This window comes from Allobosea sp. GW821-FHT12C12, assembly GCF_058807355.1.
Genome location: NZ_JBXAQP010000005.1, coordinates 106,904 through 162,506, shown reverse-complemented (window position 1 = coordinate 162,506; position 55,603 = coordinate 106,904). Strand labels below are relative to the sequence as shown.

General features: G+C 68.6%; 55 protein-coding genes (2 of these 55 cut by a window edge). 33 read left to right on the top strand and 22 right to left on the bottom strand.

Features of this window, described 5'->3' with window-relative positions; all coding sequences use genetic code 11:
- From AC1RRW_RS09290 to AC1RRW_RS09270, 5 genes are all read right to left on the bottom strand, one after another.
- On the bottom strand, positions 1–1,234 hold the 5' portion of the coding sequence (locus tag AC1RRW_RS09290) for an OmpA family protein (RefSeq protein ID WP_492900425.1). 1,121 nt of this gene lie to the left of the window's left edge; the window shows 1,234 of its 2,355 coding nt (coding positions 1–1,234); the start codon lies at positions 1,232–1,234; its stop codon lies off the left edge, out of view.
- Positions 1,235–1,422: 188 nt separating this feature from the next.
- Positions 1,423–2,775, bottom strand: coding sequence for a porin (locus AC1RRW_RS09285; protein WP_492900424.1), 1,353 nt, complete (start codon positions 2,773–2,775; stop codon positions 1,423–1,425).
- A gap of 383 nt (positions 2,776–3,158) precedes the next feature.
- A complete protein-coding gene (locus tag AC1RRW_RS09280) occupies positions 3,159–7,487 on the bottom strand; it encodes a translocation/assembly module TamB domain-containing protein (protein WP_492900423.1) in 4,329 nt (1,442 codons plus the stop codon).
- Positions 7,487–9,481: an autotransporter assembly complex protein TamA gene (locus AC1RRW_RS09275; protein WP_492900421.1), complete on the bottom strand. Its 1,995-nt coding sequence runs from the start codon at positions 9,479–9,481 to the stop codon at positions 7,487–7,489. Before AC1RRW_RS09275 ends, AC1RRW_RS09280 begins: the two co-directional genes overlap by 1 nt.
- Before the next feature lie 134 nt (positions 9,482–9,615).
- Positions 9,616–10,368 carry a fumarylacetoacetate hydrolase family protein gene (locus tag AC1RRW_RS09270; RefSeq protein ID WP_492900420.1) on the bottom strand — a complete coding sequence of 251 codons (753 nt, stop codon included), beginning with the start codon at positions 10,366–10,368 and terminating at the stop codon, positions 9,616–9,618.
- Positions 10,369–10,539: 171 nt separating this feature from the next.
- Between AC1RRW_RS09270 and AC1RRW_RS09265 the strand changes: the two genes are divergently transcribed.
- Entirely contained in the window at positions 10,540–10,893 is a 354-nt protein-coding gene (locus AC1RRW_RS09265) for a VOC family protein (protein ID WP_492900419.1), read from the top strand.
- Between the two features lie 3 nt (positions 10,894–10,896).
- On the opposite strand, the gene AC1RRW_RS09260 is transcribed toward AC1RRW_RS09265, so the two are convergent.
- The 7 genes from AC1RRW_RS09260 to AC1RRW_RS09230 form a co-directional block, all read right to left on the bottom strand.
- Entirely contained in the window at positions 10,897–11,814 is a 918-nt protein-coding gene (locus AC1RRW_RS09260) for a dihydrodipicolinate synthase family protein (RefSeq protein ID WP_492900418.1), read from the bottom strand.
- 51 nt (positions 11,815–11,865) lie between these two features.
- The gene (locus tag AC1RRW_RS09255; RefSeq protein ID WP_492900417.1) at positions 11,866–12,090 is read right to left on the bottom strand and encodes a type II toxin-antitoxin system PemK/MazF family toxin; all 225 of its coding nucleotides are present in this window, start codon (positions 12,088–12,090) and stop codon (positions 11,866–11,868) included.
- A complete protein-coding gene (locus AC1RRW_RS09250) occupies positions 12,087–12,308 on the bottom strand; it encodes an antitoxin MazE-like protein (protein ID WP_492900416.1) in 222 nt (73 codons plus the stop codon). Before AC1RRW_RS09250 ends, AC1RRW_RS09255 begins: the two co-directional genes overlap by 4 nt.
- A 79-nt stretch (positions 12,309–12,387) precedes the next feature.
- The gene (locus AC1RRW_RS09245) at positions 12,388–13,905 is read right to left on the bottom strand and encodes a tripartite tricarboxylate transporter permease (RefSeq protein WP_492900415.1); all 1,518 of its coding nucleotides are present in this window, start codon (positions 13,903–13,905) and stop codon (positions 12,388–12,390) included.
- A 30-nt stretch (positions 13,906–13,935) separates the two neighbouring features.
- On the bottom strand, positions 13,936–14,424 hold the full coding sequence (locus AC1RRW_RS09240) for a tripartite tricarboxylate transporter TctB family protein (protein WP_492900413.1): 489 nt from the start codon (positions 14,422–14,424) through the stop codon (positions 13,936–13,938).
- Positions 14,425–14,579: 155 nt separating this feature from the next.
- Positions 14,580–15,575 (bottom strand): Bug family tripartite tricarboxylate transporter substrate binding protein, encoded by a 996-nt coding sequence (locus tag AC1RRW_RS09235; protein ID WP_492900412.1) that lies wholly within the window; start codon positions 15,573–15,575, stop codon positions 14,580–14,582.
- Positions 15,576–15,674: 99 nt separating this feature from the next.
- Positions 15,675–16,712, bottom strand: coding sequence for a 4-hydroxythreonine-4-phosphate dehydrogenase PdxA (locus AC1RRW_RS09230; RefSeq protein WP_492900411.1), 1,038 nt, complete (start codon positions 16,710–16,712; stop codon positions 15,675–15,677).
- A 156-nt stretch (positions 16,713–16,868) separates the two neighbouring features.
- On the opposite strand from AC1RRW_RS09230, the gene AC1RRW_RS09225 reads away from it, so the two are divergent.
- From AC1RRW_RS09225 to AC1RRW_RS09130, 20 genes are all read left to right on the top strand, one after another.
- Positions 16,869–18,254 carry a flagellar biosynthesis protein FlgA gene (locus AC1RRW_RS09225; RefSeq protein ID WP_492900409.1) on the top strand — a complete coding sequence of 462 codons (1,386 nt, stop codon included), beginning with the start codon at positions 16,869–16,871 and terminating at the stop codon, positions 18,252–18,254.
- A gap of 74 nt (positions 18,255–18,328) precedes the next feature.
- Positions 18,329–18,994, top strand: coding sequence for a GntR family transcriptional regulator (locus AC1RRW_RS09220; protein WP_492900408.1), 666 nt, complete (start codon positions 18,329–18,331; stop codon positions 18,992–18,994).
- Positions 18,995–19,074: 80 nt separating this feature from the next.
- Complete coding sequence (locus AC1RRW_RS09215; protein WP_492900406.1) at positions 19,075–20,019, top strand: LysR family transcriptional regulator; 945 nt, start codon at positions 19,075–19,077, stop codon at positions 20,017–20,019.
- A 118-nt stretch (positions 20,020–20,137) separates the two neighbouring features.
- The gene (locus tag AC1RRW_RS09210; protein WP_492900630.1) at positions 20,138–21,007 is read left to right on the top strand and encodes a shikimate dehydrogenase; all 870 of its coding nucleotides are present in this window, start codon (positions 20,138–20,140) and stop codon (positions 21,005–21,007) included.
- A 65-nt stretch (positions 21,008–21,072) separates the two neighbouring features.
- Positions 21,073–22,209 carry an ABC transporter substrate-binding protein gene (locus AC1RRW_RS09205; protein ID WP_492900404.1) on the top strand — a complete coding sequence of 379 codons (1,137 nt, stop codon included), beginning with the start codon at positions 21,073–21,075 and terminating at the stop codon, positions 22,207–22,209.
- A gap of 148 nt (positions 22,210–22,357) precedes the next feature.
- Entirely contained in the window at positions 22,358–23,236 is an 879-nt protein-coding gene (locus AC1RRW_RS09200) for a branched-chain amino acid ABC transporter permease (RefSeq protein WP_492900402.1), read from the top strand.
- Positions 23,233–24,264 (top strand): branched-chain amino acid ABC transporter permease, encoded by a 1,032-nt coding sequence (locus tag AC1RRW_RS09195; RefSeq protein WP_492900401.1) that lies wholly within the window; start codon positions 23,233–23,235, stop codon positions 24,262–24,264. Before AC1RRW_RS09200 ends, AC1RRW_RS09195 begins: the two co-directional genes overlap by 4 nt.
- Positions 24,264–25,022 (top strand): ABC transporter ATP-binding protein, encoded by a 759-nt coding sequence (locus tag AC1RRW_RS09190; RefSeq protein WP_492900400.1) that lies wholly within the window; start codon positions 24,264–24,266, stop codon positions 25,020–25,022. The genes AC1RRW_RS09195 and AC1RRW_RS09190 overlap by 1 nt, the downstream gene beginning before the upstream one ends.
- A gap of 10 nt (positions 25,023–25,032) precedes the next feature.
- Entirely contained in the window at positions 25,033–25,770 is a 738-nt protein-coding gene (locus tag AC1RRW_RS09185) for an ABC transporter ATP-binding protein (RefSeq protein WP_492900399.1), read from the top strand.
- 76 nt (positions 25,771–25,846) lie between these two features.
- The gene (locus AC1RRW_RS09180; RefSeq protein WP_492900398.1) at positions 25,847–27,025 is read left to right on the top strand and encodes a Gfo/Idh/MocA family protein; all 1,179 of its coding nucleotides are present in this window, start codon (positions 25,847–25,849) and stop codon (positions 27,023–27,025) included.
- The gene (locus AC1RRW_RS09175) at positions 27,022–28,896 is read left to right on the top strand and encodes a bifunctional sugar phosphate isomerase/epimerase/4-hydroxyphenylpyruvate dioxygenase family protein (RefSeq protein ID WP_492900397.1); all 1,875 of its coding nucleotides are present in this window, start codon (positions 27,022–27,024) and stop codon (positions 28,894–28,896) included. Before AC1RRW_RS09180 ends, AC1RRW_RS09175 begins: the two co-directional genes overlap by 4 nt.
- Positions 28,897–29,119: 223 nt before the next feature.
- A complete protein-coding gene (locus AC1RRW_RS09170; protein WP_492900396.1) occupies positions 29,120–30,097 on the top strand; it encodes a LysR family transcriptional regulator in 978 nt (325 codons plus the stop codon).
- A 123-nt stretch (positions 30,098–30,220) separates the two neighbouring features.
- A complete protein-coding gene (locus tag AC1RRW_RS09165) occupies positions 30,221–31,345 on the top strand; it encodes a zinc-dependent alcohol dehydrogenase family protein (RefSeq protein WP_492900395.1) in 1,125 nt (374 codons plus the stop codon).
- Positions 31,346–31,704: 359 nt separating this feature from the next.
- Entirely contained in the window at positions 31,705–32,853 is a 1,149-nt protein-coding gene (locus tag AC1RRW_RS09160) for a CaiB/BaiF CoA transferase family protein (protein ID WP_492900394.1), read from the top strand.
- Between the two features lie 29 nt (positions 32,854–32,882).
- Positions 32,883–34,037, top strand: a complete 1,155-nt coding sequence (locus AC1RRW_RS09155; protein WP_492900393.1) for an acyl-CoA dehydrogenase family protein — start codon at positions 32,883–32,885, stop codon at positions 34,035–34,037.
- Between the two features lie 10 nt (positions 34,038–34,047).
- Entirely contained in the window at positions 34,048–34,896 is an 849-nt protein-coding gene (locus AC1RRW_RS09150; protein WP_492900392.1) for an HTD2 family dehydratase, read from the top strand.
- Positions 34,897–35,154: 258 nt separating this feature from the next.
- Positions 35,155–37,104, top strand: a complete 1,950-nt coding sequence (locus AC1RRW_RS09145; protein ID WP_492900391.1) for a bifunctional 2',3'-cyclic-nucleotide 2'-phosphodiesterase/3'-nucleotidase — start codon at positions 35,155–35,157, stop codon at positions 37,102–37,104.
- 92 nt (positions 37,105–37,196) lie between these two features.
- Positions 37,197–37,397, top strand: coding sequence for a hypothetical protein (locus AC1RRW_RS09140; protein ID WP_492900390.1), 201 nt, complete (start codon positions 37,197–37,199; stop codon positions 37,395–37,397).
- Between the two features lie 92 nt (positions 37,398–37,489).
- Positions 37,490–37,639 carry a DUF2019 domain-containing protein gene (locus tag AC1RRW_RS09135; RefSeq protein ID WP_492900388.1) on the top strand — a complete coding sequence of 50 codons (150 nt, stop codon included), beginning with the start codon at positions 37,490–37,492 and terminating at the stop codon, positions 37,637–37,639.
- A complete protein-coding gene (locus tag AC1RRW_RS09130) occupies positions 37,620–37,796 on the top strand; it encodes a DUF2019 domain-containing protein (protein ID WP_492900387.1) in 177 nt (58 codons plus the stop codon). The genes AC1RRW_RS09135 and AC1RRW_RS09130 overlap by 20 nt, the downstream gene beginning before the upstream one ends.
- A gap of 19 nt (positions 37,797–37,815) precedes the next feature.
- Here the strand turns inward: AC1RRW_RS09130 and AC1RRW_RS09125 are convergent, their stop codons facing one another.
- The 4 genes from AC1RRW_RS09125 to AC1RRW_RS09110 all read right to left on the bottom strand — a co-directional run bounded on the left by AC1RRW_RS09125 (position 37,816) and on the right by AC1RRW_RS09110 (position 41,379).
- A complete protein-coding gene (locus AC1RRW_RS09125) occupies positions 37,816–39,495 on the bottom strand; it encodes an acyl-CoA dehydrogenase family protein (protein ID WP_492900385.1) in 1,680 nt (559 codons plus the stop codon).
- Positions 39,496–39,581: 86 nt separating this feature from the next.
- On the bottom strand, positions 39,582–40,466 hold the full coding sequence (locus AC1RRW_RS09120; protein ID WP_492900384.1) for a DMT family transporter: 885 nt from the start codon (positions 40,464–40,466) through the stop codon (positions 39,582–39,584).
- A 149-nt stretch (positions 40,467–40,615) separates the two neighbouring features.
- The gene (locus AC1RRW_RS09115; protein WP_492900383.1) at positions 40,616–41,068 is read right to left on the bottom strand and encodes a YidB family protein; all 453 of its coding nucleotides are present in this window, start codon (positions 41,066–41,068) and stop codon (positions 40,616–40,618) included.
- A 56-nt stretch (positions 41,069–41,124) separates the two neighbouring features.
- Positions 41,125–41,379: a GlsB/YeaQ/YmgE family stress response membrane protein gene (locus tag AC1RRW_RS09110; RefSeq protein WP_492900629.1), complete on the bottom strand. Its 255-nt coding sequence runs from the start codon at positions 41,377–41,379 to the stop codon at positions 41,125–41,127.
- A gap of 113 nt (positions 41,380–41,492) precedes the next feature.
- Here AC1RRW_RS09110 and AC1RRW_RS09105 point away from each other — a divergent pair, with 113 nt between their 5' ends.
- From AC1RRW_RS09105 to AC1RRW_RS09095, 3 genes are read left to right on the top strand one after another with little or no spacing between them, the layout of a single operon-like run.
- Positions 41,493–41,708 carry a type II toxin-antitoxin system HicA family toxin gene (locus AC1RRW_RS09105; protein WP_492900382.1) on the top strand — a complete coding sequence of 72 codons (216 nt, stop codon included), beginning with the start codon at positions 41,493–41,495 and terminating at the stop codon, positions 41,706–41,708.
- 32 nt (positions 41,709–41,740) lie between these two features.
- Entirely contained in the window at positions 41,741–41,962 is a 222-nt protein-coding gene (locus AC1RRW_RS09100; RefSeq protein WP_492900627.1) for a type II toxin-antitoxin system HicB family antitoxin, read from the top strand.
- Positions 41,880–42,230, top strand: coding sequence for a hypothetical protein (locus tag AC1RRW_RS09095; RefSeq protein ID WP_492900637.1), 351 nt, complete (start codon positions 41,880–41,882; stop codon positions 42,228–42,230). The genes AC1RRW_RS09100 and AC1RRW_RS09095 overlap by 83 nt, the downstream gene beginning before the upstream one ends.
- Here the strand turns inward: AC1RRW_RS09095 and ccrA are convergent.
- Positions 42,197–43,465 carry a crotonyl-CoA carboxylase/reductase gene (gene ccrA, locus AC1RRW_RS09090; RefSeq protein ID WP_492900381.1) on the bottom strand — a complete coding sequence of 423 codons (1,269 nt, stop codon included), beginning with the start codon at positions 43,463–43,465 and terminating at the stop codon, positions 42,197–42,199. The genes AC1RRW_RS09095 and ccrA overlap by 34 nt on opposite strands.
- 114 nt (positions 43,466–43,579) lie before the next feature.
- On the opposite strand from ccrA, the gene AC1RRW_RS09085 reads away from it, so the two are divergent.
- Positions 43,580–44,005 (top strand): hypothetical protein, encoded by a 426-nt coding sequence (locus tag AC1RRW_RS09085; protein ID WP_492900380.1) that lies wholly within the window; start codon positions 43,580–43,582, stop codon positions 44,003–44,005.
- Between the two features lie 12 nt (positions 44,006–44,017).
- Here AC1RRW_RS09085 and ubiG read toward each other — a convergent pair whose 3' ends face one another.
- Positions 44,018–44,773: a bifunctional 2-polyprenyl-6-hydroxyphenol methylase/3-demethylubiquinol 3-O-methyltransferase UbiG gene (ubiG, locus tag AC1RRW_RS09080; protein WP_492900378.1), complete on the bottom strand. Its 756-nt coding sequence runs from the start codon at positions 44,771–44,773 to the stop codon at positions 44,018–44,020.
- Positions 44,774–44,926: 153 nt separating this feature from the next.
- On the opposite strand from ubiG, the gene AC1RRW_RS09075 reads away from it, so the two are divergent.
- From AC1RRW_RS09075 to AC1RRW_RS09040, 8 genes are all read left to right on the top strand, one after another.
- Positions 44,927–46,165, top strand: a complete 1,239-nt coding sequence (locus AC1RRW_RS09075) for an aspartate kinase (protein ID WP_492900377.1) — start codon at positions 44,927–44,929, stop codon at positions 46,163–46,165.
- A gap of 59 nt (positions 46,166–46,224) precedes the next feature.
- A complete protein-coding gene (locus AC1RRW_RS09070; protein WP_492900376.1) occupies positions 46,225–46,521 on the top strand; it encodes a hypothetical protein in 297 nt (98 codons plus the stop codon).
- Positions 46,518–46,979 carry a hypothetical protein gene (locus AC1RRW_RS09065; protein WP_492900375.1) on the top strand — a complete coding sequence of 154 codons (462 nt, stop codon included), beginning with the start codon at positions 46,518–46,520 and terminating at the stop codon, positions 46,977–46,979. Before AC1RRW_RS09070 ends, AC1RRW_RS09065 begins: the two co-directional genes overlap by 4 nt.
- Positions 46,976–48,007, top strand: coding sequence for a phosphotransferase family protein (locus tag AC1RRW_RS09060; RefSeq protein ID WP_492900374.1), 1,032 nt, complete (start codon positions 46,976–46,978; stop codon positions 48,005–48,007). The genes AC1RRW_RS09065 and AC1RRW_RS09060 overlap by 4 nt, the downstream gene beginning before the upstream one ends.
- 17 nt (positions 48,008–48,024) lie before the next feature.
- A complete protein-coding gene (locus AC1RRW_RS09055) occupies positions 48,025–49,299 on the top strand; it encodes an acyl-CoA dehydrogenase family protein (RefSeq protein WP_492900373.1) in 1,275 nt (424 codons plus the stop codon).
- A gap of 102 nt (positions 49,300–49,401) precedes the next feature.
- A complete protein-coding gene (locus AC1RRW_RS09050; protein WP_492900371.1) occupies positions 49,402–50,895 on the top strand; it encodes a carboxypeptidase M32 in 1,494 nt (497 codons plus the stop codon).
- Between the two features lie 107 nt (positions 50,896–51,002).
- Positions 51,003–52,196 (top strand): CaiB/BaiF CoA transferase family protein, encoded by a 1,194-nt coding sequence (locus tag AC1RRW_RS09045; protein WP_492900370.1) that lies wholly within the window; start codon positions 51,003–51,005, stop codon positions 52,194–52,196.
- 14 nt (positions 52,197–52,210) lie between these two features.
- Positions 52,211–52,990, top strand: coding sequence for an enoyl-CoA hydratase/isomerase family protein (locus tag AC1RRW_RS09040; RefSeq protein ID WP_492900369.1), 780 nt, complete (start codon positions 52,211–52,213; stop codon positions 52,988–52,990).
- A 54-nt stretch (positions 52,991–53,044) separates the two neighbouring features.
- Here AC1RRW_RS09040 and AC1RRW_RS09035 read toward each other — a convergent pair whose 3' ends face one another.
- The 4 genes in view from AC1RRW_RS09035 to AC1RRW_RS09020 are tightly spaced (at most 27 nt apart) and all read right to left on the bottom strand, a layout consistent with a single transcriptional unit that may run on beyond the window.
- Entirely contained in the window at positions 53,045–54,004 is a 960-nt protein-coding gene (locus tag AC1RRW_RS09035) for a catechol 2,3-dioxygenase (protein WP_492900368.1), read from the bottom strand.
- Between the two features lie 6 nt (positions 54,005–54,010).
- Complete coding sequence (locus AC1RRW_RS09030; RefSeq protein WP_492900367.1) at positions 54,011–54,700, bottom strand: 4-carboxy-4-hydroxy-2-oxoadipate aldolase/oxaloacetate decarboxylase; 690 nt, start codon at positions 54,698–54,700, stop codon at positions 54,011–54,013.
- A complete protein-coding gene (locus tag AC1RRW_RS09025) occupies positions 54,697–55,422 on the bottom strand; it encodes a PIG-L deacetylase family protein (protein WP_492900365.1) in 726 nt (241 codons plus the stop codon). Before AC1RRW_RS09025 ends, AC1RRW_RS09030 begins: the two co-directional genes overlap by 4 nt.
- Before the next feature lie 27 nt (positions 55,423–55,449).
- Positions 55,450–55,603, bottom strand: partial view of a 4-oxalomesaconate tautomerase gene (locus AC1RRW_RS09020; RefSeq protein WP_492900364.1) — the final stretch only. The gene runs 956 nt beyond the window's last position; only the last 154 of its 1,110 coding nucleotides appear in the window; its start codon lies off the right edge, out of view; its stop codon occupies positions 55,450–55,452.

The window sequence follows — 55,603 nt, the reverse complement described above, 5'->3', positions numbered from 1 at the left end:
CACGGGGCTGCTGGAAAACCGGAGGCGCGATCTCCGGCTGCGGCGGCACGACCACCGCGATGGCCGGCGGCTCGGCAGGCGTGGCGGTCGGCGGCTCGGCGGCGATCGGCGAGGCCGGAGCAGGCGCGGGCGGCGGCGAAACGGACTGCGCCGGAGCAGGAGCGGGCGCAGGCGAAGGCGCGGGAGGCGGCGCAGGCGGCGCGTCAGGGCACTGGATCGACGCCTGCGCCACCGAATCCGGACCGTCCGTCTGAGCGATCAGCAGTCTCAGCGCCTGGCAGGCCTCGAAGCTCTCGGGCCCCTGCCCGGCAAGCCGGTAGGCATCGCCATCGAGTTCGGCCTTGCCGCCGCGCAGCCGCGCCAGGTCGCCGATCGCGCGCGTCATCCGCGTGAGGAAGGCGGCGGGTTCGCCGCGCGCGGGCCTGGTCAGGTCGTCGAGCCGCGGAGCGTCGGGAAAGCCGCGGCGCAGCAGAGCCAGCATCTGGTCGCGAACGGCCTCGGAGGGGTAGTATCCCTCGATCGTGAGCGCATTATCCGCCCCGCGCGCGGCGCTCCAGCGATAGGGCGCGACGACGGGCGGCGTCAGGGCGCAATCGACCGGGCGGAAGCCGCCCGCGCCGGGGTTGGCCATCACTTGCCGCAGCTTGAGGAAGGCATCGGGCGTGGCCGCGCTGCCCTCGATGCAGAACCTGTCGTCGTCGAGCGCGAGCTTGCCGGAAGCGATGTCCGGCAGGCTGCGCAGCAGCGATAAGGTCATCTCGGCAAAACCCGCCGGAGCGCCGAAGGCCAGCGACTGCCTGTCTTCCACCCGCAAGCCCGGGATCGCCGCGCGCGCCGCCGCAAGGTTGGCCATCGCCGTCGCCTCGTCCGGCACGAAGCCGCCCAGCGTCACGACATCGCCGTTTCGGCTGGCGGACCAGCCATAGGGCTTCTGCGCCACGACCCGGGTCAGTTCGCCCAAGACTCTGCGAACGCCGAACTCGGCGCGCAGATTCGACAGGGCGCGCCCTGCGCCATCCGTGGACAGGACCTCGCCGCCGATCGAGACGTCGCGCCCGGACGCCCGCGCCGAGACAGGCTTCGCGCCTGGCGCGTCGCCGGCGACTGATGTCACGGCGGCGGTCGCGCGGCGGGCGACATCGCGCTGGATGGCGTCGTCGAGCGCGAGGTTCGCGATGCCCCATAGCAAGGCCAGCGGCGCCAGCCCCCATAACCAACGCGCTGGCTGTGCCATTCCCGTCCCCCGCCCCACCTTCGCGACGCCCGCGCTTTCGATCGCGGTTCGCCATGCGGCCAACTCCAGTCCGGAAGGGAAGACGCTGTCAAGCGCGGCGGAGCTAAGCATCGGTCCATAAACGAAAAAGCCCCGGGTTTCCCCGGGGCTTCCGCGCATTGACGGAGGAGACTTCGATCGGAGACCGATCAGAAGTCGCGCTGGATGCGGAGACGGCCAGCGAAAGCGTCGTCGCTCTTGATGCCGATGCCGGCAAGGCGGACGCCGGCGTTGCTGACGGCGCCGACGCGCGAACGCAGGTCAACCTGCGAGTAGATGACCTCGACACCGATATCGAGACCCGAAACCGGCGACCAGATCAGGTTACCGGCAACGATGAGCTCCCTCGGATCGAGCGAACGGACGACAGCGCCGGCGCCATAGGTGGCGAGCGGAGCGATCGAGCCGAGCTCGAGCTGCGAGTACGAGCCGTAGATCTCCGAACGCAGCTGCGGGGTCCAGAAGTGGCGGAACGCCGCGACGACCGACCAGCCGGTCGTGGTCTTGATCGAACCGTTGACCGGGTTGATGCCGACATCCGGAACCGCGATCGCGCCGAGACGGGCGATGCCCGAACCGCCGTAGCCGAGGTAGCCGACAGCGCCGTCAGCGTAGGCGGCCTGCAGCCAGAAGGTGTCGCCAGCCGCGAGGAACGGCAGGTTGACCTTCACGCCGGCCTGAACGGCGTAGCCGTACTCGTCGCCGCCGACCAGACCCGGAAGGGCGCTGACAACGGAACGCTGGGTGAGAGCACCCGACAGCTGGGCGGAGCCCCAACCCTGATCGACGCGCAGCGAGGCGACGACATCCGGGAAGTCCTGGCCGCCGACAGCAACGGCGGCGCCGGTGACGCGGTTCGCGGCGGCGTTCTCACGAGCGCCGGTGCCGGTGACGCGATCCTCGAGCGAGATCGTGGCCGAGAAGCCCGAGCCGAACGTCGCGGTGTAGGCGAGGAGGTTCAGACGCGAGTCAGCGGTGCGCAGCGTCGAGAAGCCGTAGTCGTTGGCGTAGAAGTCGAAGAACGACTGCGCGCGACCAGCGGTGATCGGGCCGAACTGGACGAAGGCCAGATCGAGCAGCGAAGCCGTGGCGGTGGCGGAGGTGCGAGCGGTGCCGGGGACGATGAGGCCCTGGTTGCCGTTGAAGGTGCCGCTGTAGAAGTTCGAGCTGTTGGTGAGCTCGAAGCGGAAGAACGTGCGCAGCGGGCCGTAGGCGGTCGCGGTGCGGGCGTCGATGTTCAGGCGACCGCGAGCGCGGGTGCCGTAGGAGTCGAACTGCTCGCCGTAGCGATCGCCGACGCTGTACTCAGCGCGAACACGACCACCGACGCGAAGGCAGGTGTCGGTGCCCGGGATGAAGAAGAAGCCTGCGCCATAGGCGGAGCAGACGCGAACGTATTCGACCGGAGCGGCCTTCCGCGAGGGAAGATCGGCGGCCTGAGCCCCGGCGACCGCGGCGATACCGGCGGCAGAACCGAGGAGGAGGCTCTTAACGAGCTTCATTGGTAACCTCCAAAAGAGTTTCGAGACCCTCGGGCGTTGGTTCGTTCCGTTTCGGCGGCCCCAGGAGACCAACCGATGAACTCGCCTCTTCCCGGCCTTTCACCCGCGTCCCTGAACCATTCAGAGGCGAAGACGAAAAACAGCGACCGGGAATGTCCCGACGCAGGATCACCATACGAATGCCCGGTTGCCGATCAACCTCGATCACGCTGGCGAGAGCCTCCCGGGGGTGCTTTGGAACCCGGTGTTGCAGGCGAGCCACGCTTTGACCGGCGATTTTTACCACCCCTTAACCAAGATGGCCGGATCGCGCCGGAATCCGCCCATCCGGCCACAGAATCAGCGAGGCGCGCGGAGCGCGAATCCCATCGCCGCCGACCGGTTCAGTATTCCCACTCCGCCCCGATGCCGACCGCCGCGCCGCCTTCGGCATTGGTCTCGGCCTGCAGCTTGAGCCGGCGGGTCAGGTCGATATTCACCGACACGCCGCTGTCCTGCGGACGCGCGCCGGCCTTCAGGCCGATCGAGACGTTGTCGCTGATCGCGCGCGAGATCCCGACCGTCGGCCCGCCGGCGCCGACCTGGATGTCGAGATTGTCCACGCCGAGCGATTTGCGCAGACGCTCGAACGAATCGTCGCCGCCGCCGCCGGCGAACTGCGCCGCCGTCTGCGCCAGCTGCAGCGCCTGGAACGGCGAGAGCGAGCCCGAGGCGCGCGCGAACAGGATTCGCGACAGCACCTCGTCCTGCGGCAGATCGGGCGAAGAGGTGAAGGCGAAGGCCGGCTGGTCGGCCGGGCCGGTGACGATGATCCTCGCCGTGACGTCGGCGGCGCGGGTCTCGGCGACGAAATCAAGTTCGGGAATCACGCCGCCGGCGAAGCCGATGCGGCCGCGGCTGAAATCGAGGCGCTGGCTCAGGATGTTGAGCCGGCCGCGGCGCAGGTCGAACCCGCCCGAGAGCGCGGGCGCGGCCGAGGTGCCGGCGACGCGCAGCTCGCCGCCGAGTTCGGCATCGATGCCGCGGCCACGGATGAAGACTCGGCTTGGCGCGGACACCGTCAGCGCCAGCGCGGCGTCGAAGGCGGGCGCCGGCCGGGCGCCCCGGCGCGCCGGACCTTGCGCCTTGCGCTGGGCGGCGAGCCGCGCCGAGGCGGTTCCGGTCGGGCGGACATGCCTGATGCCGTCGACCGGACGGAGGTTGCCGGGCAGGCGGTCGGGTACGGCGACCTCGAGCGAGACGACATCGACGCGCCCCTCGACGCGCGGGCGCTGCGCGAGCGGGCCCGAGAGCGACAGGTTCAGATCGGCGATGGCGGTGACGATCCCGTTGGAGACGAGCTGGGCGCGGGCGCCGCGCAGCGCGATCGTGCCCGGAAAGCCCGCCGCCGGATCGAGCCTGACCTGGCCGCTGGCCGAGAGCGTGCCGCCATTGGCGGTGCCGGCGGAGGCGCGCTCGATCGCGACATTGTCGCCGCGCGCCGCGACGCGGGCCTCGATGCCGGTCAGGCGCAGGCCCTGCAGCGCATCGGTGAAGGAGCCTCCGGAGAGCGTCGCGTTCCCGCTCAGGCGCGGGGCGGCGGCCGTGCCGGCGGCGGCGAGATCGAGCGCGACCGCGCCGGTGAGGCGCTGGCCCCTTGCGGCGATCATCGTGTTGGCGAGCGCGGCGTCGAGACGGCCCTGCGCGGAGAGATCGAGCGGGCCCGTCGCCGAGAGCGGCGCCGTGCCGCGCACCGAGAAGCTGGCGAAGCGTCCCGCCGCCAGCGAGGCGGCGACGCTGGTGCGATTGCCGCTGAACTGGCCGGAGCCGGCGATCTCGATCGGCGGCAGCCCGGCCTGCCGCGTTTCCGGCGTCGCGAGCCGGGCGATACGCAGGCTCCACGGGCCGGAGAGGGCGTCGGGGCGGCCCGTTATCTGCGCCTGCGCGTTCACCGCGCCGGCGAGATCGAGTTTCGGCGCGACGATCCGGGCCGCCGAGAGCGGCACGTCGGTCGCCGCCAGGCGCAAATCGAGCGTCTCGCCGGCGCGCCCGTCCACGGTCAGCCGACCGCCATCGATCGACAGGGCAAGCCCGGCGATCGCGACGCCGCCCGTGGGGAAGCTGATCGTCGCGGGATTTGCGAGCGCGATCCGCCGGCCGTCGCGGCTGGCATTGAAGCCGGCGAGTTCGAGCCGCAGCGGCTCGGCCGGGACGAGCCGGCCGGCGCTGGTCAGCGCGAAGCCGCGCGCATTCGCGCCGAGCGTCAGGTCGCTGCCCTGCGGGCTGCCCTTCGACTCGAGCCGGATCGCGGTCACGGGCTCGCCGGCGAGCACGGCGCGGTCGATGGCGATGCCGGCGTCGACGACCGGGCGACCGTAGAGGTCGGCCGCGTTCACCCTGGCGTCGAGCCGGTCGATCGTCGCCGACGGCGCGGCGAGCCTGGCGCCCTTCGCGGTCACATCGAGATTCTGCCGGCCCCCGACGATGGCGAAGCCGAGATCGGCGTCGAGCTGACCGCCGAGCTTGGTCAGCGCCAGCGGCGAGAGATCGTCGAGATTGCGGGCGGCCAGCACCAGCCGGCCGGCGGCGCGGCTCGCCTGATCCAGCGTCAGCGCGCCGTTCAGCCTGACCGAGCCGATCGACAGGTCGAGCGCCGACAAGTTCCAGCCGTCCCCGGGCAGGCGCGCGAGCGCGACCGTGCCGCGCGCCGGCCTGGCGTCGATCTCGCCCTCCAGAGTCGCGCGCGTATCGAGCGCGCCCTGGAGATCGCGGATGGTCGCGTCGAGCGCAAGCCGCGGAATCGGTCGGCCGAGCGCGGAGGCGTCGGTCACGGCGACCCTGCCCGAAAGGTCGAGCCGCGCCTGCGGCCCGGTGATCCGCGCCGTCATCTCGCCGCGACCCGACAAGCGCGGATCGGCGCGCTTCATGTCCGGCAGCGTCACCGCCATGCGCAGATCGGAGCCGGCCTGCCCGACGCCGCCATCGGCGGTGAAGGCGACGTGGCGGCCGGCGACGCGCAGGCCGGTGAAGGTGACATCGCCGGCGAGCGCACCGATCCGGCCGGCCAGGCTCAGCTCGCCGGCGAGCAGCCGGTCGAGCGCCGGCTCGCCGGTCGCCAGCGCGTCGGTCTTGCCGGTCAGGACAGCGCCATAGGAACGGGTCCTCGGCGTCGCGTCGAGATCGGCGGCGATTTCGGCGCGGCCCGACAGCGCCCTCCCCGCCAGCCCGCCGAGGCGGGCGAGATCGGGCAATGTCGCGCCGAGCCGGCCGAGGATGCGCGCCTGTCCGAGCTTGCCGCGATAATCGAGCGCCAGCCCAGACAGGCCGAGCGTCAGCGTCTCGAAATCGGCCGTGCCGTCGTCGTTGGCCGTGCCGCGCATCGTGAAGGCGACGCGCTCGCCGACGAATTGCGCCTGCGCCGGATCCGCCAGCGCGACGCCGGTCGCGAGCCCGTCGGAGACCAGCGCGACGCGGCTGCCGGGCTCGCCGAGCTTGCCCGTCGGCGTCGCGGTGAAGGTGAGGCCGAGCTTACCGAAGCGGCCGAGCGGCGCCTGCGTGTTCTCGGCGTCGAGCGAGGCGACGATGCGCGGCCCGGCGGCCGGCCCCTGGATCGTCGCGTCGAAAGCGAGCTTGCCGATCTCGGCGCCGGACGCCACGGTCTTGCCGCCGGTATTGGGCAGGGCGGCGGCGGTGACGCGCAGATCGAGCGTGGCGTCGGCGCCGTAGCGCCCGGCGATGTCGAGCTTGGCCAGCGTCGAGACCAGCGCGAGCCGCCTGACGCCGATGCCGCCGTCGTCGGCGAAAGCGACCGCGCCTTCGAGCTTCGTGGAGCCGCTGAAGACCGGCGCGACCGGGGCCGGCATCAGGCCCTCGATGCGGGCGTCGAGCGCCAGCGCGAGCTCCCGCGCCGCTCCAGCACGCGATAGATTGGCCGCGCCTTGCGCGCCGATGGTCTCGCCGGCGGTGAAGGTCAGGTTGGAGCGGAAGGCGTCGAGCGGGCCGGCGCCGTTCACGTCGAGCGTCACCGGCGGCAGGCCTGGCAGATCGGCCAAACGCGCGATCAGCCCGCCCTCGGGCTCCGCGACCTTGACCGCGAGCTGGAGCTGCGTCGATTGCGGCACGAAGCCCAGCCGGACGGTGAACTCGCCCGGCCGGTCGATGCGGCGCGCGGCGAAGAGGAGATCGAGCCCCTCGGCCGGCGGGCCGAGCGTGGCGCGGCCGGTCGCGCCGATCCGGGCCGGGACGCCGAGCACCGGCGCGCCGAGCGCAAGCTCTCCGAGCTGGAAGGCCTGCACCACGACCTTCAGCGGCAGCTCGGGCAGGATCGGCGTCGTGTCCGCCGTGGCCGGGGCTGGTTGCGGCGCGGGCTTGCGCAGGATCTCGAGCTTGCCCAGTTCGAGCCGGTTGACCTCGAGACGGCGGAGCAGCAGCGCGCTCCGGGTCCAGACCAGCCTGGCGCGGTCGAGCCTGAGCCAGGGCCCGTCGCGATCCGACAGGACGATGTCGCGGATGGTGGCGTCGGAGGAGAGCGCGCCGTCGACCGCGCCGATCGAGACCTGGCTGGTCTCGGTCGAGAGCGCCTTCGAGATGAGGTCGGCGAGGATGCCGCGCTCGCTCTGGGCGTTCTGGGCGAAGCCGGTCCAGCGCGCCGAGGCCACAAGCCCAATTGCGAGCAACAGCGCGAATAGCGCCAGGCGCGGCAGAGCGGAGCGAATTGGGAAATGGCGCGCCATCAGAAGGCCTGCCCGATGCTGATATAGAGCGCGACCGGCTTGTCGCCCTTGCGCGGGTTGAGCGGCGCGGCGACGTCGAGCCTGATCGGGCCGATCGCCGTGTAGTAGCGCAGGCCGAGGCCGGCCGCCATCTGCAGCCTCTCCTTGAAATTCGGCGCCGCCGATTCGAAGGCCATGCCGGCGTCGAGGAAAGGCACGACGCCGATCGTATCGGTGATCTTGATGCGGGCCTCGACCGAGCCCTCGAACAGGCTGCGGCCGCCGGTCAGGCGCCCGTCGGGGCCGAGCGGCGACAGCGTGCGATAGGCGTAGCCGCGCACCGAGCCGCCGCCGCCGGCATAGAAGCGCCGCGTCGCCGGGATCTCGGACAGCCCCTCGCCCGCGATCGAGCCGAGGCCGACGCGGCCGGCGAGCACGTAGCGCGCGTCCTCGTCGAGGGCGTAATAGGCCGAGAGCGAGGCCTTGCTCTGGACCACGCCGATCGTCGAGCCGAGGAAGGTCGGATAGGGCGCGACCGAGCCGGTGAACCGGATGCCGCGCGTCGGATCGAGCAGGCTGTCGGTCGAGTCGTATGTCACGGAGAGCGGGATACCGACCAGCGTGTAGTCGACTTGTCCCAGCGTATCGCTGGTCTGGCCGCGCTCGACCTCGATGCCGCCCTGCACCGAAAACGTATCGCTGAAGCGGTAGCGCAGCGCGCTGGCGACATTGGCGTAGCGGGCGGTGTAGCCGCCATAGCGGTTGGCGCCGACGCGCTCGCGCACCGCCGTGCCGTCGAGCAGCCAGTCGTAGCGGCTGCCGTAGAGCGCGGGCTTCAGGAAGCTGAACGAGACGCGGCCGCCGATGTCGGAACGCTCGAAATCGCCGATTTCCCTGATCTTGGTGCCGTCGATGCGCGGCGCGAAGAAGGTCGAGCCTTCCAGCCGCAGACGCTCGGCCCCGCCGAACAGGTTGCGGTGTTCCCAATAGGTCTTCACCGCCGGACCGTCGATCGTCGAATAGCGCGCCGAGAAGCCGAACAGGCGCTTGGGCCGTTCGGTGACGTCGAGCGAGAGCGGCAGGTTTCCGGCCGCATCCAGCGCCTCGGACTCGCGGATGCGCACGGAGCCGACGGCGGGAATGGTCGCGATCGACTTGCGCGTGTCGGCGAGTTCCTTCGGAGAATAGGGAGCGCCCGGCTCGAGATAGATGAAGGAGCGGATCACCGCCGGCGGAATATCGCCGGTCTCGCCGATCGTGACATCGCCGAAGCCGGCGACGGGGCCGGGCGCGACCACATAGGTCACGTCCATGCTGCGTGCCGGATGGTCCACGACCGGCCGAAGCTCGACGACCTTGGCGAGCGGGCGCGACTGGTTGCGAAGGTGGTCGACGAGGGCGGCCTGCGCTGCCCGCAGCGAGACGGAGGTCGCCGGATCGCCCGGCTTCAGCCGCGTAACTCTTGCGGGGTCGGCGATGGCGGGGCTGGCCTGCCCGCCCGTCTCGACCACCGCGACGTTGCGCAGCGCGAAGACCGGCCCCGGCTGGACGCGAACCGCGATCGGAACCGGCTCGCGGCCACGATAGCGTTCGAGCGCGCGCACCAGCGTCGCGTTGGGCTCGGCGCCGACGCGCAGCGACACGCCGTCGACCACGATCTGCAGTTCGGCGGCGAAGTAGCCCTGCGCCCAGAGCGCATCGACGAGGGGATTGAGGTCGGCCGCCATGCGCCGCGACAGCGTCTCGCCATCGGGCGGCGCGTCCTGGCGCAGACGGTAGAGCAGCGAGGCGTCCTGCAGCCCGCGGGTCAAGGACTTGCCGTCCGCCGCATCGCCTGTCTCGAAGCTCAGCGCATAGGGCAAGGACGTCGCCGAAACCTCGGGCGGCTTTTCCTTGCTGGTGAAGAGGCCGAAGACGTCGAGGCTCGACAGGTCGAAGGCTTCGGCCGGGCCGGGCTGGAAGGCCAGCAGGGCCGCGAAAGCGCAGCCGCTTCCGCCCGCCCATCCGCGGGTCATGCCACGCCTCAACCGCATCCGCCCTCCGACGCCACCCACCCAGCCCGCCAACGAATAAGACCGAACTGTGTTCCGAACATGATCGGAAATACGCAATTCGACTTCAAGCCGCGCTCTGCCAGGCGCGGATAGTCCTAACGCAGCGTCAGCGATACTGTGCCGAGCGGGTCGAGGCGGGCCACCGCCTCGCCCTTGCCGGGCGAGAGCACGCCGCCGCAGAGGCTCCCCGTCGTGACGATCTGGCCGGCGCGCAGGCCGCCGAGCAGCTCGCTCTCACGGTTCGCCCAGGCAAGGAACGGCGTCATCGGATCGCCGTTTCCGTGGGCGGCCGGCTTGTCGTAGAGGGTCACGCCGTTCAGCGAAATAACACAGGTTAAGCCGGCGAGATCGTCCAGCGTCTCGATGTCGAGTTCCGGGCCGAGGATGTAGCCGCCATGGCCGAGCGCATCCGCCAGCCAGAGCGCGAAGGGGACGCCCTGCCAGTTGGCGAGGCGGCTCTCGACGATCTCGATGCCGAGACAGGCCTTGTCGCAGAAGCCGAGCAGTTCGGCGCGGGAGTAAGGCCGGCCCGGCCGCATCGGCACGTCGCGCGCCAGCCTCAAGGCCAGCTCGATCTCGACGCGGAGCTCCGCGCCGATCGCGCCCTCATAGACGTTGCCGGGCCTGAGATAGGGGCCGGGCATGAGGCCGGCCACAGGCAGGCCGTTCTCGGCGATGGCGACCTTCCAGCCGGCCTGCTCATGCCCGAGGCGTTCCGCGATCTCGCCCTGCAAGGCCAGTCCATCGGCGAAGCTCGCCGGCACGGGCAGGCTCGCCATCTCGATCAGGCTCCTGTCGCGGCGAGCGGCGATCAGCGCGTCGCGCAGGGTTTCAGTCGGTGTCGACATCCGTGTCTCGTCCCTGTCATATGCCGTTCGTGAGGCGCGGCGAGCGCGACGGCTCCCGAGGTGCTACAACAGCGAGCCGGCTCCGAACACCCCCGATGAACCAGGCGATGCTGCCAGAAACCGACATCGGCATCGTCCAGACCAGACGAATTCGCGTTCCGGGGACCAACCATGACCGCATCAGCCAACGACCGGCGTATCGACTATATCGAGTTCGTCGTGGCCGATCTGGCGCGGGCGCGAGCCTTCTATGCCGCCGCCTTCGGCTGGACCATGACCGATTACGGGCCGGAGTATTGCGCCTTCGCCGACGGGCGCCTGGAGGGCGGCTTCACCACGCAAGGGCAGCCACGGCCGGGCGGGCCGCTGGTCATCCTGTACGCCGACGATCTCGCGGCGACGCAGGCCGCGATCGAAGCGGCGGGCGGGCGGATCACGAAGGAGGCGTTCGACTTTCCCGGCGGGCGGCGGTTTCACTTCGCCGACCCGGACGGGTACGAGCTGGCGGTGTGGTCGAAAGGGTGAGCCCTACTTCCCCCACCTCAACGCCAGCGGGTTAAGCTCCCTCGCCAGCTCGATCAGCCCCTCGCGCGTCTTCGGATGCAGCGGCGTCAGCGGATGGCGGACGGCCTCGCTCTTGATCACGCCGCCCTCCTTCATCACCGCCTTGGCCGAGCGCAGGCCGCATTGGCGGTTCTCGAAATTGATGATCGGCAGCACGTCGCGATAGAGCGCGGCGGCTTTCTTGCGATCGCCGGCCGCGTGCGCGGTCAGGATCGGCTTGATCAGGTCGGGGATCATCGCGCTGGTCATCGTGCCGGTCGCGCCCGCATCGAGATCGGCCATCAGCGTGATCGCCTCCTCGCCGTCGAAGGGTCCGGCCACGGCCGAGCCGCCGGCCTCGATCAGCGCGCGCAGCTTGCTGGCCGTGCCGGGCACCTCGATCTTGAAATAGCGCACGAGCGGCGCCTCCTTCGCGAGCCGCACCATGAACGGCACGGTCAGCGTCACGCCCGAGAGCGGCGCGTCCTGCAGGATGATCGGGATGCCGCAGGCGTCGCCGACCGCCTTGAAATGCTCGATCATGCCCTGCTCGTCGGCCTTGAGCAGCGCGCCGTGATAGGGCGGCATCATCATCAGCATCTTCGCGCCGGCGGCCGCCGCGGCCTTGGCTCGGCTAGCGGCGATGCGGGTCGAGAAATGCGAGGTCGTGACGATCACCGGCACGCGGCCGGCGACCTGCTCCAGCGAGAGCCGCATCACCTGGTCGCGCTCCTCGTCCGTCAGCAGGAACTGCTCGGAGAAGTTCGCCAGGATGCAGATGCCGTCGACGCCCTGATCGACCATCAGGTCCATGACGCGCTTGTTGCCCCCGATGTCGAGATCGCCGTTCTCATGGAAGATGGTCGGCGCGATCGGCAGGATGCCGGCGTAGGGTTCGGTCATTGGGAGTGCGTCCTTCGTGATAAGGGAGCGATCAGTCGGCGAAGCCGAGAACTACAGCCAGCATGCGGTGACTTGACACCTCGCGCGCAATCCGTTGGCGAGAGTCGGTTCGAGCGTGATGCGGAAGTCCGATGCCTCGCTCAACATCGTGGTCATTTGGCAAACGACGACTGATGGATGGCTCGGAGGCATGCCATCGGACTGGATCACAACGGCATGCCTCGGCTTGCCATAGTCGCCGGAGGCCGCGACGATGACGACGTCGCCGCGTTTCACCAATGGTCCGAGGGATCGGGATCGTCGAACCCCGAGACCGACTGGATCCAGGCAAGGGCCTCGGCCTCGTCCGCGGGATCGAGCGCTGCAGACCGATGAGCGATACGTTCGCGCACTTCGGCGGAACGCATGTCCGGCAAAAGCAGACGCACTTCGCGTAGGCCATCGGAGGCTCTGCGGACGCGCATTTCCCTCATCCGCCGCGCTGCTGTCGACATATCCCGCCCTTCCACCAGACGGCAGACCGCAACGCGTTACGCGACGGGGGGCAAGATCGGGCCTCATGACATGCCGCGCTCAGCCCTGCGCGGCTTTGGCCGTCGTCAGCCTCTTGACGCCGCGCCGCGCCGCGCCGAACAGCGGGAACAGCAGCAGCGCCAGGCCGATCGCCATCAGCGTCGAGACCAGCGGGTTCGACCAGAAGATCTTCAGCGAGCCTTGCGAAAAGATCATCGACTGGCGGAAGGCGTCCTCGGCCTTGTCGCCGATGACCATAGCGAGCACGAGCGGCGCGATCGGATAGTCGAGCTTCTTGAAGACGTAGCCGACCACGCCGAAGGCGAGCGCCAGCCAGATGTCGAACGGCTTCGAGCCGACCGTATAGGCCCCGATGAAGCAGATCACCACGATCACCGGGCCGACGATCGAGAACGGGATGCGCAGGATCGAGGCGAACAGGGGAACGGTCGCGAGCACGACGACGACGGCGACGACGTTGCCGAGATACATCGAGGCGATCAGGCCCCAGACGAAATCGGGCCTGTCGGTGAAGAGCGTCGGGCCGGGATTGAGCCCCCAGATCATCAGCCCGCCCATCATCACGGCGGCGGTGGCGGAGCCGGGAATGCCGAGCGCCAGCATCGGCAGCATGGCGGCCGAGCCCGCGGCATGGTCGGCGGTCTCGGGCGCGATCACGCCCTCCGGCTCGCCCGTGCCGAACCTATCGGGGTTGCGCGAGGAGCGCTTGGCCATGGCGTAGCTCATGAAGGAGGCCGCCGTCGGCCCGCCCGGCGTGATGCCCATCCAGATGCCGATCAGCGAGGAGCGCAGCAGCGCCAGCCAGTAGCGCGGCAGCTTGGCGGCCGTCGCCAGCACGTCGCGGATGCGGACCTTGGCGTGGACGCCGTCGAACTTCAGCCCCTCCTCCATCGTCAGCAGCAGTTCGCCGATGCCGAACAGGCCGATGACCGCGATCAGGAAGCTGACGCCGGCCAGCAGCACGTCGAAATCGTAGGTCAGGCGGATGTTGCCCGAGACCGAATCCATCCCGATTGAGGCGAGCGTGAAGCCGATGCCCATCGAGACGATCGCCTTCAGCGGCGAGGCGCCGCCCAGCCCGATGAAGCTGGCGAAGGTCATGAAATAGACCGCAAAGTACTCGGGCGAGGAGAATTTCAGCGCGAAATTGGCGATCCAGCCCGAGAGCAGCGTGATCAGGGCGACGCCGGCCATGGCTCCAAAGCCGGCCGACAGGAAGGCGAAGGAGAGCGCTTCCGTCGCCCTGCCCTGCTTGGCCATCGGGTGGCCGTCGAAGGTCGTCGCGACCGATGAGGGTTCGCCGGGAATATTGAACAGGATCGAGGTGGTCGAGCCGCCGAAGAGCGCGCCCCAGTAGAGCGAGGTCAGCAGGATGATCGCCGAGACCGGGTCCATCGAGAAGGTCAGCGGCAGCAGCAGCGAGACGCCGTTGGGCGCGCCCAGCCCCGGCAGCACGCCGACCAGGATGCCGAGCAGCACGCCAGCCATCATCAGCAGGATGTGTTGCGTGGTGAGCGCGACCGAAAAGCCTTGCATCAGGTTGGCGACGTTATCCATGCGCTCGGCCCTGTCGGTTCCCGCCGGCCGTCACAGGCCGAGCAGCGGTTCGATCGGGCCCTTGAGCAGGCCGATCTGGAAGAATTTCTCGAGTGCGAGATAGAAGAAGGCGGCGGTGCCGAACGCGGTCGCCAGCGTCGGCAGCCAGCCATAGCCGCCCTGAAAGCGCATCGCGAAGACGAGGTAGAGGATCGTGGCGGCATACATGCCGAGCGTCATGCTGAGCACGACGAAGGCGAGCAGCGGCAGGAAGAACGAGGCGACCCTGCGGGCGCGCTCGCCATCCAGGAAATCCTCCCGCAACCGGGCGCTGCCGGCGACGCGGCGGCCGATCGTCATGGCGAGCGTGGCGAGGCTCGCCAACGCCACGAGCATGCCGGTATAGAACGGGAACGCACCCGGCTGCGGTCCGGACGAATCCCAGCCGATGCCGAATTCGAGGGCGCCGCGGACGATGACGAGCCCGAACAGCGCGGTGGCGGCCGCCGTGGCGATCTCGGCCCAGAAGCGGGTGATCATGGGTTTGTATCCCATTTCGTCGGCGTCCCGGAGGGCTAGCCGGCAGGGTTTCCGTCATTGCGAGGAGCGCAGCGACGAAGCAATCCAGGACCATGGAGCACGCGGCTCTGGATTGCTTCGCTACGCTCGCAATGACGGTGGAGCGGGTGCGGGTTCTACTTCGCGACCCAGCCTTCGGCCTCGAAGACCTTCTTGCTGGCGGCCTCGTCCTTGGCGACGAAATCGGTCAGCTCCGCGCCCTTCATGAAGCGCGCGGTCTGCGCCGTGCGGGCGACGAACTCCTGCCACTCCGGCGTCCTGCTGACCTTTTCCAGCACGTCGGCATAGAAGGCGACCGCGTCGGCCGGAACCTCGGCCGGCAGCCAGACGGTGCGCGGCATCTGGAAGGTCTCGAGCGGCAGGCCGGCTTCCTTGCAGGTCGGGATGTCGCCCCAGCCCTTGCCCTCGAACACGGGCTCGCCCTTGGCGAGGCGCACCGGCGAGAAGACGCAGAGCGGCTTGACCTGCCCGGCCTTCCACTGGCCGATGTTCTCGTTGGGATTGTTGACGTTGGAATCGATATGGCCGCCGGCGAGCTGCACGGCAGCGGCGCTGCCGCCCTGGAACGGAACGTAGATCCATTTCGCGCCGGTCGCCTCCTGGATCATCACCGTCAGCGTCTGGTCGGTGTCCTTGGACTGGCTGCCGCCCATCTTGAGGCCGAGCGGCTTGGCCTTGGCCGCCTCGACATAGGACTTGGCGTCGGCATAGGGCGCGGAGCCGTTGACCCAGAGGATGAACTCGTCGAGCGCAAGGCCCGCGACCGGCGTCAGGTCGGAGAGCTTGTAGCCGAGCTTGGCGACATAGGGCAGCAGATAGGCGTTGTTGGTGCCGAAGACGACGCGATGGGGGTCGCCCTTGCCGGCCTTGCCGTAGACGTAGCCTTCAGCGCCGGAGCCGCCGCCCTTGTTGACGACGACGATCGGCTGCTCGATCAGCTTGTTCTTGGTGATGATCGACTGGATGATCCGGGCGAAATTGTCGGTGCCGCCGCCGGCGCCCGAGGTCACGACGAACTCGACCGGCTTGGTCGGCTGCCAGGCCTGCGCCGCACTGGTTCCGGCCAGCGCGAAGGCGCAGGCGAGCGTGGTCGTGAGCTTGAACGAGGTCATTGTTTTCTCCCTGATGAGCTGATGGAGCGGCTCATTCGCGGCCGCTCTCGGGGTGTGAAATCTTCGTCAGGCCGCGACGTTTCTCGCGCCGCGGCCCTCCTATGCGGCGGCCTTGGCCCTCGCCTGGCCATCCCGCGCCATCTTGATGGCGAGCGACAGCGCGGCCCGGCTCGCGCCGAGATTGGCGATGCCCTTGCCGGCGATCTCATAGGCCGTGCCATGGGCCGGCGTGCAGATCGGGAACGGAAAGCCGCCGATCAGCGTGACGCCGCGGTCGAAGCCGATCAGCTTCATCGCGATCTGGCCCTGATCGTGATACATCGTCAGGACGGCGTCGAAATCGCCGTTCCTGGCGCGCAGGAACACCGTGTCAGAGGGAAACGGCCCCTCGACCGTGAAGCCCTTGGCCTTGGCGGCCTTGACCGCCGGCTCGATCGTCTCGATCTCGTCGCGGCCGAAGTTGCCGCCGTCTCCGGCATGCGGATTGATGCCGGCGACCGCGATGCGCGGCGGTGCGAAACCGGCGAGGCGCAGATTGGCGTCGGCCAAGGTCAGCGCCCTGAGGATGCGCTCCTGGGTGATGTTCCGCGCGACCTCCGAGAGCGGAATGTGGGAGGTGACGCGGGCGTTCCAGAGCTTGTCGAGGATGTTGAACTCGCTGGCCGGGCCCTCGAAACCGATGGCGTCGCGCACGAAGCGGATCTCGTCGTCATAGCCCGGATAGGCGAAGCGCATCGCCGCCTTGTTGAAGGGCGTGAAGAACACAGCATCGGCGTGACCGTCGGCGGCGAAACGCAGCGCGCGGCGGAAATTCCCGGTCGCGGCCCTGCCGCCGGCGAGCGTGGCCGTGCCGCGCTGGAGATCGGCCGGGTCATGGTTGGCGAGATCGACGAAGACGGGCCTGTCCGAGGCGCTGGGGATCGCCTCGCCGTCGCGGACGACGCGCACATCGGGATCGACCTTGCCGTCGGCGGCGCCCATGTCGAGCAGGCGCTTGTCGCCGAAAACGACGTAGCGGGCCGCATGGCGCAGATCGGGCTCGACCAGGATCCGGGCCGCGAGCTCGGCGCTGATGCCCGAGGGATCGCCGAGCGCGACCGCGATCACCGGCTGCGAACCGTTCGCGTGGCTGTCCATCGATCGCTTCTCCCGGTTTCTGTCGTCCTGGCTCTCGCTACCATGCCGGACCGGGTTAAGCAAGTATGCTGTATGCAGCATATCAAATTTGCTGTAGGCATGCGGAAATATCGGGACGCCGGCCTGTCGGACCGGCCCCATGCCCGGGAGGCAGAGTTGAATTTCCACGATCATTACGCCCGCATCGAGGAGCCCGTCGAAACCTGCCTCGTCGGCAGCGGCGGCTTCGGCCGCAGTTTCCTGGCGCAGGCGCGGCGGATCAGGCTGGTCAATGCGCGCATCGCGGTCGATGTGACGGCAGAGGCGGCGGCACGCGCCTTCGCGACGGCGGGCGTCGACCCGCGTGACATCGCCCTGTGCGAGACGGCGGCCGAGGCGCGCGCCGCCTGGGACGCCGGGCGCTGCGTCGCCGCCGGCCGGCTGGAAAGCGTGATCGACCTGCCGTTCTCGCTATTGGTCGAGGCCACCGGCGGGCCCGAACCCGCGACCCGTCACAGCCTGACGGCGATCGAGGCCGGCCGCCACGTCGCGCTGGTCTCGAAAGAGGCCGACAGCGTCGTGGGGCCGGGGCTGGCGCGGCTGGCGCGCGACAAGGGCGTTGTCGTCACCCCGGTCGACGGCGACCAGCCGAGCCTGCTGATCGGCCTCGTCACCTGGGCCGAGGTGCTGGGTCTCGAGATCATCGCCGCCGGCAAGTCGAGCGAATACGACTTCGTGCTCGACGCCACGACCGGCGACGTCACCTGCAACGGCGTGACGAAACCGCTGCCGGCGCTGCGGGCGCACTGGCTGCCCGGTTCGGACGGCGTCGTGGCGATGGCGGCCGAGCGCGCGCGCATCCTCGGCGCGGCCTTTCCGCTGCGGGCGGTGCCCGATCTCTGCGAGATGACGCTGGTCGCCAACGCGACCGGGCTTGTCGCCGATGCGCCCGCTTTCCATGCGCCGCCGGCGCGCATCCCCGAGATCGCCGATCTCTTCCGCGAACGGGCCGAGGGCGGACTGATGTCCGGCACGCGGCGGATCGACGTGTTCCACCATCTGCGCCGGGCCGAGGAGGCGAGCTTCGCCGGCGGCGTCTTCATCGTCGTGCGCTGCGAGGATGCCGAGACCTGGGACATGCTCGCCGGCAAGGGCCATGTCGTCGGCCGCGGCGGCAAGTCCGCGATGCTCTATCTGCCGCGCCATCTGCTCGGCGTCGAGGCCGCGACCTCGGTCCTCGACGCGGCCGGCCTCGGGCGCTCCGGCTATGGCGAGGATTACCGGCCGCGCCAGGACCTCGTCGCGGTGGCGCAGCGCGATCTCGCCGCGGGAACCGTGCTGACCATGGGCGGCCACCATCACAGCATCGACGGCCTCGGCGCCGAGGTGCGGCCGGCCGAGGCGTTGTCGGGCGGTCGGGCCGCGCCATTCTATCTCGTCGCGGACCGGCGGCTGACGCGCGAGGTGCGGGCCGGCGAGGCGATCGCGCTCGACGCGGTCGAGATCGCGCCGGATTCGGACCTGCTGGCGATGCGCCGCCGGCAGGACGGGTTGTTCGCTTGAAAGTCGCGGGCCCGGTTTGACAGCGCCGGACGCGCATGCCGTAAACGGCTTGATAAGGGAATGGTGACGGCACGATGAGCGACGCTCTGGAGCAGTATCCGCGCATCATGCGGCGCACCCTTCATGACGAGGTGCTGGAGCGCCTGCGCGACATGATCATCGAGGGCCGGCTGGAACCGGGCTCGCGCATCAACGAGGGGCTGGTCGGCGCGCAACTCGGCGTCTCGCGGACGCCGCTGCGCGAGGCGATCAAGACGCTCGCCAGCGAAGGCCTGGTCGAGATCCTGCCGGCCAAGGGCGCGGTGGTGCGCAAGTTCACCGCGCACGACCTCTACCAGATCCTCGAGGTGATCAAGACGCTGGAGCAACTCGGCGGCCGCATGGCCTGCGAGCACGCCAGCGACGCCACGATCGCGGCGGTGCACGCGCTGCACAAGCGGATGATGGCGCTTTACGCCACGCGCGAGCGGCTGGAGTATTTCAAGCTCAACCAGGCGATCCACAGCGCCATCGTCGCGGCGTCCGCCAACACGGTGCTGATGGAGATGCACGAGACGCTGCAGGCGCGGATCAAGCGCCTGCGCTTCGTCGGCAACGAGGGCCCGGAGAAATGGGCCGGCGCGGTGGCCGAGCACGAGGACATGATGGCGGCCCTGCTGAAGCGCGACTCAGCCGCCCTGAGCGATGTGATCGGCCGGCACATGGACGCGACGCTGGTCAGGGTGCGCGAGGTTATGTGAGGCCTCGGGCCGCTTGACTCAGGCCCCGCCCTCCCCTCCGCTTGCGAAAAGGCAAGAGCCGCCCGAGGAAGTCGTCATCCATGCTCACCTTGCGCCAGATCGAGGTGATCCGCGCCATCATGATCACCGGCACGATCTCGGGCGCGGCGAAGCTGCTCAACGTCTCGGCGCCGGGCATCAGCCGGCTGATGAAGCACACCGAGCGCTCGCTCAGGCTCAAGCTGTTCGAGCGGCGGCACGGACGCTATGTGCCGACGCCCGAAGCCAACGACATCTTCGAGCAGATCAACGGCGTCTACAAGAAGGTCGACGACCTGCACTACACGCTGGCGCGGATCGAGCGCGGCGGCGGCATCGAACTGCGCATCGGCTCGGTCCCGAGCATCTGCCATGTCATGGTGCCGCGCGCGATCGAGCGGCTGCGGCGCAAGCATCCGGACCTCAAGCTCGACATCAACATCCTCAAGATCGAGGAGGCGCTCGACTATCTCTTGCTCGGCAAGGGCGAGATCGCGGCGATGAGCTATAAGCTCGATCATCCCGGCATCGATTTCGTGCCGCTCGCGATGGGCGAACTGCTCTGCATCGTGCCGGACGGGCACGAGCTCGCCGGACGGTCCTCGATCACGGCGGCCGAGATCGTGCGCCATCCGCTGATCGGGATCGATCCGAACGACCCCTATGGCCGGGTGATGGCCGAGATCTTCGAGCGCCAGGGCCTGGCCTACGAGATGATCATCAAGGCGCGCTTCGGGACGACCGTCTGCTCGCTGGTGCGGGCCGGGCTCGGCATCGCCATCATCGACCAGTTCACCGTGGCGCATGGCTCGATGCAGGGCATCGGCACGATCCCGATCGCCGAGCCGACGCAGTTCCAGACCTATGTCGCGATCAAGAACGACAAGGCCCCCTCGCTCTACGCCGAAACCTTCGTCAGATTGCTGCGCGAGGAGATGGACGCGGTGGTCCCGGTCCGGGTCCGGACGGCGTCGCTGCAACGGGCGCGAATGATAACATCAGGTTAGGTAATCAGGACGGATTGGTTATCGCGTTATTGCCGTAAATCGGTTTAAAGACGATGTCGCGACGCCTGCTTTCCAAGATGGGCGAGCCGCAATAGGGACGGACATGCCGGGATTTCCCATCGCCAAACGGACGAAGCGCGTCCTGCTCGGGCTGATCGGCTCGCCGATCGCGCATTCGGCCGCGCCGGCGATGCATGAGGCGGCCGCCCGGGCCGCGGGCCTCGACCTGCACTATCACCTGATCGAGGTCGCGGACGCCTGCCGCGACGACCTCGCCGCGATGCTCGACGGCGCGCGCCGGCTCGGCTTTTCCGGTCTCAACGTCACCTTTCCATATAAGGAAGCGGTGGTCCCGCTGCTCGACGCGCTCTCGCCCGAGGCCGCGGCCATGGGCGCGGTCAACACGGTCGTCGCGCGCGACGGCAAACTCACCGGCCACAACACCGACGCGACCGGCTTCGCCACGGCCTATCGCGCGCTGAGGCGGCAGGACGGCGACGCGCCCGTCGCGATCATCGGCGCCGGCGGCGTCGGCAAGGCGATCGGCTTCGCGCTGGCCTCCTGCGGCGTCACGCGCCTGCGGCTGTTCGATATCGACCGCGCCCAGGCGCAGGCGATGGCGGCCCAGCTTGGCCAGGCCGTATCGGTCGAGATTTCCGCCACCGTGGCGGACGCGGTCAAGGGCGCGGCCGGCATCGTCAACGGCACGCCGATCGGGATGCTGCCGAACCGCGACAGCCCCGTGCCGGCGAACCTGATCCGGGCGTCGCAATGGGTGGCCGACGCGGTCTATCATCCGCTCTGGACGCCGCTGCTCAAGGCGGCGCGAAGCGCGGGCGCGACGGTGATGACCGGCCGCGAACTCTCGATCAACCAGGCCGTCGACGCCTTCGCCCTGTTCACCGGCGCAGCGCCGGCCCATGGCGCGATCGCCGACGCCTTCGACCAGGCTCTCGCGGCGCAGGAGACCAAGACCCACGCCGCCTGACAAGCGCCCCGGAGCAAACCGGGCGAAGCAAGAAACGACTGAAAATCCTCGGAGGAGACGACGACATGACGAACAAATGGATCATCGCGGCCGCTCTGACGGCCACACTTGGCTTGCCGGCTTTGGCGCAGGACAAGGTCAAGCTCATCGACGTGGTCGAGCTCTCGGGCGCGGGCGCGACCGCCGGCACCAACTGGAAGAACGGCATCGACCTCGCCGTCGCCGACATCAACGCCAAGGGCGGCATCCTCGGCAAGCAGATCGAGATCACCCATTACGACACGCAGACCAATCCGGGCAACACCCGCGCGGCGGTGCAGCGCGCCATCGACGAGGGCACCTATGCCGTGCTCGGCCCGGTCTTCTCCGGCCCGATCGGCGCCTCGATGCAGATCGCCCAGCGCGCCGAGATCGCTCAGATCGTCGGCGGCGAGGCGGCCGGCCTGACCAAGCAGGGCAACAACTACCTGTTCCGGACCTCGCTCAGCCAGTCGGCGGCGATGCCCAAGATCGCGAACTACCTCAAGAACACGGTCAAGGCAGGTTCCGTCGCGGTGGTCTGGGTCAACAACGACTTCGGCAAGGGCGGACGCGACGCGATCATCCCCGAGCTCGAAAAGGCCGGCATCAAGCTGGCTGTCGACGTCTCGACCGAGCAGGGCCAGGCCGATTTCGCCGCGGACGCGATCAAGGTCAAGAACTCCAACGCCGACGCCGTCTTCGTCTATCTCAACGAGGAGGAGAGCGCCCGCTTCCTGACCGCCGCCAAGCAGCAGGGCATCGCCAAGCCGATGGTCGGCGAGACGACGCTGCTCGGCGCCAAGGTGATCTCGCTCGCGGGCGCGGCCGCCAACGGCGTCAAGGGCCATGTCGGCCTGTCGATCGACGCGCCGATCCCGGCCTTCCAGGAGTTCGGCAAGAAGTTCCAGGCGAAGTACAACTACGCCTCCGACCATAACGGCCTGAAGGGCTACATGGCCGTCTACATGGTCAAATGGGCGACCGAGAAGCAGAAGAAGTTCGACAAGAAAGGCGTCGCCGACACGCTGCGCGGCGCGACGATCACTCCAGCCGAGGAGCCCGGCATCCTGATGGAGACCACCATCGAGGCCAATGGCGACCTCGACCGGGTCAGCTTCCTCGCCGAGGTGATCGACGGCAAGCAGGTGATCAACGCGACCTTGCCGAAGATCAAGCCGTAGGCTTCGCCGTCATTGCGAGCGAAGCGAAGCAATCCACGGCCACGCGTCCCCTGGATTGCTTCGTCGCCACGCTCGCAATGACGGTTTCGTCCAGGGACGGTCGGGCCCCGCCCGACCATGACGCTCCAGCAACCGAGCGAGAATCGTCATGGCCGAATTCATCGCCTATCTCATCGCCGGCATCGCCACGGGCGCGATCTATGCGCTCGCGGCGATCGGCTTCACCCTGGTCTGGCAGACCTCGCAGACGATCAACTTCGCCCAGGGCGAGTTCGTCATGCTGCCGGCGATCCTGGCGCTGCTCGCGATCAAGCTCCTCGGCGCGCCGGTCTGGCTCGGGGCGCTGGTCGGCATCGCCGCCTTCATCCTGATCTTCGGCGTCGGCTTCAAGCTCGCGGTGGTCGATCCGATGATCCGGCATGGCGTGCTGCCGCTCGCCATCGCCACCATGGCGCTCTCGATCATCATGAAGGAAGGCGCCAAGGACGGTTTCTCGGCCGAGGCGCAGACCTTTCCCTCCTTCGTGCCCTCGCAGACGATCTCCGTCTTCGGCGCGTCGATCTCGCTGCAGCATCTCGCCATCATCGCGGTCGCCTTCGCGGTGATCTTCCTGCTGCAATGGTTCGTCGGCGGCACAAGGCTCGGCCGCCAGATGCAGGCGACCGCGCAGAACCCGACGGTCGCGCGCATCCTCGGCATTCCCGTCGAGCGCATGGTGCTTTTGACCTTCGCGATCAATGCAGCGCTCGCCGTCGTCGCCTCGGTGCTGATCTCGCCGATCTATCTGGCGAAGTTCTCGAACGGCGAGGTCATCGGCCTGTTCGCCTTCATCGCGGCGATCGTCGGCGGCTTCAACCAGGTCCGCGGCGCGCTGGTGGGCGGACTGATCGTCGGCATCGTCGATTCGATGGCGGCCGCCTACGTCTCCAGTTCCTACAGGCTCGCCGTGCCGCTCGTCCTGCTCGTCGTCATCATCCTGCTCAAGCCGGAAGGCCTGATGGGTCGCAAAGAGGAGCGCCGCGTATGACCGCGCCCGCAACCCGCCAAGGTCTTCAAGGCGAAGTTCCGCCGCAGGATCGCGGCCGCGCGCTCGCCCTCCCCGGCTTCGTCGACGGCACCCTGCTCACGCTGGTCGCGGGCGCCGTGATCCTCTGGTTCGCGCCCTCGGGCATGGGCCGCTACGGCACCTATGTGCTCTCGCTCTGGCTCGTGATGAGCATCGCCGTGATGGGGCTCAACCTGACGCTCGGCTATGCCGGACTCAAATCGCTGGCGCAGGCCGCCTTCATGGGGCTCGGCGCCTACCTGACCGCGATCCTGACGACCAGATACGGCGTCTCCTGGTATGTCGGCTTCGCGCTGTCGGGCCTGCTGACCTTCGCGGTCGGGCTCGTGCTCGGCTTCCCGGCGCTGCGCGTCAAGGCGCATTACCTCGCCTTCGTGACGCTCGCCTTCTCGACGCTGATCTGGCTGATCATGCGCAACGAGCAGTGGCTCACCGGCGGCGTCTTCGGCATCTCCAACATCAACCGGCCGGACTTCCTCGGCATCAAGCTGTTCAACGCGCTCGAATTCCACCGCTTCGTCGTGGTCGTCACCTTCATCCTCGCGGTCGTGCTGTGGTGGATGATCCGCTCGCCCTGGGGCCGCGCCTTCACGGCGCTGCGCGAAAACCCGATCCGGGCCGCGAGCCTCGGCGTCGACACCCGCATGTACACGCTGCTCGCCTTCGCGATCGGCTCGGCCTATGCCGGCTTCGCGGGCGCGCTCTATGCCCCTCTGGTCGAGTTCATCGACCCCTCGCCCTTCTCGCTGTCGCAGAGCTTCTTCCTGCTGCTGATGGTGGTGGCCGGCGGCTCCGGCTACCTGCTCGGCCCCTTCATCGGGGCGCTGCTCGGCGTCGTCCTGCCGGAGTGGCTGCGCGTCGCCGGCTCGCTTTACCTGATCATCTTCGCCGCCATCGTGATGCTGCTGCTGATCGCCTGCCCGCAGGGCATGAGCGGGCTGCTGGAGCGCGGCTGGCGCAGGCTCACCGGCAAGAAGGCGGCGCGCTGATGGGACAGGTCTCTCCAAGCAAGGTTCTGGAAGTCTCCAACCTCCACAAGGCGTTCGGCGGCATCAAGGCCGTCAACGGCGTCTCCTTCTCCGTCAACGAGGGCGAGATCCTCGGCATCATCGGGCCCAATGGCTGCGGCAAGTCGACCCTGTTCAACTGCATTCTCGGGCAGCTGGAGCCGACCGAGGGCAGCGTGAAGCTCGACGGCAAGGAGGTCACCAACAAGCGGCCCTCCGAGCTCAACCGGCTCGGCGTCAGCCGCACCTTCCAGCTGCTGCAGGTCTTCCCCGAGCTGACCGTGCGCGAGAACCTGATCCTCGCCGGGCAGGAGCATGAGGGCACGATGCTGTCGCGCTTCTTCGGACCGCGCGATGCGGGCCTGTCGGACAAGGCCGACCAGATGATCGCCTTCTTCAAGCTCGGCCATCTGATCGACGCCAAGGCCGGCGGGCTCTCCTACGGCCAGCAGAAGCTGCTCGACGCCGCGATGGCCTTCATGGCCGGCCCGCGCCTCGTGCTGCTCGACGAGCCGGCCGGCGGGGTGAACCTGACCATGCTCGGCGACCTCAAGGAGCGCCTGCGCGCCATCAACGCCGAGCAGGGCGCGACCTTCGTCGTGATCGAGCACAACATGGATTTCGTGATGAGCCTGTGCTCGCGGGTGATCGTGCTGGCCGAGGGCAAGGTGCTGGCGCAGGGCACGCCGGCCGAGGTCAGGGCCAATCCGGCCGTGATCGACGCGTATCTGGGGCATTGAGGAGGCCGTCATGACCACTTCCATCCTCGAGCTCGACGGCGTGGTCGGCGGCTACGGCGCCATGACCATCCTCAACGGCACGACCTTCAAGGTGCCGCGCGCCGCGATCACCACCGTGATCGGCCCCAACGGCGCCGGCAAATCGACGGTTTTCAAGGCGATCTTCGGCCTGCTCAAGGTCCGTGAAGGGCATATCCGGCTCGAAGGCCGGGAGATCACCAACTGGAGCCAGCGCAAGCTGCTGGAGGCCGGCATCTGCTACGTGCCGCAGGGCCGCAACATCTTTCCGGAACTGTCGGTACGCCATAACATCGAGCTGGGCGCCGTCGCGGCGGGCTCGCACATCACCGACATGCCCAGGCGCATCGAGGCGGCGCTCGACCGCTTCCCTGCGCTGCGGGCCAAGGCCGACGTGCAGGCCTCGACCCTGTCCGGCGGCCAGCAGAAGCAGCTCGAGATCGTGCGCGGGCTGCTGCTCGACCCCAAGCTCGTGCTGATCGACGAGCCCTCGATCGGGCTGTCGCCGATGCTGGTGCAGGAGACCTTCGGCATCCTGATGGATCTCCGCGCCAGGGGCGTCACCATCCTGATGATCGAGCAGAACGCCCGCTCGGCGCTGGAAATCTCCGACGAGGGTCTCGTGCTCGAACTCGGCCAGACCCGGATGCAGGGCCCGGCGGCGGAGATCCTGAACGATCCGCGCGTGGCGCAGCTCTTCCTGGGCGGCGCGCTGACGGAAGCGGCGTGATGGTCGCCATGGCGACAGGCCTCGACCTGTCCCCTTCCCCCCGTTTGCGGTGGGGAAGGGTTAGGGATGAGGGGGCGTGCAGGACGAGCCCTATCGGCTGTCGCAGAGCGACGGCCTGGCCTCTCCTCCCCACCCCGGCCCTCCCCACCGCAAGCGGGGGGAGGTGTCGCGCGTCCCGTGGGAGGCCGGCAACGTGAACGCCAAGCTGAACATCGCCCTGATCGGCGCCGGGCTGATCGGCCGCGCCCATCTCGACCGCCTCGACGCCTCGGCCGACTGCGCCTGCGCCGCGATCTGCGATCCGACCGATGCCGCCAGGGCGATCGCCGTCGAGCGCGGCCTGCCCTGGTTCCCCTCTCCGCGCGAGATGCTGGCGGCGACGAAGCCCGATGGCGCGATCGTCGCAACGCCCAATGCGCTCCATGTCCCGAACGCGATCGACTGTCTCGAGGCCGGCGTGCCGGTGCTGGTCGAGAAGCCGCTGGCCGAGAGCGGCGCAGCGGCGCGGCGGCTGGTCGAGGCGCAGGCGCGGACCGCCGTGCCCGTGCTCGCCGGCCATCACCGCCGCCACAACCCGATCGTCAAGACTGCCCGCCGGCTCGTGCGGGAAGGCCGCCTCGGCCGGCTCGTCGCGGTCAACGCACTGTTCCTGATCCGCAAGCCCGACGACTATTTCGATGTCGCCTGGCGGCGCGAGGCCGGCGGCGGTCCGGTGCTGATCAACCTGATCCACGACATCGACAATCTCCGCTTCATCTGCGGCGAGATCGAGAGCGTGCAGGCGCTGACCTCGAACGCCGTTCGCGGCTTCGCCGTCGAGGATACGGCGGCGCTGATATTTCGCTTCGCCAACGGCGCGCTCGGCGCCGCGACGGTCTCCGACGCCACGCCATCGCCCTGGAGCTGGGAGCTGTCGTCGGGCGAGAACAAGGCCTATCCGCGGCGCGAAGGGCATTGCTACCTGATCGCCGGCAGCGAGGGCTCGCTGTCGCTGCCGAAACTCGAATTCTGGTCCTATGAGGGCGAGCCGGGCTGGTGGGAGCCGCTGCGACAGGAGACGCTCAGTGTCGCGCCGATCGAGCCGCTGGCCGAGCAACTGCGCCATTTCCGCGCGGTGATCCGCGGCGTCGAGCAGCCGATCACGGACGCCGCCGATGCAACCCGCACGCTTGCTGTGGTCGAGGCCGTCGCGGAAGCCGCGCGCCGGGGCGGCCCGGTCGTGGTCGGCGGAGAGTGGAAGGCGCAGGCCGCATGAACCCGACCTCGATCGCGACCGTTTCTCTCAGCGGCGACCTCGCCGAGAAGCTGCTGGCCATCGCCGCCGCGGGCTTCGACGCCGTCGAGGTCTTTGAGAACGATTTTCTCACCTTCGACGGCAGCCCGCGCGATGTCGGGCGGATGAGCGCCGATCTCGGCCTCAAGATCATCGCCTTCCAGCCCTTCCGCGACTTCGAGGGCATGTCCGAGCCGCTGCGCGCCCGCGCCTTCGCCCGGGCCCAGCGCAAGTTCGAGGTGATGAACGAGCTCGGCACCGATCTGATGCTGATCTGCTCGAACGTCTCGCCGCAGTCGCTCGGCGGCGTCGACCGGGCGGCGGCCGATCTGCGCGAACTCGGCGAGCTGGCGGCGAAGTCCGGCGTCCGCGTCGGCTTCGAGGCGCTGGCCTGGGGCCGGCACGTCAACGACTATCGCGACGCCTGGGAGATCGTGCGCCGGGCCGGTCACGAGCGCATCGGCCTGATCCTCGATTCCTTCCACACGCTCGCGCGCAACTCGCCGCTGGAGCCGATCGCGGCGATCCCGGGCGACCGCATCTTCCTGGTGCAGCTCGCCGATGCGCCGAAGCTCGACATGGACGTGCTGAGCTGGAGCCGGCATTTCCGCTGCTTCCCCGGCCAGGGCGATCTCCCCGTCGCCGACTTCGTCAGGGCTGTGCAGGCCACCGGCTATGCCGGGCCGCTTTCGCACGAGATCTTCAACGACCAGTTCCGGGCGGGCTCGGCGCGCCGGCTCGCGACCGACGGCATGCGCTCGCTGATCGCGCTCGCCGACCAGACCAGAAGCTCGCTGCCGCCGAAAGCGCGCGTGCTCGGCGTTGAGTTCATCGAGTTCGCGCTCGACGAGGACACCGCCGAGGAGCTCGCCGTCCTGCTCCACGCGCTCGGCTTCCGCCAGACCGGCGCTCATCTCAGCAAATCGGTGATGCGCTGGACGCAAGGTGGCGTCAACCTCGTGCTCAACACCGAGAAGGACGGCTTCGCCCAGTCGCATGCGATTACGCATGGCCCCGGCGTCTGCGCCATCGGACTGAGGGTCGAGGACGTGGCGCGGGCGATGGCGCGGGCAAAGGCGCTGAAGATCGCGGCCTTCGAGCAGCCGATCGCGCCAGGCGAGATGCATATCCCGGCGATCCGCGGCGTCGGCGGGGCGCTGATCTATTTCACGCAAGCCACCGGCGAACTCGGGGAGGTCTGGCAGCGCGAGTTCATCGCCGGGGGGGGCGAGACGGAGCTGGCCCAGCCGTTGCTCGACAGCGTCGACCACATCTCGCAGTCGATGGACTACGAGGAGATGCTGTCCTGGCTCCTGTTCTACACCTCTCTCTTCAAGCTGGAGCGCATCCAGCAGCATGCCATCGCCGATCCGGCGGGCCTCGTCGAAAGCCGGCCGATCATCAGCGACGACGGCGCCGTGCGCTTCGTGCTCAACGGCTCGCAGGCGACGCGGACGCTGTCGTCGCGCTTCGTCTCGGAGCATTTCGGCTCGGGCGTGCAGCACATCGCCTTCGGGGCGCCCGACATCTTCGCGGCCGTCGCGGCGATGCGGGCCGCGGGACTGTCATTCCTCGATATCCCGGAGAATTATTACGAGGACCTCGAAGCGCGCCACGGGCTGGAGCCGGACTTCATCGACTCATTGCGCGAGCACCACATCCTCTACGACCGCGACGGCGAGGCCGAATTCCTGCAGGTCTACACCCACGTCTTCGCCCAGCGCTTCTTCTTCGAGATCGTCGAGCGGCGCAAGGGCTATGCCGGTTTCGGCGCGGTCAACGCCCCTGTCAGGCTGGCGGCGCAGGCCCGCGAGGCACGGCCCGTGACGATGCCGCGCCCGCTGCGAGATTAGCCAACCTCGATCGTTCTTGAGTCCAGCCACCCCGTCATCCCGGACGCAGCGAAGCGGAGCTCCGGGATGACGGGGTGTTTCGGAGCCAAAATACCTCGGCTACCCGCGCGGCTTCTTCATCGGCTCGGGATAGTCCCGAAGCTGAAGCGCGCTGGCCATCGCTGTGCGGCGGCGCTACCAAGGTCGGGCGCGCGCGGTCTTCGATGATGCCCGGCGCGACGGCATGAGGACCTCGATGGCGATGGATCTGCGCCAGCTCCGCTATTTCACCGCCATCGTCGAACAGGGCTCGTTCTCGAAGGCCGCGACGAAGCTGCGCGTGGCGCAGCCGGCGCTGAGCCAGCATCTGCGCCACATGGAGGACGAACTCGGCGTCGCGCTCCTGCATCGGGGCACGCGCGGCGTGCTGCCGACGGAGGCCGGCGAGCGCCTGCTGGCGCGGGCCAGGACGATCCTGGCCGAGTTCGCCGAGCTGCGCGACGCCGTGCGCGGCGAGATGGCGGCGCCCGGCGGCGAGGTCAGGATCGGGCTGCCCGGCACCGTCAGCGAGCAGTTCAGCGTGCCGCTGATCGAGGCGGCGCGCGAGCGCTTCCCGGCGATCCGCATCCGCATCGCCGAGGCGATGAGCGGCTTCGTGCTCGACTGGCTCAGGCGCGGCGACGTCGATCTCGCGGTGATCTACTCGACCTCCGATCCGAAGGGGCTCGGCATCCACCATGTCCTGACCGAGGAGCTCTGCCTGTTCGGCGTGCCCGGCCTGACCGCCGTGAGAGCGCCGCCGGGAGGCGCCGTCAGCCTGGCCGAGGCGGCCTCGGTCGATCTCATCCTGCCCGGCGTCGGCCACGGCCTGCGCGACCAGATCGACGAGGCGGCCGGCGTGCAGACCACGATCCAGCCGGCGATCGAGATCGAATCCTACACGCAGATCAAGCGTCTCTGCGAGCGCGGCCTCGGCTACGGCATCCTGCCGCGCATGGCGGTCACGGCGCAGGAGAAGGCCGGCATCTTCCGAACCTGGCGGATCGAGCGGCCGTCGCTCTGCCGAAAGGTCTATCTCGCCTATTCCACCGAGCGGCCGATGCCCGCGGCGGCGCGGGCCATCGGGCAGCTCTCCTGGGAGATCCTGCGCGGACTCGTCAGCGACGAGACCTGGACGGCGACATTAGGCAAGGACGGCGACCCGCCCGCCTTATATGGCTGATCGCGTTTTTCCTCGACAGCGCTGCGTGGCAGACCGAACCTTGATGCGCTCGGCCCACCTCGTCATTGCGACGACGGTTTTGACCTGGCCAGGTCGTAGCCACCGCCGCCAGAGGATACGCCTGTGAAAATCCGCGCCGCCGTCCTCAACGCAAGCCCCGTCTCCGCGCCCTATGCCCGAAGCCGGCCGATGTCGATCGAGGAGGTCGAGCTTGCCCCGCCCGGCCCCGGCGAGGTGCTGGTCCGAGTGCGGGCGGCGGGGCTTTGCCATTCCGACCTCGCGGTGATCGACGGCAACCGGCCGCGCCCGGTGCCGATGGTGCTCGGCCACGAGGCCGCCGGCGAGGTGGTCGAGCCCGGACCCGGGATCACCGACCTGAAGCGCGGCGACCGCGTCATCATGGTGTTCGTGCCGTCCTGCGGCCACTGCGCGCCCTGCAGCGAGGGCCGCCCTGCCCTGTGCGAACCCGGCAACGCCGCCAATGGCGCAGGCGAACTGCTCGGCGGCGGGCGCCGGCTCTCGATCGGCGGCAAGCCGGTGCATCACCATGTCGGCGTCTCGGCCTTCGCCGAACATGCCGTGATCTCGCGCCATTCGCTGGTGAGGATCGAGGCCGACATCCCGCACGAGATCGCGGCGCTGTTCGGCTGCGCCGTGCTGACCGGCGTCGGCGCGGCGGTGAACACGGCGAAGGTCCGCGCCGGAGAGACGGTTGCGGTCGTCGGTCTCGGCGGGGTGGGGCTGAGCGCGCTTCTGGGAGCGGCCGCCTGCGGCGCATCGCGCCTCATCGCCGTCGATCTATCCGACGAAAAACTTGCCATCGCGCGCGATCTCGGCGCGACGGATGCGTTCAACGCCGGTGACGCGAACGTCGTCGAGGCGATCCGGGCCGCGACAAAGGGCGGCGTCGACCACGGGCTGGAGATGGCGGGCTCGGTCAAGGCGCTCGACCTCGCCTACCGGATCACGAGGCGTGGCGGCACGACGACCACGGCAGGCCTCGCCAACCCGGCGCACACGCTCTCTCTCGCGCCGGTCGGACTCGTCGGCGAGGAGCGCACGCTGAAGGGCTCCTATGTCGGCTCCTGCATCCCGGTCCGCGACATTCCCCGCTTCGTCGATCTCCACCAGCGCGGCAAGCTGCCGGTCGACAGGCTCTGGACCAGTTCGAGCGGGCTCGACGGCATCAACGAGGGCTTCGACGCGCTGCACGAGGGCCGCACGATCAGGCACATCATCCAGATGTGACCAGCCGGCCCGGCCGCAGCGTCTGACGCAGGGCCGACGACGAGTTCCCCGGGCTTGTCCCGCGCGCCGGCCGCGCCGCCGAGGAGCACCGTGCCCACCAGCGATGCGGCGGCCAGTGTCGCCCTGATCACGATGCCCTCCCTGAATTCCTCGCGGAGCCCGCTCCTGGCGGCGCGCCGCCCGATCCTGAGGGTGTATGGGCGGTGGGAGGCTGCAAGCGGGATAAGGCGATGCGCACCATGGCGAAACTCTGTGGAAGCGCGGTCTCCGCAGAGTTTCGCTATGGTCGCCATCGCAAAACGCTATTTGACTCGACGAGCCCGGATGCCCGCTTTCGCACTCATGGGACGAGCGAACTGATGGCGATGACGGACGCTCTCGAAGGCATCCTCGTGGTGGCGCTGGAACAGGCGGTGGCCGTGCCGGTGGCGAGTTGCCGGCTGGCCGACGCCGGCGCGCGCGTGATCAAGCTCGAGCGGGCCGAGGGCGATTTCGCGCGCGGCTACGACGACTACGCCAGGGGGCTGTCGTCCTATTTCGTCTGGATCAACCGCGGCAAGGAATCCTGCCGCGTCGACCTCAAGGACCGCGACGACCGCGCCATGGTCGAGGCGATGCTCGCCAAGGCCGACGTCTTCATCCAGAACCTCGCGCCGGGCGCGACGGCGCGGCTAGGGCTGGGCGCCGACGCGTTGCGCCAGCGCTACCCCAGGCTGATCACCTGCGACATCTCCGGCTATGCGCCGGGCACGCCGCATCATGCGCGCAAATCCTACGACCTGCTGGTGCAGGCGGAGTCGGGGCTGTCGGCCATCACCGGCACGGAAGAGTCCGGCCCCTCCCGCATCGGCGTCTCGATCGCCGACATCGCCACCGGCCAGGCGGCCTATGCCGCGATCCTGGAGGCGCTGCTGCGACGGGCGCGGACCGGCCAGGGCTCGGCGATCCAGCTCTCGCTGTTCGACACGCTCGGCGACCTGATGAACGTGCCCTACCTGACCCGGCGCTATGGCGGCATCGAGCCGCCGCGCGTCGGGCTCGCCCACCCCTCGATCGCGCCCTATGGCGTCTTCGCGACCGCCGACGGAAACATCCTGATCTCGATCCAGAGCGAGCGGGAATGGCAGGTCCTCGCCCGTGAGGTGCTCGGCAGCGAGGCGCTTGCAAACGAGCCCCGTTACGCCAGCAATGTGCTGCGGGTGCGCGAGCGCAAGGCGCTCGACGCCGACATCCAGGCGATCCTGATCTCGCGGGCCTTCGCGGATGTCACGGCCGCGCTCGACGCCTGCGCCATCGCCTATGGCACGGTCTCCAGCGTCGGCGATCTGATGGCCCACCCCGCCGCGACGGCGCTGCCTGTCGAAACCGCCCATGGCCCCGTCGAGGTGCTCGCTCCGCCGGCCATCGTCGATGGACGGCGGGTCAAGATGCGGCCCGTGCCGGCGCTCGGCCAGCACGACGAGGCGCTGCGGGCCGAGTTCGCGCCGAAAGCCGCGCGCACGGCCTGACATCCGCCTTTCAACCCGGGAAGAATGCGATGCAGACAACCGACCACGCCGATATCCGCGACGCCGTCGCAAGACTCTGCGCCGATTTCCCGGGCGAGTACTGGCGCAGGCTCGACCGCGAGATGGCCTATCCGGCCGAGTTCGTCTCGGCGCTGACCCAGAGCGGTTTCCTGTCGGCGCTGATCCCGGACGAGTTCGGCGGAGCGGGGCTGACGCTTTCGGCGGCGACCGTGATCATGGAGGAGATCCAGCGCCAGGGCTGCAACGGCGCGGCCTGCCATGCCCAGATGTACATCATGGGCACGCTGCTGCGGCACGGCTCGGCCGCGCAGAAGCAGCAATACCTGCCCAGGATCGCCTCGGGCGAACTGCGCCTGCAGGCCTTCGGCGTGACCGAGCCGACGAGCGGCACCGACACGACATCCCTTCGCACCTTCGCCAAACGCGACGGCGACCATTACGTCGTCAACGGCCAGAAGATCTGGACCAGCCGCGCCGCCCAGTCCGACCTGATGCTGCTGCTCGCCCGCACCACCCCGCGCGAGCAGGTCGCCAAACGCACGGAGGGTATGTCGGTCTTCATCCTCGACATGCGCGAGGCGCTGAAGGCGGGGCTGACGATCCGGCCGATCCGCACGATGATGAACCACGCCACGACCGAGGTCTTCTTCGACAACGTCGAGGTTCCGGCCGAGAACCTCGTCGGCGAGGAGGGCAAGGGTTTCCGCTACATCCTCTCGGGCATGAACGCCGAGCGCATCCTGATCGCGGCCGAATGCGTCGGCGATGCGAAATGGTTCGTCGAGAAGGCATCGAGCTATGCCCGTGAGCGCAACGTCTTCGGCCGGCCGATCGGCCAGAACCAGGGCATCCAGTTCCCGATCGCCAAGGCCTACGCCAACATGCGCGCGGCCGAGCTGATGGTGCGCGAGGCGGTCAGGCTCTACGAGGCCGGAGAGAATTGCGGCGCGGAGGCCAACATGGCCAAGATGCTGGCGGCGGACGCCTCCTTCGAGGCGGCCAATGCCTGCATCCAGACGCATGGCGGCTTCGGCTTCGCCGAGGAATACGATGTCGAGCGCAAGTTTCGCGAGACGCGGCTCTATCAGGTCGCGCCGATCTCGACCAATCTGATCCTGAGTTATCTGGCCGAGCATGTCCTGGGCATGCCGAGGTCGTATTGAGTATCAGCCCATGACGATCGACATCGACCATCTGCGCTCCTGGATCGGCAGGACCGAGGAGGCCTCCGACCTGATCACGCCCAGGCTGGTGCGCAGCTTCGACGCGACCTTCGCGCCGCATCTGGCGCCCTGCCCCGCCGATGAGGCGCCGCTCGCGCTGCACTGGTGCCTCGCGCCGCCGATCGCGCCGATGGGCGCGATCGGGACAGATGGGCACGCCGCCAGGGGCGAGTTCCTGCCGCCGGCGCCGCTGCCGCGCCGGATGTGGGCCGGCGGGACGATCGAGACCGTCGCGCCGCTGCGCGAGGGCGATCTCGTCACGCGCCGCTCGACCATCGGCGACGTGACGTTCAAGGAGGGCCGCACGGGGCCGCTTTGCTTCGTCGCGGTCGACCACGAAATCGTCAGCCCGCGCGGCACGGCGCTGCGCGAGCGCCACAACATCGTCTATCGCGAGGCGGCGACGCCGGGCGCTCCCGTCAGGACGGCGGAGCCTGCCGAGCCGCAGCCGGCCGACCTCGTCTGGGAGGCGCAGAGCGACCCGGTGTTCCTGTTCCGCTATTCGGCCATCACCTTCAACGGCCACCGCATCCATTACGATTCGCCCTATGTCACCCGGGAGGAGGGCTATGACGGGCTCGTGGTGCACGGACCGATCCAGGCGACGCTGCTCCTCAACATCATCGCGACGCTGTCGGGCGGCGAGCCGATCAAACTGGATTATCGCAGCGTTTCCCCGCTGATCGCGGGGCCGGCCTTCCTGGTCAAGGCGAAGCGCCTGCCGGACGGCGCGATCACGGCCTGGACCGAAGGCGCGGACGGGCGCGTGCGGATGGAGGGCGTCAGCCGCGCGGGCTAACGCTCAGGCCGGCGCCAGGAAGGGCTGGGCGATCTCGCGGAAGACCGGCAACGCCTCCAGACTTGCGCAATGGGCTAGGAAGCCGGCGGCTCCTTGCCCAAAGCAAGGTCGGGATGCGCCTCACCGAGACAGCGCGACGCCGCGGCCACGGCGAATCGCATTGTCCGATCAGGCTCACCGCAGCCTCCGATTTCGGCGTGTCACGCCCCTGCGGCAATGCTAGCCTGCGCTCACCTCGGAAGCGATCAGGAGCAGGTCATGTCACGCGAAACCCGGTTCAACCGCCGTGACGCCCTCAAGGCCGGGGCCGCGGTCGCCGCCAGCGCCGCGCTTCCCGCGATGGCGCAGGCCCCCGCGCGCCTGAAGCTGCGCGTGCTGGAAACCACCGACCTCCACGTCAACGTCGTGCCTTACGACTATTTCCGCGACGCGGCCGACGACACGGTCGGCCTCGCCAAGACGGCGACGCTGATCAAGGCGGCGCAAGGCGAGGTCAAGAACAGCCTGCTCTTCGACAATGGCGACTTCCTGCAGGGCTCCTCGCTCGGCGACTACATCGCCTACAAGAAGGGGCTCAAAAGCGGCGAGACGCATCCGATCATCGCCGCGATGAACGCCCTGCCCTACGCCTGCGGCACGCTCGGCAACCACGAGTTCAACTACGGGCTGGAATTTCTCGAGAACGGTCTGGCGAAGGCCGAATTCCCGATGGTCTGCGCCAATGTCGAGCGCGTCGGCGGCGCGCCGCTGGTCGATCCCTGGCGGCTGTTCGAGCAGAGCTTCGAGGACGAAGCGGGCGCCAAGCACGTGCTCCAGATCGGCGTGATCGGCTTCGTGCCGCCGCAGATCATGCAATGGGACAAGGCCAATCTCGACGGCAAGCTGCGGGCGATCGACATCGTCGACGCCGCCGGCAAGCACCTGCCGGAACTGCTCGCGGCGGGGCCGGACATCGTCGTGGCGCTGTGCCATTCGGGCATCGCGGGCGGCGAGCGGCGCGGCGGCGAGGAGAACGCGGCGCTGCATCTCGCCAGGCTCGACGGCATCGACGTGATCCTGACCGGGCACCAGCATCTCGTCTTTCCCGGCGGAAAAGCCTTCGACGGCATCGCCGGCGTCGACAACGTCAAGGGCTCGCTGCACGGCAAGCCCGCCTGCCAGCCGGGCTTCTGGGGCTCGCATCTCGGGATCGTCGATCTCGATCTGGAGAAGCGCGGCGAGCGCTGGCGCGTCGCCGGCTTCAAGGTCGATCCCAAGCCGATCTACGAGCGCACGCCCGACCGCAAGATCGTCCCCAAGGCGGCGGTCGAGCCGGCCGTGCTGGCGACGGTGAAGGCCGACCACGACGCGACGCTGATCTATATGCGCGAGCCGGTGGGCGCCACGGCGTCGCCGATCAACAGCTTCTTCGCGCTGGTCGCCGACGACCCGTCCGTGCAGATCGTCGCCGAGGCGCAGATCGCCTATGCCAAGGGGCTGATGGCGCAGACGCAGTGGAAGGCGCTGCCGGTGCTCTCGGCCGCGGCCCCCTTCAAATCGGGCGGGCGCTCGGGGCCGGCCTTCTTCACCGACATTCCGGCGGGGCCGCTGGCGCTGAAGAACATCGCCGACATCTATCTCTATCCGAACACGCTGCAGATCGTGAAGGTGACCGGCGAACAGGTGCGCGAATGGCTGGAACGCTCGGCCGGCATCTTCAACCGCATCGACCCCGCGAAGAGTGAGGAGCAGCCTCTGATCGATCCCCGCTTCCCGGCCTTCAATTTCGACGTGATCGACGGCGTCACCTACAGGATCGACGTCACGCAGGCCTCGCGCTACGACGGCGACGGAAAGCTCGTCGCGCCAGACGCGCGCCGCATCGTCGACCTCGCCTTCGAGGGCAAGCCGATCGACGAGAAGGCCGAGTTCATCGTCGCCACGAACAACTACCGCGCCTCGGGCGGCGGCAATTTCCCCGGCACGAGGACGACGATCGTGCTGGAATCGCCCGACCTCAATCGCGACGTGGTGGTGCGCTACATCCTCGACAAGAAGACCGTCGAGCCCAAGGCGGACGGCAACTGGGCGCTGAGCCCCCTGCCCGCGAGCGTCAACGTCACCTTCGTCACCTCGCCCGCGGCGGCCGGCAAGCTGCCGGCGGGCCTGAAGGCGGAGGCCGCGGGCGATGGCGGCGAGGGCTTCGCCAAATATCGCCTGCGGGGCTGACCCTCGAGGGCGGGCTTCGCCGGCACGACGGCAAGGCGCGCGGCAGGCTCGCTTCGATCGGCGCCGCTTCCGGTGCGCCCCGACGCATCGCCGTGCCCGGCGCGGAGCCCGCGATCCGGCAGGGCGTGATGCTTGCGCAGGTCGAGGCGGCCAATGGCCGGCCCTTCGAGATCCTGGGGTTCGGCTGGCACCGGGCCATGATCGACGCAGCTGGAAACGTCGTCAGCGTGCCGATCTATAAGCACCGCGAGATTTCGGCCTGGCAACAGACGAACAACAAGGAGTTCGGCTAGCTGTCGCCTCGAGATTACCGGCGCGACAAAAGTTGAAACGAGCGGCAACGGGTGGGCAAGCATGCTCTACGCAAATAAAAGATTCTAATGCGATGAGGAAAAACCGCTCGCTCGACCGTGAAGAAATTAAAGATTTCAATGCGCGCTTTGACGTCATCCAGGCGATCGAAGACGAGCTTCAACGGCGATCTGGAGACCGCAGGGCGCTGTTTCGCCAGTTCTATGGTCACAGGAACTCTTAAGGTCGCGCTCATGGCGGCTCGCGCCACGCTCGCCATCGACTATGCCGATGCACGAAAGACGATCGAGGAGATTGCCGAGTCGGAAGATTTTCCGCAGGCTGGCGATGCCGGGATGGCATTGTGGGCGCTTGACGAAGGCATTTTCAAGCCGGGTTGATCAGCTCGATCTTGCAGCCTCACCACTCCACCAGCCGCCGCGCGATCACCTGCGCCTGAATTTCCGCCGCGCCCTCGAAGATGTTCAAAATCCGCGCGTCGCAGAGCACGCGGCTGATGGCGTATTCCAGCGCGAAGCCGTTGCCGCCATGGATCTGCAGCGCGTTGTCGGCCGCCGCCCATGCGACGCGGGCGGCGAGCAGCTTGGCCATGCCGGCCTCGAGGTCGCAGCGGCGCCCGGCGTCCTTCTCGCGGGCGGCGAAATAGGTGAGCTGGCGGGCGATCAGGATCTCGACCGCCATCATGGCGAGCTTGTCGGCGACGCGCGGGAAGGCGATCAGCGGCTTGCCGAACTGGATGCGGTCCCGCGCGTATTTCAGACCGAGATCGAAGGCCGATTGCGCGACGCCGACGGCGCGGGCCGCCGTCTGGATGCGGGCGGCCTCGAAGGTCTGCATGAGTTGCTTGAAGCCCTGCCCCTCGACGCCGCCGAGCAGGTTCCCGGCCTTGACCTCGAAACCGTCGAAGGCGAGCTCGTATTCCTTCATGCCGCGATAGCCGAGCACCTCGATCTCGCCGCCGCTGAGCCCCGCGACCGGGAACGGCTCCTCGTCGGTGCCGCGCGGTTTTTCGGCGATCAGCATGGAGAGACCGCGATAGCCGGCGGCGTCCGGGTCGGTGCGGACGAGCAGCGTCATGATGTCGGCGCGGACCGGATGGGTGATCCAGGTCTTGTTGCCCGAGACCTTCCAGACATCGCGGTCCTTGACGGCCTTTGTGCGCAGGCTCGCGAGGTCCGAGCCTGTGTTGGGCTCGGTGAAGACGGCGGTTGGCAGCACCTCGCCCGAGGCGAGCTTCGGCAGCCAATACGCCTTTTGCGCGTCGGTGCCGCCGCAGAGGATCAGCTCGGCCGCGATCTCGGAGCGGGTGCCGAGCGAGCCGACGCCGATATAGCCGCGCGAGAGCTCTTCCGAGACGACGCACATCGAGACCTTGGTCAGGCCCATGCCGCCGAACTCTTCCGGGATGGTCAGGCCGAAGACGCCGAGCTCGGCCATCTTCTCGACGACCGCCATCGGGATGTAGTCGTTCTCGCGATGCCATTCATGGGCGTGCGGCGTCACCTCGGCCGCGCAGAACCGGGACATCTCGGAGCGGATCGCCTCCAGCGTCTCGTCGAGGCCGGGATCGCCGACGCTGGAGAGACCATGGCTCTGGCTGAACAGGTCGACGAGACGGGCGCGGTTCTCCGGCGTGTTGCCCTCGGCGATCAGCGTGTCGGCGGCCTCGGAACAGGCGGCGGTAATCGCCTCGGCGGGCAGGCCCAGCGCGCCGAGGCGGACGATCTCGCCCTGGCTCATCGGAATGCCGCCGAAGATCTGCGCGGCGTATTCGCCGGCGCCGATCCGGATGCAGCAGTCCTCCGTCGCGCCGTAGCGATCGCCGGCCCGCAGGCGCTCGCCATAGGCCTTGAGTTCGCGCAGCGCCATCACATAGGTCGCGAGCCAGGACAGGCCGTGGGCGGCGTGCTGCTCGGCCTCGAGCCTCGCCGACGAGATCCTGCCGTCGACCAGCACCTTCCTGCGCACGGCCGCGATCGCCTCCTGCAACAGCGTCTCGAAACCCGGCAGCGCCGCCGCGATCAGAGCGGTCGCCGTGGCCGGCGTCTCGGGCTTCGGGGCGGCGGCGTTGGCGCTCATGGCGATCTCTCCCTTTGTTGCGACGCAGCATAGGCCGAACCGCCGGGAGACGAAAAGCCGTCTTTCGGGTGACGCCGGCCAGGCGGCTATTTCCGGCTCGCCAGTACGACGCCGAGGATCGTCACCCCCATGCCGACGATCTGCAGCGGCGTCAGCGCCTCGCCGAACAGCATCCAGGCCTGGACGGCGACCAGCGCCGGCACGAGATAAAGGAAGGTCGAGACGCGCGATATCTCGCCGCGCCGGATCATCAGCAGATAGAGCCAGACGCCGCCGAGCGAGAGCGACAGCACCGACCAGGCGAGCACCAGCGCCATGGTCAGGTTCCACTCGATCCGCATCGGCTCCAGCGCCCAGGCGAAGGGCAGAGTCACGACGAAGGCCGTGACGTACTGCACCGCCGTGACCGTGCGCAGATCGGCGGTGACGATGCGGGCCTTCTGGTAGAACGAACCGAAGGTGACGGCGAACATGCCGGCGACATTGACCAGCACGGGGATCAGCACGCCCCAGAGCGCGGCGGGCGCGACGCCGGCGAGCTTGGGCTCCAGCACGAGCGCGATGCCGAGGAAGCCGCACAGGATGCCGAGCCAGCGGACGCGCGTGATCTTCTCGCCGGCCAGCATGGGCGCGAAGAGCGCGGTCAGGATCGGCTGCAGTCCGGCGATCAGGCCCGAGATGCCGGTCGGCAGGCCGTGCCGCACCGCCCACCAGACGCCGCCGAGATAGACGGCGTGGATCAGCACGCCGGCGACGACGCAATCGAGAATGGCGCGTCGTCCGCGCGGCCAGGGCGCGCCCATGGCCAGCGCCAGCGCGGTGATCGCCAGCGCGGCGCAGGCATAGCGGACCACGAGGAAGGTCAGCGCGTCGGCATAGAGCGCCGAATAGCCGGCGACGATCCAGCCCGAGGACCAGAGGAAGGTGAAGATCGCCGGGACGAAGCGCAGGAAGAGCGGGGAATCGAGCATGGATCGCCTGTTCGAGGCGATGCTTTACGCGGCTCCGGCCTGCTCCGACAGTGCTCCAACGCCCAGCCGCCATGTCCGGGAGTCCGAAACGACGCAACGCCGCGGAGAGAGCCCCACGGCGTTACGGTGCTATCGTGACAACGCGCCGGTCAGGCGGCGACGCGCCCGTCCGGCGTGTAGCGATCGACGGCGTCGGGCAGATCCCGCGACAGTCTCGCGAGCAGTTCGGCGCGCGACAGGCCTGTGCGCTTCTCCAGATCGGCGAGGACGTCGGGGCCGATCGTCTGTTCGAGGTCCTCGCCGGAAACCGGCTGGTTCGGGCCGCTACGCACCCAGGAATCGGCGGTCTCGCCACGGCCGGCCTGCTTGAAGCGCTCGATCAGCTCGCCGATGCCGCCGCCGAGCAGGCCGCCGATTCCCCCCGCGGCGGCCGCGCCGCGCTGATCGCCGAGCGCCTTGTCGAGCCCGGGAGGCGCGCCCTCGGGCGGACGACCGCCCTGAGCGCCGCCGAACCATTCGGCAAGCTTGTCGCGGTTCTGGAAACCGGCGACGGCGAGCAGGCCGAGAAGCGCCGTCATCGACGGAAAGCCGTTATTGCTCATCTGGAATCTCCACTGTCTAGAGATGGATCAATTGACGCCCGGTCGCTTCGGCGCGATCAGGCGCCGCGGCGGCTCATCATCGACCAGACGGTCAGGATGACGATCGCGCCGACCACCGCGCCGATGAAGCCAGCGCCCTGCCCGGCCGAATACCAGCCCAGCGCCTGGCCGAGATATGTCGCCACCATCGCGCCGACGATGCCGAGGATGGTCGTGAGGATGAAACCCGACGGTTCGTTGGAGCCCGGCGAAATGAACTTGGCGACAAGACCGGCCAGGAAGCCGATCACGATCGTACCGATGATACCCATGATATCCCCCGTCTCATAGGAAAGACCGGCGCGCCAACGCCGGTGCGGCAGCGCCATGCCGCCGCGAAGTCCAAACGGGTGCGATTGAGAAAGGTTCCTCCGAGACTTGGCGAATGCAAGTTCGTTCCTGTCGCCGTGCATCTGGTGCAGCGAAGCAGACCGATTTGATCACGAAATCGGTGCGCGACGGGACGCTTCATTCCGTGAACGGCGGCCATCACCATTTCAAGCATCCGTCCAAGCCGGGCAAGGTGACCTTGCCGCACCCCGTCAAGGACCTGCATCCCAAGACGGTCAAGTCCGTGAAGCGGCAGGCCGGGCTCGTTTGAATTTCGACGTCAACGCCATTGGAAGAACATCGATGTCTGCCGCCTATGTCGCCCTGCTACACTCGCCTGAGAATGCGTCCTCGCCACGGGGCGTCACGTTCCCGGATGTGCCGGGATGCGTTTCATCAGGTGGAGACGATATCGAGGCTATCGAAAAGGCTCGCGAAGCGCTTGCTGGCCACGTTGCCGCACTCCGCGGCTGGGGATCAGGCGCCGCGCGCCCGCAGCCCTCGCGAATTGCTCGAAGACCCTGAATTTCTGACCGAGATCGGCCACAGCCTTATAGATGACGCCATAATCGGTGGCGCGACATCGGTAATGATTCCGCTCGACGAAGTTGCCCCGCCGAAGGAGCGGGTCAAGGTCATGCTGGATCAAACCGTGCTGAGGAAAATCGACAAGCGGCGCGCGCCAAGGGCATCAGCCGTCGGCCTTCATCGAGCAGGCGGCGGGCAAGGCCGCCTCGAAGCGCTCCGCCTGAAACGTCGTCAAGCCTCCAGCGCCTCGACCACGTCCTCATAGGTCCGCAGGCCGGTGCGCGGGGCATAGACCAGTACGGACATGTTGCCGGGCGCGTGCTGGTTCTTCCACATCTTGTGATGGGCGAGCGGGATCTTGTCCCAGGGGAAGACCTCGGACATGCAGGGGTCGACCCGCCGGTCGATGACGAACTGGTTGGCGGCGCTCGCCTGCTTGAGATGTGCGAAATGCGAGCCCTGCACACGCTTCTGCCGCATCCAGACATAGCGGGCGTCGAAGGTGATGTTGAAGCCGGAGGTGCCGGCGCAGAACACCACCATGCCGCCGCGCTTGGCGACGAGGCAGGAGACCGGAAAGGTCGCCTCGCCCGGATGCTCGAAGACGATGTCGACGTCCTTCCTGCCGGTGATGTCCCAGATCGCCTTGCCGAACTTGCGCGCCTCTTTCACCCAGCCGTCGTATTCGGGCGAGTTGACCGTGGGCATCTGGCCCCAGCAGTTGAAGTCCTTGCGGTTGATCACGCCCTTGGCGCCGAGCCCGAGCACGTAGTCGCGCTTGGTCTCGTCCGAGATCACGCCGATGGCGTTGGCGCCGGACGCCGCGCAGAGCTGCACGCCGAAGACGCCGAGACCGCCGGACGCGCCCCAGATCAGAACATTGTCGCCGGGCTTGATGGTGTGGGGGGCGTGACCGAAGAGCATGCGGTAGGCCGTCGCCAGCGTCAGCGTGTAGCAGGCGGCCTCCTCCCAGGTCAGATGCCTGGGCTTGGGCATGAGCTGGCGCGACTGGACGCGGCAGAACTGGGCGAAGGAACCGTCGCCCGTCTCGTAGCCCCAGATGCGCTGGGACGACGAGAACATCGGGTCGCCGCCATTGCATTCCTCGTCGTCGCCGTCGTCCTGGTTGCAGTGGACGATGACCTCGTCGCCGACCTTCCAGCGCTTCACCTTGGAGCCGACGGCCCAGACGATGCCCGAGGCGTCGGAGCCGGCGATGTGCAGCGCGCCCTTGTGAACGTCGAAGGGCGAGATCGGCTGGCCGAGCCCGGCCCAGATGCCGTTGTAGTTGACGCCGCCGGCCATCACGAGGAGCAGCACCTCCTCCTCGCCGATCGCCCAGGTCGGCACGACCTCGACCTGGAACGAGTCCTGCGGCGGGCCGTGGCGCTCGCGCCGGATCGCCCAGGCGTACATGTTGGCCGGCACATGGCCCAGCGGCGGCAATTCGCCGAGTTCGTAGAGATCCTTGAGCGGCGCGGCGCCGGATTGCGTCGACATGGTCTTCCCCCTTGATGTCAGCCTCGCGGATCGGCGTCCGCTTGTTCCAGCCCGGCAAGCCCGGACGAGGATGATGCAACCTCATGCTGCGGCGCGCCATACCTCTAAGGAATTATGCCGCACCGCAAAAAACAAGTGGAAATCCGCATCGACCGCCTGCTCGCGCTCGATCGCTTAACCGAATTCGCCGATGATGCAGCCAGGACGGCGGCCATGGAAAGGGCAACTCCGATGCGCATGCTGCTTTCGATGATCGGCCTCCCGGACATGCCGACGCTGGACATGGTCGTTCTGATCGCGCTCGCAGTCGTCTGCGCGATGATGCTCGGCTGGCTCGCCGACGGCATTTTCGGCGATGGCGGCTTCGGCATCTTCCTGAATGGAATGCTGCTGCTGACCGGCGCCGTCATCGGCGCGATCGTCTGGCGCAAGCTCGGCTATCACGTGAACATCCGCCCCGCGCTGGCGACGACGCTGGCCGCGGCGGGATCGGCGATCACGACGCTGGTGCTGGCCGGCACGATCAAGCGGGCGCTTTAGAAGCGCGTCCGCTCAGGCCGGGCGCGACGCCGCCAGCATGTAGTTGACGTCCATGTCGCGGGAGGCCGACCAGCGATCGGCGAGCGGGTTGTAGACCACGCCGGTCTCCTGCCCGAGATCGAGCCCGTTGGCGGCGATGGCGTCCTTGAGTTCGTCCGGCGTCACGAACTTGTTCCAGTCATGGGTGCCGCGAGGCAGCCAGCGCAGGACGTATTCCGCGCCGACGATGGCGAGCGCATAGGACTTCACGGTGCGGTTCAGGGTCGCCATGACGAGCAGGCCGCCGGGCTTCACCGCCTCGCAGCAGGCCGCCACAAACGCCTCGACATCGGCGACATGCTCGACCACCTCCATGGCGAGCACGATGTCGAAGCGGGAGCCCGCAGCGACGACCGCCTCGATCGCCTCCTCACGATAATCGATCGCCAACCCCGACTTTTCCGCATGGGCGCGGGCGACGCTGATGTTGGTCGGCGCCGGGTCGAGCCCGGTCACGCTCGCGCCGAGCCGCGCCAGCGGCTCGCTGAGCACGCCGCCGCCGCAGCCGATATCGACGACATTCAGGCCATCGAGCACGCGCAGCGATTTCGCATCACGCCGGAAGCGTTCGCAGGCGAGATCGCGAATGAAGCCGAGCCGGATCGGATTGAACTTGTGCAGCACCGCCATCGGGCCGCGCGGATCCCACCAGGTCTTCGCCATCGCTTCGAAGCGCGCGACCTCGGCGGGGTCGACGGTCCGGCCGTCGCGCTCGACTGTGGCTGCCATGGCTTGATTCCCCGACGATGGGCCACCGCGGCGCATCGCATTGACAGGCCGGCCGCTCCCCGTCATCTACACCCGCCTCGCGCCCGGCGCGAGGGTGACCTTTCGTCCCGGCTCCGATGCCGGGCCTTTCGATATGAGAGCCTCTGGACCGCCATGGCCCGTCTGGTGATGAAATTCGGCGGCACTTCCGTCGCCACGGTCGATCGCATCAGGAACGCCGCCCGCCACGTCAAACGCGAATTCGACGCCGGCCATCAGGTTGCGGTCGTGGTTTCGGCGATGTCGGGCAAGACCAACGAGCTGGTCGGCTGGTGCAAGGAGGCCTCGGCGCTGTTCAACCAGGCCGAGTACGACGTGGTCGTCGCCTCCGGCGAGCAGGTGACGTCCGGGCTGATGGCGATCGTGCTGCAGGAGATGGGCCTGCCCGCGCGCTCCTGGCAGGGCTGGCAGATCCCGCTCTACGGCTCCGACGCGCATGGCTCGTCGCGGATCGAGGCGGTCGAGCCGGCCGGCATCGTCGCGGGCTTCGACAGGAACCGGGAGATCGCGGTCTGCTCCGGCTTCCAGGGCGTGCATGCCCAGTCCGGCCGGATCGTCACGCTCGGCCGCGGCGGCTCGGACACCAGCGCCGTCGCGCTCGCGGCCGGGCTCAAGGCCGACCGCTGCGACATCTACACCGATGTCGACGGCGTCTACACGACCGATCCGCGCATCGTGCCGAAGGCAAGGCGCATGGAACGGGTCTCCTTCGAGGAGATGCTGGAGATGGCCTCGCTCGGCTCCAAGGTGCTGCAGGTGCGCTCGGTCGAGATCGCCATGGTCCAGCGCGTGCCGACCTATGTCCGCTCCTCCTTCGACGACCCCGACAATCCGAAATCTGGCACCCTCATCTGCGACGAGGACGACATCGTGGAACAGCAGATCGTCACCGGCATCGCGTTCTCGCGCGACGAAGCCCAGCTCACGCTCCGGCGCGTCGCCGACAAGCCGGGCGTGGCGGCGGCCATCTTCGGCCCGCTCGCCGACGCCAACATCAATGTCGACATGATCATCCAGGTCGTCTCCGACGACCAGGCCACGACCGACATCACCTTCACCGTCCCGACCGCCGACTACGAGCGCGCCAGGACGCTGCTGGAGAGCCGGCACGCCGAGATCGCCTATCAGGCGCTGCAGGGCGCGACGGACGTGGTGAAGATCTCGGCGATCGGCGTCGGCATGCGATCCCATGCCGGCGTCGCGGCGCGCGCCTTCCGGGCGCTGGCCGAGAAAGGCATCAACATCCGCGCGATCACGACCTCGGAGATCAAGTTCTCGGTCCTGATCGACGCGGCCTATACCGAGCTCGCGGTGCGCACGCTGCATTCGCTCTACGGGCTCGACGCGGGGTGAGGCGGAGCCGGAGCTGCATTCCGCTCGCCAGTGCTACGGGGCAATGATATCGTGGCGGCATGATCAAGGAAGCGCTTCATCCAGACACCATCGCCATCATTCGCGAAACGGTCCTCGGCGATATGGGCCGCTTCGGCGGCACGGCCGTCGATGTCCAGGTCGCGCCCGACCATGACGGCGACCCAAGCCTGCGGATCGACGTGCGCTACAGCGGCGCAGGCGAGCCTGTGGACCTCAAGCTCGTGAACGAGCTCCTTTTTAAAGTCCGTCGTCGACTCTGGGAGTTCGGCGAGGAGCGCTTCCCCTATCTGCGCCATCACTTCCCCGACGATCAGAAGGTGGTCGGGTTCAAGTGAACATCGACTTGCTGCAAACTGCCCTGCTGCTGGCCAAGGCCGGCTCAAAACGGCCTCGCCAGGCCGATCTCAAGCGGGCGGTAAGCACGGCGTATTATGCGTTGTTCGACGCGATCGCGACGGATGCCGCCAATCAATTGGCCGGAAAGGGCGACGATCGCGCCTATGGCGTGTGGCGCCTGACCTATCGGGCGCTCGACCACGGCACGGCACGGAAGGTTTGCAGCCAGGTCCGAAAGCTCGGCCTTCCGGAACCGCTCTGTCAATGCGGTGAGGCGTTCGTCGTACTTCAGGAAGAAAGACACAACGCCGACTACGACCCTTATCATCGCATCAGCAGAACAGAGGCGATCGAAGCGATCCTGCTGGCCGAACGAGCCATCCAGTCTCTGGACATGAGCACGGCGCGGGATCGCAAGGCGTTCGCCATCAACCTCCTGCTGAGGAAGCGCTCGTGACGGCCGCTCCTGCCGAATTCGATCCCGCCCGGCTCGACGCCTTTCTGCGCTCCGCTTTGCCCGGCCGGGCCGAGGGCGCGCCGCGCCTGGAGCGGGTCGGCGGCGGGCAGTCGAACCCGACCTTCTTCGTGTCCTATCCGGACGCCGGCACGCGGCTCGTGCTGCGCAAGAAGCCGCCCGGCCCGCTCTTGCCCTCGGCCCATGCGGTCGAGCGCGAGTACCGCATCCTCGAGGCGCTCGCCGGTTCGGCCGTGCCGGTGCCGCCGGTGCTGCTGCTGCACGAGCAGGACGACGTGGTGGGCACGCCGTTCTACCTGATGGAGCGGCTCGACGGCCGCGTCTTTCACGACACCGCCCTGCCCGGCGTCGCGCCCGAGCAGCGCCGCGCGATGTATCTCGCCATGGCCGGGACGCTCGCCGCGCTGCACGGCTTCGACTGGCGGGCGGCCGGTCTCGCCGATTTCGGAAGGCCCGGCAACTACTACGCCCGCCAGCTCAGGCGCTGGGGCGGGCAGTGGCGCGAGACGAAAACGCGCGACATCCCCGCGGTCGACCGCGCCATCGACTGGCTGGAAGCGCATCTCGACGATAGCGCCGAGACCACGATCGTCCATGGCGATTTCCGGCTCGGCAACCTGATGTTCGCATCCGACGGGCCGCGCATCGTCGCCGTGCTGGACTGGGAGCTCTCGACGCTGGGGCACCCGCTCTCCGACGTCGCCTTCTCCTGCCTGCCCTGGCATGCGACGCCGGCGATGTATTCGGGCATCGTCGGACTCGACCGCGCGGCGCTCGGCATCCCGACTCAAGCCGAATACATCGCCCGCTATTGCGCGGCGGCCGGACGGGCCGAAGGGCCGGGCCGCTTCCACCTCGCCTTCTCGCTGTTCCGCTTCGCCGTCATCCTCGACGGGATCGCGGCGCGGGTGAAATCCGGCAACGCCGCGGCGGACAATGCCTCCGATGTCGGCGCGATGGCGGAGAGCTTCGCGCTGCGGGCGCAGGCCGCGATCGACGGACAAGCCTGAAAAAGACGAGGAACGCCATGGATTTCGCCTATTCCGACAAGGTCGAGAGCCTGCGGGCGGAACTGCGGGAGTTCATGGACGCCCATGTCCAGCCGGCGGACGCGCGGTGGAAGCACGAGACCGAGGCCGGCCGCTACCCGATGGCGCTGATCGACGGGCTGAAGGCCAGGGCCAAGGCGGCGGGGCTGTGGAACCTGTTCATCCCGGCGCTGAAGCCCGACGAGCCCGGCACGCGGCTGACCAATCTCGAATACGCCCCGCTGGCCGAGATGATGGGGCGCATCTTCTGGTCGTCGGAGGTCTTCAACTGCAGCGCACCCGATACCGGCAACATGGAAATCCTGCACATGTTCGCGACGCCGGAGCAGCGCGAGCGCTGGCTCGTGCCGCTCATGAACGGCGAGATCCGCTCCTGCGTCGGCATCACCGAGCCCGGCGTCGCCTCATCCGACCCGACCAATCTCCAGACCACGATCACCCGCGACGGCGACGACTACGTCGTCAACGGGCGCAAATGGTGGACGACCGGAGCGCTGCATCCCAACGTCAGGTTCTGCATCGTGATGGGCCTGTCGGACAAGCGCCCCGACGCCGACCCGCACAAGCGCCATTCGATGATCATCGTGCCGATGGATTCGCCCGGCCTGACGGTGATGCGCAACCTGCCGGTGCTGAATCACATCGCGCTAGAAGGCCATACCGAAACCGATTTCGACAATATCCGCGTGCCGGCCGCCAACATGCTGGGCGAGGAAGGCGCGGGCTTCGCGCTGGCGCAGGCGCGGCTCGGGCCGGGCCGCATCCACCATTGCATGCGCACCATCGGGCAATGCGAGGTCGCGCTCGAGCTGATGGTCGAGCGCGCGCTGGAACGAAAGGCCTTCGGCCGCACCATCGCCGAGTACTCCAACATCCAGGACTGGATCGCCGAGGGCCGCATGGAGATCGACCAGGCGCGGCTGCTCTGCCTGCGCGCCGCCTGGATGATGGACAAGCACGGCAACAAGGCGGCGCGCACCGAGGTCTCGGCCATCAAGGTCGTCGCCGCCCGGCTGCAGACCAAGATCGCCGACCGGGCGATGCAGGTCTTCGGGGCGGGCGGGCTGACCAACGACACGCCGCTCGCCTTCATCTACTCCTGGGGCCGGGCGCTGCGCTTCATCGACGGCCCCGACGAGGTGCATCTGCGCACCGTGGCGCGCGCCGAGCTGAAGAAGCGCAAGGAGAGCAACCGCTCGGTCTTCGCCGAACAGGGGGTGAAGCGGCCTTATCTCAAGCCGGCCGCCGGCTAGGCTCAAAGCTGCGATGGTCAAGACGGAACGGGAGATCGCCATGGCGCGGACACTGCTCGACAAGCTCGGCTTCAAACCGGGGATGGCGAGAGAAATCGGGCCATGACCGCCTACGCAAGTCTTTCCGCCCATTACGGCCGCATCAGTGCGCTCGGGAACGCCATCGGCATCCTGCAATGGGACAACGACGCGATGATGCCGAAGGGCGCGGCCGAGACCCGGGCCGATAGCATGGCGCTGCTGCAGGTCATGCGGCACGACCTGGCCACCGCGCCGCAGATCGGCGACTGGCTCGCCGCCGCGGAGGCGCAAGGCGATCTCGGAACCTGGGAGCGCGCCAATCTGCGCGAGATCCGGCGGGTCTGGACGGTCGAGACGGCGCTGCCCGCCGATCTCGTCGAGGCGTCGAGCAAGGCCGTATCGGCCTGCGAGATGCGCTGGCGGCAGGCCCGCGCCGAGGCCGATTTCGCCGGGCTCCTGCCCTCTCTCGCGGACGTGCTGAGCCTGCAGCGCCAGATCGGCGTCGCCAAGGGCGAGAAACTTGGACTGTCGGCCTACGATGCGCTGCTGAACGACTACGAGCCCGGCGGGCGAGCGGCGCGGATCGACGCGCTGTTCGACGAGCTCGCCGGTTTCCTGCCCGGCTTCACGCAGGAGGCGCTGGCCGCGCAGGCGCGCCGGCCGGCGACGCCCGAGCCGGCAGGCCCCTTCCCGGTCGAGAAGCAGCGCGCGCTCGGCCTCCGGATGATGGCGGCGCTGGGCTATGATTTCGAGCGCGGGCGGCTCGACGTCTCGACCCATCCCTTCTGCGGGGGGGCCGACAACGACGTCCGCATCACCACGCGCTATGACGAGGCCGATTTCGACAAGGCGCTGATGGGCGTGCTGCACGAGACCGGGCACGCGCTCTACGAGCAGGGCCGGCCGCAAGCCTTCCTCAGCCAGCCGGTCGGCCAGGCGCGCGGCATGAGCGTGCATGAAAGCCAGTCGCTGCTGATCGAGATGCAGGCCTGCCGCTCGGCGGAGTTCCTCGCCTTCGCCGCGCCGCTGATGCGCGAGGCCTTCGGCGGCGCGGGCGCTGCCTGGGAGGCGCGGGCGCTGCACCGGCGTTTCACCCGTGTCGAGGCCGGCTTCATCCGCGTCGACGCCGACGAGGTGACCTATCCGTCGCATGTCATCCTGCGCTACCGGCTGGAACAGGCGCTGATCGCCGAGACCATCCCCCTCTCGGCCCTGCCCGAGGCCTGGAACGAGGGCATGCGTTCTCTCCTCGGCATCGTGCCGCCCGACGACCGGCTCGGCTGCCTTCAGGACGTGCACTGGCCGAGCGGCGGCTGGGGCTATTTCCCGACCTATACGCTCGGCGCGATGACGGCGGCGCAGCTGTTCGAGGCGGCCTGCAAGGCTGAAGGCGACATCCTGCCAGGCATCGCGCGCGGCGATTTTTCGCCGCTGGTCGGTTGGCTGCGCACCAACATCCATTCGCAAGGCTGCCTGCTGGAGACCGACGACCTGCTGACGCAAGCCACAGGCAAGCCACTCGATGCCGGCGTCTTCAAGGCGCATCTGCGCCGGCGCTATGTCGAGCAAGCCTGATCTGGCCGGCCAGGCCGCGCATCGGAGCCATGCCTTGCCCGCGCATTGACGCTCCCGGAGACGGCCCCGATAGTCGCGGCCCTTTTCGCCCGCGACCTTGTCAGTCCATGCCGCGCCCGACGCCGTCCTCCGCCCTGAACCGTCTGCGCGTGCTCGACCTGTCGCGCGTGCGGGCAGGGCCGACCTGCGCGCGCATCTTCGCCGACTTCGGCGCGGATGTGATCAAGATCGAGAGCCCGCCCGGCCTCGACCCGAACGAGAACATGAGCGGGCCGCGCCACGGCTACGACATGCAGAACCTGCATCGCAACAAGCGCTCGCTGACCCTCAACCTGAAGACGGAGCAGGGCAAGGCGATCCTGACCACGCTGATCGGCACGGCCGACCTGCTGATCGAGAATTTCCGGCCGGACGTGAAAGACAGGCTCGGGCTCGACTTCGCGACGCTGCATGCGTTCAACCCGCGCCTGATCCTGGTCTCGATCTCGGGCTTCGGCCAGAGCGGACCCTACCGGACGCGCGCCGGCTTCGACCAGATCGCGCAGGGCATGGGCGGGATGATGTCGGTGACCGGCCTGCCGGGCCAGGGGCCGGTGCGGGCCGGCATCGCGGTCGCGGATTCCGCCGCCGGGCTCTATGGCGCGGTCGGGGCGCTGGTCGCGCTGCAGGAGCGCGAGGTTTCGGGGCTGGGACAATGGGTCCAGACCTCGCTCCTCGAAGCGCAGATCGCGATGATGGATTTCCAGGCCGCTCGCTATCTGGTCGAGGGCGAGGTGCCGCCGCAGGCCGGCAACGACCATCCCTATTCGACGCCGATGGGCGTCTACGCCGTGCGCGACGGGCACATCAATATCGGCGTCGGCGCGGAGGGCCATTGGCGCTCGTTTTGCGGCGCGGTCGGCCGGCCGGAGCTCGCGGTCGACCCGCGCTATGATCATATGGACAAGCGCTTCGCGGCGCGACCCGAACTGCGCGAGCTGATCGAGACGATCCTGACCACGCAGGACGCGGGCCACTGGCTCGCGGCCTTCGAGGCTGCGGGCGTCCCGGCCGGGCCGATCTATAGCGTCGATGCGATGTTCGAGGACCCGCAGGTCAGGCATCTCGGCATCGCGCAGGCCGTCTCGCATCCCGTCATCGGCGACTATCGCGTCGTCGGCGAGCCGGTCGGCCTGTCGCGCACGCCGGCCGGCGTCGCCACGCCGACGCCGGACGCCGGCGACCACAACGACGAAATCCTGGCCGAACTCGGCTATGACGCGGCCGCGATCGTCGGCCTGCGCGCGAGCGGCGCGATCTGAGGGAGTCGGGCACGATGGAAGACGAAATCCTCTACGCGGTGAAGGACGGCATCGGCACGATCACGCTGAACCGGCCGCGGGCGCGCAACGCGCTGACCTTCGCCATGTACGAACGGATCGCGCTGATCTGCGGCGACGTCGCCGGCCACGGGGCGCCGAAGGTGCTGGTGCTGACCGGCGCGGGCGAGAAGGCCTTCGCGGCCGGCACCGACATCTCGCAGTTCCGCGCCTTCGAGACGCCGGAGGATGCGCTCGCCTATGAGAGCAGGATCGACCGCATCCTGACCACGATCGAGAGCTGCCCCATACCCACCGTCGCCGCGATCTCCGGCGCGGTCACGGGCGGCGGCGCGAGCATCGCCTGCGCCTGCGACATGCGGATCGCCACCGCCTCGGCCAAGTTCGGCTTTCCCGTAGCGCGCACGCTCGGCAACTGCCTCTCGGCCAGGAGCTATGCGCGGCTCGTCGCCCTGCTCGGTCCGGCGCGCGTCAAGGACGTGGTCTTCACCGCGCGTCTGGTCGAAGCGCAGGAGGGCGAGCGCACCGGCCTCTACAAGGAGGTGGTCGCGGACCATCCGGCGCTGATGGCGCGCGCCTACGAACTCGCGGCCACCATCGCCGGCCACGCGCCGCTGACCTTGCGCGCCACCAAGGAATCGCTGCGCCGGCTCGCGCAGGACGGCAGCCGTGCCGAGACCGACGACCTCGTGGTGGCGTGCTATATGAGCGCCGATTTCCGGGAGGGCATCGAGGCCTTCCTGGGCAAGCGGCCGCCGAACTGGACCGGGCGATAGGCCCGGGCCGCGTCGGCCGTCCGGCGCGACCCTCCACGATCGTCGGGCGCGCCGTCAGGCCGTCTTCGCCGGCGGCGTGCCGTGTGTGTGGAAGCTCTCGATCGTCTTCAGCCCCCAGGCCTGGCCCTTCTTCCGCTCGGTTTCGGTCCAGGTCACGGTCCGCCAGTCGGGATCGAGGATCAGCCGCGCGCCGGCATTGGCGATCTCGATGCGGTTTCCCGCCGGTTCGTAGACATAGAGGAAGAAGGTCTGCTGGACCGCGTGCTTGTGCGGGCCGGTCTCGATATGGACGCCGTTCTCGAGGAAAATGTCGGCCGCCTCGAGCACGTGCTCGCGCTGGTCGACGGCGTAGGTCAGGTGGTGGAAGCGCCCGGCCGCGCCGGTGTAGTCGCGCGTATAGGCGATGTCGTAGCTCTTGTTGTTGACGGTGAACCAGCAGCCGCCGACCTCGCCCGAATCGAGCACGATCTGTTCGGTGACGCGGCTGCCCAGCGCCTTCGGCAGGAACTCCCGGATCGCGGCGACGTCGCGCGCCAGCAGGTTGACATGGTCGAGCCGGCGCACGGCGCAGCCGCGGCCATGGTTGCGCTGCGGCTGGTTCTTCAGCGCCGGTTTCTCATGCGGCGGGGCGACGTATTTGGTCGTGTCGAAATAGATCTCGAAGACGTGGTCGTCGGGATCCTTGAAGCGATAGGCCCGGCCATGGCCGAGATCGCCCTCGACCCAGCCGATGCCGGCGCCGAGCGCCTCGATCGCGGCGACGCGGCGCAGCAGCGCCTGCTCGCTTGTGGCGCGATAGCCGATATGGCCGACGCCCGTCGTGGTCGAGGCCGTCAGCTTGAGCGTATGGAATTCGTAATCGTCCCAGGCGCGCAGGTAGACGCTGTCGCCCTCGCACCCGCTCTCGGTCAGGCCGTAGACGTCGACGAAGAATTCGAGGCTTTCCTCCGGCTTGTCGGTGAAAAGCTCGACATGGGCGAGATGGGCGACGTCGTAGCAGGGTTCCGGCGTCATCGCGGCTCAGCCCTCCGGATCGTCGCGATAGACGAGGCCGGCCTTCGCCAGCCCCTCGCGCATGCCGTAAAGGTCGAGGCCGAGTTCGCCCGCCGCCAGCCGGCGGCGCTTGTCCTCCTCGTTCGCCTCGCGCTTGGCGGCAGCCCCGGCGACCCTCGTCGCTTCCAGGCGCGGCACGACGACGATCCCGTCATCGTCGGCGACGATCACGTCGCCCGGATGGACCAGCGCGCCGGCGCAGACGATCGGCACGTTGACGCTGCCCAATGTCGCCTTGACCGTGCCCTTGGCCGAGATCGCCCGCGACCAGACCGGAAAGCCCATCCGCGTCAGGTCGCGGATATCGCGCACGCCGGCGTCGATGACGAGCCCGAGGCCGCCGCGCGCCAGCGCCGAGGTCGCCAGCAGATCGCCGAACATGCCGTCGGTGTTGTCGGCCGTGCAGGCGACGACGAGGATGTCGCCGGATTTCATCTGCTCGATCGCGACGTGGATCATCCAGTTGTCGCCGGGCTGGGCGAGCACCGTGACGGCGCTGCCGGCGATGCGCGCGCCGGCGTAGATCGGCCGCATATAGGGCTTCATCAGGCCAGACCGGCCCATCGCCTCATGCGCGGTCGAGACGCCGAGGCCGGCAAGAGCGGCGATATCGGCGGCGGCCGCGCGCTTGTCGGTGCGAATGACGACGGGGGTCATGCCAGCGTCTCCAGCGCTTCGGGGAAGAGCCGCTGATAGGCCTCGCCATAGGTCATGGCCTTGCCGGAGTTGCGTCCGCCCTGCATGCCGCGATTGAGCGCGACGCGCTCGTAATAGGCCCAGAGATGTTTTTGCGCCGCGAGGATCTCGAAGGCTCTTCGCTTCTGCTCCCAGACCTCGTCGATGTTCAGGATGACGTTCGGCTTGAAATTGCACTGCTCGGGCTGGTGCGGCTCGAACAGGAAGACGGGCGGGGCGGCATAGGCGCGCCCGGGATCGGGCTTGTGGCCGGCGGCCTGGGCGATGATGCGCGCTTCCTGGGCGAAGCGCGTCGCCTCGGGATGGTCGACATTGTAGGGATCCTCCAGCGCATGGCTCAGCACGAAGCTGGGCGCAAGCTCATGGAAGATGTCGATCGCGCGGTCGAGCATGGCCTCGGTCGTCCGCAGGGGATAGTCGCCGGCGTCCATGAACTCGATCCCGGCGCCGAGCACGTCGGCTGCGGCCTGGGCCTCGTCGCGGCGCTGCGCCTTGACGTCCTCCATCCTGACGCCGGCCTTCTTCCAGGCGAACTGGCTTTCGCCGCGCTCGCCATAGGACAGGCACAGGATTTTTATGCGAAAGCCGCGCCTGGCGTGCAGCGCGATCGCGCCGCCGGCGCGCCAGACGAAATCGCCGGGATGGGCGGTGATCACCAGACCCGTCTTCTGCAGGCTCGGCATGGGCTCAGGAATCCTCTCTGCGAACACTCATTCAGCGGCGCGCGGCAGGGCGGCGCGCAATATGCGGGCCGGCACATAGGCGTTGCCGTCCATCAGGATGCGCGCGGTGCGCAGCAGACCGGCGCGCTCGACGAGGGGCTTCTCAGGCGTGCCGCCGACGGTCAGGCGCACGGTGAACTCG

Excerpts from the sequence above, each read along its gene's own strand:
- AC1RRW_RS09120 (WP_492900384.1), bottom strand. The coding sequence starts at position 40,466 with ATGCTCGATTCCCCGCTCTTCCTGCGCTTCGTCCCGGCGATCTTCACC.
- AC1RRW_RS09250 (WP_492900416.1), bottom strand. The coding sequence starts at position 12,308 with ATGTCGACAGCAGCGCGGCGGATGAGGGAAATGCGCGTCCGCAGAGCC.
- AC1RRW_RS09045 (WP_492900370.1), top strand. The coding sequence starts at position 51,003 with ATGCCGCGCCCGACGCCGTCCTCCGCCCTGAACCGTCTGCGCGTGCTC.
- AC1RRW_RS09085 (WP_492900380.1), top strand. The coding sequence starts at position 43,580 with ATGCCGCACCGCAAAAAACAAGTGGAAATCCGCATCGACCGCCTGCTC.
- AC1RRW_RS09100 (WP_492900627.1), top strand. The coding sequence starts at position 41,741 with ATGTCTGCCGCCTATGTCGCCCTGCTACACTCGCCTGAGAATGCGTCC.
- AC1RRW_RS09230 (WP_492900411.1), bottom strand. The coding sequence starts at position 16,712 with ATGGACAGCCACGCGAACGGTTCGCAGCCGGTGATCGCGGTCGCGCTC.
- AC1RRW_RS09150 (WP_492900392.1), top strand. The coding sequence starts at position 34,048 with ATGACGATCGACATCGACCATCTGCGCTCCTGGATCGGCAGGACCGAG.
- AC1RRW_RS09240 (WP_492900413.1), bottom strand. The coding sequence starts at position 14,424 with ATGATCACCCGCTTCTGGGCCGAGATCGCCACGGCGGCCGCCACCGCG.
- AC1RRW_RS09130 (WP_492900387.1), top strand. The coding sequence starts at position 37,620 with ATGGTCACAGGAACTCTTAAGGTCGCGCTCATGGCGGCTCGCGCCACG.
- AC1RRW_RS09260 (WP_492900418.1), bottom strand. The coding sequence starts at position 11,814 with ATGACCGAACCCTACGCCGGCATCCTGCCGATCGCGCCGACCATCTTC.
- AC1RRW_RS09200 (WP_492900402.1), top strand. The coding sequence starts at position 22,358 with ATGGCCGAATTCATCGCCTATCTCATCGCCGGCATCGCCACGGGCGCG.
- AC1RRW_RS09040 (WP_492900369.1), top strand. The coding sequence starts at position 52,211 with ATGGAAGACGAAATCCTCTACGCGGTGAAGGACGGCATCGGCACGATC.
- AC1RRW_RS09235 (WP_492900412.1), bottom strand. The coding sequence starts at position 15,575 with ATGACCTCGTTCAAGCTCACGACCACGCTCGCCTGCGCCTTCGCGCTG.
- AC1RRW_RS09160 (WP_492900394.1), top strand. The coding sequence starts at position 31,705 with ATGGCGATGACGGACGCTCTCGAAGGCATCCTCGTGGTGGCGCTGGAA.
- AC1RRW_RS09025 (WP_492900365.1), bottom strand. The coding sequence starts at position 55,422 with ATGCCGAGCCTGCAGAAGACGGGTCTGGTGATCACCGCCCATCCCGGC.
- AC1RRW_RS09285 (WP_492900424.1), bottom strand. The coding sequence starts at position 2,775 with ATGAAGCTCGTTAAGAGCCTCCTCCTCGGTTCTGCCGCCGGTATCGCC.
- AC1RRW_RS09070 (WP_492900376.1), top strand. The coding sequence starts at position 46,225 with ATGATCAAGGAAGCGCTTCATCCAGACACCATCGCCATCATTCGCGAA.
- AC1RRW_RS09185 (WP_492900399.1), top strand. The coding sequence starts at position 25,033 with ATGACCACTTCCATCCTCGAGCTCGACGGCGTGGTCGGCGGCTACGGC.
- AC1RRW_RS09170 (WP_492900396.1), top strand. The coding sequence starts at position 29,120 with ATGAGGACCTCGATGGCGATGGATCTGCGCCAGCTCCGCTATTTCACC.
- AC1RRW_RS09205 (WP_492900404.1), top strand. The coding sequence starts at position 21,073 with ATGACGAACAAATGGATCATCGCGGCCGCTCTGACGGCCACACTTGGC.
- ubiG (WP_492900378.1), bottom strand. The coding sequence starts at position 44,773 with ATGGCAGCCACAGTCGAGCGCGACGGCCGGACCGTCGACCCCGCCGAG.
- AC1RRW_RS09075 (WP_492900377.1), top strand. The coding sequence starts at position 44,927 with ATGGCCCGTCTGGTGATGAAATTCGGCGGCACTTCCGTCGCCACGGTC.
- AC1RRW_RS09220 (WP_492900408.1), top strand. The coding sequence starts at position 18,329 with ATGAGCGACGCTCTGGAGCAGTATCCGCGCATCATGCGGCGCACCCTT.
- AC1RRW_RS09105 (WP_492900382.1), top strand. The coding sequence starts at position 41,493 with ATGCAAGTTCGTTCCTGTCGCCGTGCATCTGGTGCAGCGAAGCAGACC.
- AC1RRW_RS09245 (WP_492900415.1), bottom strand. The coding sequence starts at position 13,905 with ATGGATAACGTCGCCAACCTGATGCAAGGCTTTTCGGTCGCGCTCACC.
- AC1RRW_RS09175 (WP_492900397.1), top strand. The coding sequence starts at position 27,022 with ATGAACCCGACCTCGATCGCGACCGTTTCTCTCAGCGGCGACCTCGCC.
- AC1RRW_RS09265 (WP_492900419.1), top strand. The coding sequence starts at position 10,540 with ATGACCGCATCAGCCAACGACCGGCGTATCGACTATATCGAGTTCGTC.
- AC1RRW_RS09115 (WP_492900383.1), bottom strand. The coding sequence starts at position 41,068 with ATGAGCAATAACGGCTTTCCGTCGATGACGGCGCTTCTCGGCCTGCTC.
- AC1RRW_RS09030 (WP_492900367.1), bottom strand. The coding sequence starts at position 54,700 with ATGACCCCCGTCGTCATTCGCACCGACAAGCGCGCGGCCGCCGCCGAT.
- AC1RRW_RS09270 (WP_492900420.1), bottom strand. The coding sequence starts at position 10,368 with ATGTCGACACCGACTGAAACCCTGCGCGACGCGCTGATCGCCGCTCGC.
- AC1RRW_RS09035 (WP_492900368.1), bottom strand. The coding sequence starts at position 54,004 with ATGACGCCGGAACCCTGCTACGACGTCGCCCATCTCGCCCATGTCGAG.
- AC1RRW_RS09190 (WP_492900400.1), top strand. The coding sequence starts at position 24,264 with ATGGGACAGGTCTCTCCAAGCAAGGTTCTGGAAGTCTCCAACCTCCAC.
- AC1RRW_RS09135 (WP_492900388.1), top strand. The coding sequence starts at position 37,490 with ATGAGGAAAAACCGCTCGCTCGACCGTGAAGAAATTAAAGATTTCAAT.
- AC1RRW_RS09195 (WP_492900401.1), top strand. The coding sequence starts at position 23,233 with ATGACCGCGCCCGCAACCCGCCAAGGTCTTCAAGGCGAAGTTCCGCCG.
- AC1RRW_RS09050 (WP_492900371.1), top strand. The coding sequence starts at position 49,402 with ATGACCGCCTACGCAAGTCTTTCCGCCCATTACGGCCGCATCAGTGCG.
- AC1RRW_RS09145 (WP_492900391.1), top strand. The coding sequence starts at position 35,155 with ATGTCACGCGAAACCCGGTTCAACCGCCGTGACGCCCTCAAGGCCGGG.
- AC1RRW_RS09280 (WP_492900423.1), bottom strand. The coding sequence starts at position 7,487 with ATGGCGCGCCATTTCCCAATTCGCTCCGCTCTGCCGCGCCTGGCGCTA.
- AC1RRW_RS09155 (WP_492900393.1), top strand. The coding sequence starts at position 32,883 with ATGCAGACAACCGACCACGCCGATATCCGCGACGCCGTCGCAAGACTC.
- AC1RRW_RS09125 (WP_492900385.1), bottom strand. The coding sequence starts at position 39,495 with ATGAGCGCCAACGCCGCCGCCCCGAAGCCCGAGACGCCGGCCACGGCG.
- AC1RRW_RS09110 (WP_492900629.1), bottom strand. The coding sequence starts at position 41,379 with ATGGGTATCATCGGTACGATCGTGATCGGCTTCCTGGCCGGTCTTGTC.
- AC1RRW_RS09215 (WP_492900406.1), top strand. The coding sequence starts at position 19,075 with ATGCTCACCTTGCGCCAGATCGAGGTGATCCGCGCCATCATGATCACC.
- AC1RRW_RS09275 (WP_492900421.1), bottom strand. The coding sequence starts at position 9,481 with ATGACCCGCGGATGGGCGGGCGGAAGCGGCTGCGCTTTCGCGGCCCTG.
- ccrA (WP_492900381.1), bottom strand. The coding sequence starts at position 43,465 with ATGTCGACGCAATCCGGCGCCGCGCCGCTCAAGGATCTCTACGAACTC.
- AC1RRW_RS09055 (WP_492900373.1), top strand. The coding sequence starts at position 48,025 with ATGGATTTCGCCTATTCCGACAAGGTCGAGAGCCTGCGGGCGGAACTG.